General features: G+C 64.8%; 53 protein-coding genes and 2 riboswitches (1 of these 55 only partly in view). Of the genes, 37 read left to right on the forward strand and 16 right to left on the reverse strand.

All coding sequences use genetic code 11. The annotated features are described in order from the left end of the window. Both MBENS4_RS17175 and MBENS4_RS17180 read right to left on the reverse strand, forming a co-directional pair. A protein-coding gene (locus MBENS4_RS17175) for a GNAT family N-acetyltransferase (RefSeq protein ID WP_039393130.1) crosses the window boundary here: on the reverse strand, window positions 1-494 show its 5' portion. 34 nt of this gene lie to the left of the window's left edge; the window shows 494 of its 528 coding nt (coding positions 1-494); its start codon is at window positions 492-494; its stop codon lies off the left edge, out of view. 38 nt (window positions 495-532) lie between these two features. Continuing rightward, window positions 533-1,720, reverse strand: coding sequence for a PQQ-dependent sugar dehydrogenase (locus tag MBENS4_RS17180; protein ID WP_242404991.1), 1,188 nt, complete (start codon window positions 1,718-1,720; stop codon window positions 533-535). 16 nt (window positions 1,721-1,736) lie between these two features. Between MBENS4_RS17180 and MBENS4_RS17185 the strand changes: the two genes are divergently transcribed. The 5 genes from MBENS4_RS17185 to MBENS4_RS17205 all read left to right on the forward strand — a co-directional run bounded on the left by MBENS4_RS17185 (window position 1,737) and on the right by MBENS4_RS17205 (window position 6,842). After that, window positions 1,737-2,375 (forward strand): ribonuclease HII, encoded by a 639-nt coding sequence (locus tag MBENS4_RS17185; RefSeq protein WP_052322643.1) that lies wholly within the window; start codon window positions 1,737-1,739, stop codon window positions 2,373-2,375. Between the two features lie 263 nt (window positions 2,376-2,638). Next, window positions 2,639-3,772 carry a site-specific DNA-methyltransferase gene (locus tag MBENS4_RS17190; RefSeq protein ID WP_039393134.1) on the forward strand — a complete coding sequence of 378 codons (1,134 nt, stop codon included), beginning with the start codon at window positions 2,639-2,641 and terminating at the stop codon, window positions 3,770-3,772. A 58-nt stretch (window positions 3,773-3,830) separates the two neighbouring features. Beyond that, window positions 3,831-4,943, forward strand: a complete 1,113-nt coding sequence (gene folP, locus MBENS4_RS17195) for a dihydropteroate synthase (protein WP_039393137.1) — start codon at window positions 3,831-3,833, stop codon at window positions 4,941-4,943. 236 nt (window positions 4,944-5,179) lie between these two features. Continuing rightward, complete coding sequence (locus MBENS4_RS17200) at window positions 5,180-5,554, forward strand: hypothetical protein (protein WP_039393139.1); 375 nt, start codon at window positions 5,180-5,182, stop codon at window positions 5,552-5,554. A 130-nt stretch (window positions 5,555-5,684) separates the two neighbouring features. Further along, window positions 5,685-6,842 (forward strand): alkaline phosphatase D family protein, encoded by a 1,158-nt coding sequence (locus MBENS4_RS17205; protein WP_052322484.1) that lies wholly within the window; start codon window positions 5,685-5,687, stop codon window positions 6,840-6,842. Here MBENS4_RS17205 and MBENS4_RS17210 read toward each other — a convergent pair. Next, entirely contained in the window at window positions 6,839-8,263 is a 1,425-nt protein-coding gene (locus MBENS4_RS17210) for a sigma-54-dependent transcriptional regulator (RefSeq protein ID WP_039393142.1), read from the reverse strand. The two genes, MBENS4_RS17205 and MBENS4_RS17210, sit on opposite strands and share 4 nt — an antisense overlap. Window positions 8,264-8,546: 283 nt before the next feature. Between MBENS4_RS17210 and MBENS4_RS24885 the strand changes: the two genes are divergently transcribed. The 11 genes from MBENS4_RS24885 (at window position 8,547) to gcvPB (ending at window position 18,872) form a co-directional block, all read left to right on the forward strand. Then, entirely contained in the window at window positions 8,547-8,672 is a 126-nt protein-coding gene (locus tag MBENS4_RS24885; RefSeq protein ID WP_084592220.1) for an aa3-type cytochrome c oxidase subunit IV, read from the forward strand. A gap of 44 nt (window positions 8,673-8,716) precedes the next feature. Continuing rightward, the gene (locus tag MBENS4_RS17215; protein ID WP_039393143.1) at window positions 8,717-9,850 is read left to right on the forward strand and encodes an NAD(P) transhydrogenase subunit alpha; all 1,134 of its coding nucleotides are present in this window, start codon (window positions 8,717-8,719) and stop codon (window positions 9,848-9,850) included. 20 nt (window positions 9,851-9,870) lie between these two features. Further along, window positions 9,871-10,155, forward strand: a complete 285-nt coding sequence (locus tag MBENS4_RS17220; RefSeq protein WP_039393145.1) for an NAD(P) transhydrogenase subunit alpha — start codon at window positions 9,871-9,873, stop codon at window positions 10,153-10,155. Between the two features lie 32 nt (window positions 10,156-10,187). Further along, window positions 10,188-11,654 carry an NAD(P)(+) transhydrogenase (Re/Si-specific) subunit beta gene (locus tag MBENS4_RS17225; protein WP_052322644.1) on the forward strand — a complete coding sequence of 489 codons (1,467 nt, stop codon included), beginning with the start codon at window positions 10,188-10,190 and terminating at the stop codon, window positions 11,652-11,654. A gap of 39 nt (window positions 11,655-11,693) precedes the next feature. Further along, window positions 11,694-12,011, forward strand: coding sequence for a hypothetical protein (locus MBENS4_RS17230; protein ID WP_144400986.1), 318 nt, complete (start codon window positions 11,694-11,696; stop codon window positions 12,009-12,011). A 48-nt stretch (window positions 12,012-12,059) separates the two neighbouring features. Next, a complete protein-coding gene (locus tag MBENS4_RS17235) occupies window positions 12,060-13,220 on the forward strand; it encodes a deoxyguanosinetriphosphate triphosphohydrolase (RefSeq protein WP_039393151.1) in 1,161 nt (386 codons plus the stop codon). Next, window positions 13,213-13,914: an NAD(P)H-binding protein gene (locus MBENS4_RS17240; RefSeq protein ID WP_052322485.1), complete on the forward strand. Its 702-nt coding sequence runs from the start codon at window positions 13,213-13,215 to the stop codon at window positions 13,912-13,914. The genes MBENS4_RS17235 and MBENS4_RS17240 overlap by 8 nt, the downstream gene beginning before the upstream one ends. Before the next feature lie 62 nt (window positions 13,915-13,976). Then, window positions 13,977-14,097: riboswitch (glycine riboswitch) on the forward strand. Continuing rightward, window positions 14,098-14,225: riboswitch (glycine riboswitch) on the forward strand. A gap of 35 nt (window positions 14,226-14,260) precedes the next feature. After that, window positions 14,261-15,418, forward strand: a complete 1,158-nt coding sequence (gcvT, locus tag MBENS4_RS17245) for a glycine cleavage system aminomethyltransferase GcvT (protein WP_084592300.1) — start codon at window positions 14,261-14,263, stop codon at window positions 15,416-15,418. Between the two features lie 13 nt (window positions 15,419-15,431). Then, window positions 15,432-15,803 carry a glycine cleavage system protein GcvH gene (gcvH, locus tag MBENS4_RS17250; RefSeq protein ID WP_039393152.1) on the forward strand — a complete coding sequence of 124 codons (372 nt, stop codon included), beginning with the start codon at window positions 15,432-15,434 and terminating at the stop codon, window positions 15,801-15,803. Between the two features lie 133 nt (window positions 15,804-15,936). Beyond that, window positions 15,937-17,307 (forward strand): aminomethyl-transferring glycine dehydrogenase subunit GcvPA, encoded by a 1,371-nt coding sequence (gcvPA, locus tag MBENS4_RS17255; RefSeq protein WP_039393154.1) that lies wholly within the window; start codon window positions 15,937-15,939, stop codon window positions 17,305-17,307. Next, window positions 17,304-18,872 carry an aminomethyl-transferring glycine dehydrogenase subunit GcvPB gene (gene gcvPB, locus MBENS4_RS17260; RefSeq protein WP_039393158.1) on the forward strand — a complete coding sequence of 523 codons (1,569 nt, stop codon included), beginning with the start codon at window positions 17,304-17,306 and terminating at the stop codon, window positions 18,870-18,872. The genes gcvPA and gcvPB overlap by 4 nt, the downstream gene beginning before the upstream one ends. A gap of 93 nt (window positions 18,873-18,965) precedes the next feature. Here gcvPB and MBENS4_RS24890 read toward each other — a convergent pair whose 3' ends face one another. From MBENS4_RS24890 to MBENS4_RS17270, 3 genes are all read right to left on the reverse strand, one after another. Continuing rightward, the gene (locus tag MBENS4_RS24890; RefSeq protein ID WP_084592221.1) at window positions 18,966-19,097 is read right to left on the reverse strand and encodes an entericidin A/B family lipoprotein; all 132 of its coding nucleotides are present in this window, start codon (window positions 19,095-19,097) and stop codon (window positions 18,966-18,968) included. A 164-nt stretch (window positions 19,098-19,261) separates the two neighbouring features. Then, window positions 19,262-19,393, reverse strand: a complete 132-nt coding sequence (locus MBENS4_RS17265; protein WP_039393160.1) for an entericidin A/B family lipoprotein — start codon at window positions 19,391-19,393, stop codon at window positions 19,262-19,264. 70 nt (window positions 19,394-19,463) lie between these two features. Continuing rightward, window positions 19,464-20,474, reverse strand: coding sequence for a DMT family transporter (locus MBENS4_RS17270; RefSeq protein WP_242404992.1), 1,011 nt, complete (start codon window positions 20,472-20,474; stop codon window positions 19,464-19,466). A gap of 44 nt (window positions 20,475-20,518) precedes the next feature. Here MBENS4_RS17270 and MBENS4_RS17275 point away from each other — a divergent pair, with 44 nt between their 5' ends. Together MBENS4_RS17275 and MBENS4_RS24295 are read left to right on the forward strand one after the other, a co-directional pair. After that, window positions 20,519-20,725, forward strand: coding sequence for a hypothetical protein (locus MBENS4_RS17275; RefSeq protein ID WP_039393161.1), 207 nt, complete (start codon window positions 20,519-20,521; stop codon window positions 20,723-20,725). Between the two features lie 68 nt (window positions 20,726-20,793). Continuing rightward, window positions 20,794-22,116, forward strand: a complete 1,323-nt coding sequence (locus MBENS4_RS24295; RefSeq protein WP_242404993.1) for a phospholipase A — start codon at window positions 20,794-20,796, stop codon at window positions 22,114-22,116. Window positions 22,117-22,201: 85 nt separating this feature from the next. Here the strand turns inward: MBENS4_RS24295 and MBENS4_RS17285 are convergent, their stop codons facing one another. Then, window positions 22,202-23,722, reverse strand: a complete 1,521-nt coding sequence (locus MBENS4_RS17285) for a CpaF family protein (RefSeq protein ID WP_052322487.1) — start codon at window positions 23,720-23,722, stop codon at window positions 22,202-22,204. A gap of 154 nt (window positions 23,723-23,876) precedes the next feature. On the opposite strand from MBENS4_RS17285, the gene MBENS4_RS17290 reads away from it, so the two are divergent. Then, entirely contained in the window at window positions 23,877-24,155 is a 279-nt protein-coding gene (locus tag MBENS4_RS17290) for an HNH endonuclease (protein WP_039393163.1), read from the forward strand. A 248-nt stretch (window positions 24,156-24,403) separates the two neighbouring features. Here the strand turns inward: MBENS4_RS17290 and MBENS4_RS17295 are convergent, their stop codons facing one another. The 6 genes from MBENS4_RS17295 to MBENS4_RS17320 all read right to left on the reverse strand — a co-directional run bounded on the left by MBENS4_RS17295 (window position 24,404) and on the right by MBENS4_RS17320 (window position 32,073). Beyond that, complete coding sequence (locus MBENS4_RS17295; RefSeq protein ID WP_039393165.1) at window positions 24,404-24,661, reverse strand: ATP synthase F1 subunit epsilon; 258 nt, start codon at window positions 24,659-24,661, stop codon at window positions 24,404-24,406. 127 nt (window positions 24,662-24,788) lie between these two features. Beyond that, the gene (gene atpD, locus MBENS4_RS17300; protein ID WP_039393167.1) at window positions 24,789-26,246 is read right to left on the reverse strand and encodes a F0F1 ATP synthase subunit beta; all 1,458 of its coding nucleotides are present in this window, start codon (window positions 26,244-26,246) and stop codon (window positions 24,789-24,791) included. Between the two features lie 25 nt (window positions 26,247-26,271). Next, the gene (locus MBENS4_RS17305; RefSeq protein ID WP_039393169.1) at window positions 26,272-27,153 is read right to left on the reverse strand and encodes a F0F1 ATP synthase subunit gamma; all 882 of its coding nucleotides are present in this window, start codon (window positions 27,151-27,153) and stop codon (window positions 26,272-26,274) included. Between the two features lie 103 nt (window positions 27,154-27,256). After that, complete coding sequence (gene atpA / locus MBENS4_RS17310) at window positions 27,257-28,786, reverse strand: F0F1 ATP synthase subunit alpha (protein ID WP_039393170.1); 1,530 nt, start codon at window positions 28,784-28,786, stop codon at window positions 27,257-27,259. 14 nt (window positions 28,787-28,800) lie between these two features. Beyond that, complete coding sequence (locus MBENS4_RS17315; protein ID WP_039393171.1) at window positions 28,801-29,355, reverse strand: F0F1 ATP synthase subunit delta; 555 nt, start codon at window positions 29,353-29,355, stop codon at window positions 28,801-28,803. Between the two features lie 540 nt (window positions 29,356-29,895). Continuing rightward, window positions 29,896-32,073: a primosomal protein N' gene (locus MBENS4_RS17320; protein WP_039393173.1), complete on the reverse strand. Its 2,178-nt coding sequence runs from the start codon at window positions 32,071-32,073 to the stop codon at window positions 29,896-29,898. A 63-nt stretch (window positions 32,074-32,136) separates the two neighbouring features. Between MBENS4_RS17320 and MBENS4_RS17325 the strand changes: the two genes are divergently transcribed. The 11 genes from MBENS4_RS17325 (at window position 32,137) to MBENS4_RS17375 (ending at window position 43,865) form a co-directional block, all read left to right on the forward strand. Further along, window positions 32,137-32,850 carry a DUF4197 family protein gene (locus MBENS4_RS17325; protein ID WP_052322488.1) on the forward strand — a complete coding sequence of 238 codons (714 nt, stop codon included), beginning with the start codon at window positions 32,137-32,139 and terminating at the stop codon, window positions 32,848-32,850. Window positions 32,851-33,032: 182 nt separating this feature from the next. Continuing rightward, entirely contained in the window at window positions 33,033-33,683 is a 651-nt protein-coding gene (gene fsa / locus MBENS4_RS17330) for a fructose-6-phosphate aldolase (RefSeq protein ID WP_039393175.1), read from the forward strand. A 347-nt stretch (window positions 33,684-34,030) separates the two neighbouring features. Continuing rightward, window positions 34,031-34,300, forward strand: a complete 270-nt coding sequence (locus MBENS4_RS17335; protein ID WP_039393177.1) for a hypothetical protein — start codon at window positions 34,031-34,033, stop codon at window positions 34,298-34,300. 240 nt (window positions 34,301-34,540) lie between these two features. After that, window positions 34,541-36,364 (forward strand): cobaltochelatase subunit CobT, encoded by a 1,824-nt coding sequence (gene cobT, locus MBENS4_RS17340; protein ID WP_039393179.1) that lies wholly within the window; start codon window positions 34,541-34,543, stop codon window positions 36,362-36,364. Then, window positions 36,361-37,023 (forward strand): nitroreductase, encoded by a 663-nt coding sequence (locus MBENS4_RS17345; RefSeq protein ID WP_039393182.1) that lies wholly within the window; start codon window positions 36,361-36,363, stop codon window positions 37,021-37,023. The genes cobT and MBENS4_RS17345 overlap by 4 nt, the downstream gene beginning before the upstream one ends. A 25-nt stretch (window positions 37,024-37,048) precedes the next feature. Next, a complete protein-coding gene (locus MBENS4_RS17350) occupies window positions 37,049-37,954 on the forward strand; it encodes an EamA family transporter (RefSeq protein WP_039393184.1) in 906 nt (301 codons plus the stop codon). Between the two features lie 217 nt (window positions 37,955-38,171). After that, window positions 38,172-38,714: a hypothetical protein gene (locus tag MBENS4_RS24300; protein ID WP_144400988.1), complete on the forward strand. Its 543-nt coding sequence runs from the start codon at window positions 38,172-38,174 to the stop codon at window positions 38,712-38,714. A 6-nt stretch (window positions 38,715-38,720) separates the two neighbouring features. Further along, window positions 38,721-39,293 carry a DUF2846 domain-containing protein gene (locus tag MBENS4_RS17360; protein ID WP_052322490.1) on the forward strand — a complete coding sequence of 191 codons (573 nt, stop codon included), beginning with the start codon at window positions 38,721-38,723 and terminating at the stop codon, window positions 39,291-39,293. A gap of 93 nt (window positions 39,294-39,386) precedes the next feature. Continuing rightward, complete coding sequence (gene cysS / locus MBENS4_RS17365) at window positions 39,387-40,838, forward strand: cysteine--tRNA ligase (protein WP_039393186.1); 1,452 nt, start codon at window positions 39,387-39,389, stop codon at window positions 40,836-40,838. A gap of 296 nt (window positions 40,839-41,134) precedes the next feature. Continuing rightward, entirely contained in the window at window positions 41,135-42,085 is a 951-nt protein-coding gene (locus tag MBENS4_RS17370; protein WP_039393188.1) for a D-2-hydroxyacid dehydrogenase, read from the forward strand. Window positions 42,086-42,203: 118 nt separating this feature from the next. Then, window positions 42,204-43,865: an acetolactate synthase large subunit gene (locus MBENS4_RS17375; protein WP_039393189.1), complete on the forward strand. Its 1,662-nt coding sequence runs from the start codon at window positions 42,204-42,206 to the stop codon at window positions 43,863-43,865. A gap of 12 nt (window positions 43,866-43,877) precedes the next feature. On the opposite strand, the gene MBENS4_RS17380 is transcribed toward MBENS4_RS17375, so the two are convergent. Next, window positions 43,878-44,261 (reverse strand): hypothetical protein, encoded by a 384-nt coding sequence (locus tag MBENS4_RS17380; protein WP_242404994.1) that lies wholly within the window; start codon window positions 44,259-44,261, stop codon window positions 43,878-43,880. After that, on the reverse strand, window positions 44,251-44,451 hold the full coding sequence (locus tag MBENS4_RS17385) for a hypothetical protein (protein ID WP_039393190.1): 201 nt from the start codon (window positions 44,449-44,451) through the stop codon (window positions 44,251-44,253). Before MBENS4_RS17385 ends, MBENS4_RS17380 begins: the two co-directional genes overlap by 11 nt. Before the next feature lie 103 nt (window positions 44,452-44,554). Here MBENS4_RS17385 and MBENS4_RS17390 point away from each other — a divergent pair, with 103 nt between their 5' ends. Next, the gene (locus tag MBENS4_RS17390) at window positions 44,555-45,199 is read left to right on the forward strand and encodes a LexA family transcriptional regulator (RefSeq protein WP_039393193.1); all 645 of its coding nucleotides are present in this window, start codon (window positions 44,555-44,557) and stop codon (window positions 45,197-45,199) included. Window positions 45,200-45,267: 68 nt separating this feature from the next. Beyond that, window positions 45,268-45,948 (forward strand): MBL fold metallo-hydrolase, encoded by a 681-nt coding sequence (locus MBENS4_RS17395; RefSeq protein WP_039393196.1) that lies wholly within the window; start codon window positions 45,268-45,270, stop codon window positions 45,946-45,948. A 26-nt stretch (window positions 45,949-45,974) separates the two neighbouring features. Here the strand turns inward: MBENS4_RS17395 and MBENS4_RS17400 are convergent, their stop codons facing one another. Continuing rightward, window positions 45,975-46,367, reverse strand: coding sequence for an MAPEG family protein (locus tag MBENS4_RS17400; protein ID WP_039393199.1), 393 nt, complete (start codon window positions 46,365-46,367; stop codon window positions 45,975-45,977). Window positions 46,368-46,530: 163 nt separating this feature from the next. Between MBENS4_RS17400 and rpmF the strand changes: the two genes are divergently transcribed. The 5 genes from rpmF to MBENS4_RS17425 all read left to right on the forward strand — a co-directional run bounded on the left by rpmF (window position 46,531) and on the right by MBENS4_RS17425 (window position 49,612). Beyond that, window positions 46,531-46,710: a 50S ribosomal protein L32 gene (rpmF, locus tag MBENS4_RS17405; protein WP_013833797.1), complete on the forward strand. Its 180-nt coding sequence runs from the start codon at window positions 46,531-46,533 to the stop codon at window positions 46,708-46,710. Between the two features lie 28 nt (window positions 46,711-46,738). After that, window positions 46,739-47,800, forward strand: a complete 1,062-nt coding sequence (gene plsX / locus MBENS4_RS17410; protein ID WP_039393202.1) for a phosphate acyltransferase PlsX — start codon at window positions 46,739-46,741, stop codon at window positions 47,798-47,800. After that, window positions 47,797-48,771, forward strand: a complete 975-nt coding sequence (locus MBENS4_RS17415) for a beta-ketoacyl-ACP synthase III (protein ID WP_039395301.1) — start codon at window positions 47,797-47,799, stop codon at window positions 48,769-48,771. Before plsX ends, MBENS4_RS17415 begins: the two co-directional genes overlap by 4 nt. 110 nt (window positions 48,772-48,881) lie before the next feature. After that, window positions 48,882-49,178 carry an integration host factor subunit alpha gene (locus MBENS4_RS17420; RefSeq protein ID WP_039393205.1) on the forward strand — a complete coding sequence of 99 codons (297 nt, stop codon included), beginning with the start codon at window positions 48,882-48,884 and terminating at the stop codon, window positions 49,176-49,178. Between the two features lie 17 nt (window positions 49,179-49,195). Continuing rightward, window positions 49,196-49,612: a MerR family transcriptional regulator gene (locus MBENS4_RS17425; protein ID WP_445321528.1), complete on the forward strand. Its 417-nt coding sequence runs from the start codon at window positions 49,196-49,198 to the stop codon at window positions 49,610-49,612. Window positions 49,613-50,458 lie beyond the last annotated feature (846 nt).

Below are 50,458 nucleotides of genomic sequence, written 5' to 3' on the forward strand. Positions count from 1 at the left end.
GGCAGCACGGCCGGGTTGTCGCAGCGCACCAGCAGACGGCTCGCCTCGAACGGACCGGGCAGTTCCCACCCTTGCGTCTGGGCGTTGCTGAAGCCCCAGAAGCGGCCATAGTATTCGGGATCGCCGATGAGGACCTGCGGGAGCGGGGCGCGCTCGTCGATGCCCGACATGGCCGCGGACATCAGTACCTGGCCGTAGCCGCGGTTCTGTTCCTCGGGCAGGACGGCAACGGGGCCGACCATGATCATCGGGTGCGCGCGGCCATCATCGTCGGTCAGCGCGACCGGCCAGCACTGGATCGAGCCGACCATCATGTCCTTGTCGTCCATGACCGCAAAGCTGAGCGCAGGGAGCCATTCCATGCCTTCGCGCACCTTGTAGGCGGTGCGTTGGCGTCGCTCGGGTTCGAACGCGCGGTCGAGCAGATCCTCGACGAGGGCAGGGTCGACGTTGTCGAGCGGAATGACGGTTGCGGTGTCGGACGAGTTGGACATGGCGCGCGCCGATACGGCGGGGCGCGCGCTTTGTCGATTCAATTCGCGCTTTGGCTCTTGGCAGGCGGCACCAGTTTGAGGAGGTGTCCGCTGTCCGGAGCCGGACCGTCTTCCAGCAGCCAGATCTCGCCCGAGGGCGTCTCACGCACCTCGCGGATGCGGTGATCAAGCTCATAGCGTGCTTCTTCAACACCTTGCGTGCCGTTGAGCGCGACCAGAACGAGGCCGGGGACGGAGAACGAGGCAATGACCGCCTTGTCGTGGAAGCCGGGGTAGCGGTCTCCCTTGTAGAGGATGAAATCGCCTGGAGCGATCACCGGGTTCCAGCTGATGGCGGGCCCGGCAAGGTCGGGGCGGGTGGAGTGGCGCGGAATCGGATCGCCGTTGTAGTGATCGCCGTCCGAGACCAGCGGCCAGCCGTAGTTGAGGCCCGCCTCGATGCGGTTGATCTCGTCGCCGCCCGCAGGCCCGTGTTCAAGGTCCCACAGGTCCCCGTTCGCATCGAAGGCAAGGCCAAGGACGTTGCGGTGGCCGTAGGACCAGATCTCATCGGAAGGTGAGCCCTTGTCGGCGAAGGGGTTCCCGGGCGCCGGGGAGCCATCGGGCAGCAGGCGCACGATGGTGCCCAGCGTGTTCGAGGTGTCCTGCGCGGGCTCGCCCTTCTGCCGTTCGCCCGAGCTGACGAAAAGGTAGCTTTCATCCGGCGAGAAGGCGAGGCGGTGTGAATAGTGTCCGGCGCCCGTGACCTTCGGGGTCTGGCGCCAGATGACCTCAAGGCCTTCAAGCGCGCAGCTGGCGGGCGCCGAGCAGGCTAGCGTTCCAAGGCCCACGGCCGCGCCGCGGGTGTCGCCGTCGCCCGGCTCGGCCCACGAGAGATAGACCCGGCGCCCGTCGAGCGAGCCGTTCTCGGGCGGTGTCCAGTCGGCCTGCGGGGCGAGGAGGACATCGCCAAGGCCGCCCTGGCCTTGGTAGGCGACCTCAGGCGCGCCGCTGACGGTTCCCGTGCTGCCATCGGGCAGATAGAGGCGGATAGTCCCGGCTTTCTCGGTGATGATCGCGGTGTTGGTGGCCGCGTCGATGTCCATCGCCCAGGGTTCCTCGAAGCTTGCCAGCGTTTCCACCGTAAAGGGCGGCGGCGCGGCTTCGGGAGTCGGGCGCGTGTCGGAGGCCGAAGATCCGCAGCTTGCCAGCGCCAGCCCGAGCGCCGATAGGGACGGCAGAAACATGGATTTTCCGGAGATCATGACGCTTCCTTCTATCGGCCCCTACGGGGGCATCGCGCTGGTTCGCCCGCATGTCATGGGCATCGATGAGGCCGGTCGTGGGCCGCTGGCCGGACCTGTTGTGGCGGGCGCCGTGCTGCTTGGCAAGAACGCCCCGGCCGGGCTCGACGATTCCAAGAAACTCTCGGCCAGCCGCCGGTTGCAGCTGGAAACAGAAATACACAAAACCTGTCTCTGGGCTGTCGGCGTGGTCGATGTCGAGACGATCGACCGCATCAACATCTTCGCCGCGACCATGCTGGCGATGACCCGCGCGGCCAGTTCGCTGTGCTCCAAGGCCGGGCTCGAACCGGACGAGGTCCTCGTCGATGGCAACAAGACGCCGGAGGGGCGCAGCGAGGGCTGGCGCTGGCCCAACGTGCGCGCGATCGTGGGCGGCGATGGCAGCGAGGCGGCGATCTCGGCGGCCTCGATCATCGCCAAGCAGCACCGCGACCGGATCATGCGTGTCCTGGCGCAGGCCTTTCCGATGTATGGCTGGGAGCGCAATGCCGGTTACGGCACGGCGGGGCACCTTGCTGCCCTGCGTGAGCACGGGCCGAGCCCGCATCACCGCCGCAGTTTTTCGCCCATCGCCCAGCTCGAGATGGCTTTCTGATCGCGCGCCGCTGATCCCGGGCGCGACATCGGATTTCGGGCTGGCGTAAAAAAATTTCGTGAAGGTCTCCGAGGTGCTCGGCACAAGATGTTGAGTCGGTCGCGAATCGTCAGACTCCATATGCTGTGTCGGATTCGTTTTGTTCCGTTTTATGATACCTTGAATCATCAGGATTCCCGGCGAGTCGCAGCTTGACGGCGACTCGTCGATGAATCATTAGGGTCGTCTTTCCACAGTTAATTACGGTTTTAGACGGGGTCATAATGGGTCAGGTACTGGTCAAAGAACGGATTCGTGCGAAGGCACCTGCACCGACCCCGAAGGAACTGCTGCCGCTTGGCCAGATCATTCCGGGCGACTGCATCGAGGCGATGCGCCAGATCCCCGACGCGAGCGTCGACATGGTCTTCGCTGACCCGCCGTACAACCTGCAGCTGGGCGGCGATCTCGATCGTCCCGATGGCAGCCGCGTCGATGCGGTCAACGATGAATGGGATAAGTTCGCCAGCTTTGCGACCTATGACCAGTTCACCCGCGACTGGCTGACCGAGGCGCGCCGTGTCCTCAAGCCCGATGGCTCGCTGTGGGTGATCGGCTCGTACCACAACGTGTTCCGCCTCGGTGCGATCATGCAGGACATGGGCTTCTGGATCTTGAACGACATCGTGTGGCGCAAGGCCAACCCGATGCCCAACTTCAAGGGCACGCGCTTCACCAATGCGCACGAGACGCTGATCTGGGCGAGCATGGGCGAGAAGGCGAAGTACACCTTCAACTACCGCGCGATGAAGACGCTCAACGATGAACTGCAGATGCGTTCGGACTGGCACCTGCCGATCTGCAACGGCGCCGAGCGCCTGAAGAAGGACGGTCGCAAGGTCCACCCGACGCAGAAGCCCGAAGCGCTGCTCTATCGTGTGCTGCTCGCCACCACCAACAAGGGCGATGTCGTCCTCGATCCCTTCTTCGGCACCGGCACCACCGGCGCGGTCGCCAAGCGCCTGGGCCGCGAATGGATCGGCTGCGAACGTGAAGGTGACTACCGCGAAGCGGCGATGGAGCGCATCGAGATGGCGCTCGAACTCGACGAAAGTGCGCTCAAGACCATGCAGTCCAAGCGTGCGGCGCCCAAGGTTGCTTTCGGCACCCTGGTCGAGACCGGCTGGATCGCGCCGGGCACCGAGCTGACCGCCAAGAAGGGCAAGTTCACCGCGACCGTGCGCGCCGACGGCTCGCTCGCTTCGGGGCCTGTGACGGGATCGATCCACGGCGTGGGCAAGGAACTGCAGGGTGCGCCCTCGTGCAACGGCTGGACTTTCTGGAGCATCCAGCACGAAGGCAAGCTCAAGCCGCTCGACGACATCCGCCAGCTCTACCTGCTCGCCACCGAACCGTGAGAAGAGGGCCGTTTTCACCTTCTCTCGACACCGTCCGGTAAAAGGCTAAAGAGCCGCCATGCCTCGCAAGATCTATATCCGCCCGATTGCTCTGGTCGACAGTCCCCAGAGCGAAGCGGGCAACGCTGTCCGCCTTGGCGGTTCGCTGGCCTGGGCCAGCCGCTTTGCCCTTATGGAACGCAAGGGGCGCAAAGTCGTCGCGCGCACGCTGGTCGATGCGGCGGCCATGCCCGAGGCGATTGCAGCGCTCGATGCGCCTCTGAAGGCGCAGGCCGAGGCGCAGTGGGCGGCGCTTGCAAAGGTTCACGCACCGATCACCTGCGGTGAGCGCACGATCCGGCTCGACCAGCCGCAGGTCATGGGCATTCTCAACATGACGCCCGACAGCTTTTCGGACGGCGGGCGCTTCCTTGATCACCCCGATGTCGCCATCGACCACGCCGTGGGCATGCTGGAAGAGGGCGCCGCGATCATCGACGTGGGCGGTGAATCCACGCGGCCCGGCGCAGCCGCGGTCTGGGAAGGCGACGAGATCAAGCGCGTTGTGCCCATGGTCGAGCGGCTTGCCATGATGGGCGCCGCGATCAGCCTCGACACCCGCCGCGCGGCGGTGATGGAGGCCGCGCTGGCGGCCGGCGCGCACATCATCAACGACGTCTCGGCGCTGCGCTACGATCCCCGCAGCCTGGAACTCGCCGCAGCCTCGAACGCGCCGGTGGTGCTGATGCATGCGCCGGGCAAGGGCGATGATCTCCATTCGGACGGGCACTACGCCGACGTCGTTCTCGACGTCTTCGATTGGCTGGAACAGGCCCGCGACGAGGCCGTGGCCGCAGGCATCGCGCGCGAGCGCATCCTGCTCGATCCGGGTATCGGCTTTGGCAAGACATTGGCCGAGAACCTGGCGCTGATGAACGCCATCGCGCTGTACCACGCCCTTGGGCATCCTTTGCTGGTGGGGGCAAGCCGCAAGCGCTTGATCGGGGCGCTCTCGAACGAGGCGGCGGCGCACGAGCGTCTGGGCGGTTCGATTACGCTGGCGCTCAAGGCCATCGAGGCGGGCGCGCACATCGTGCGGGTCCATGACGTGGCCGAAACGGTGCAGGCCGTGCGCGTGTGGCGTGGCATGCGCGATGCCGCGCTGACCGACTTCTCGCAGCTGGTGGATTGATCGGGCACCTCAGGTACGATCGTCTCTCAAAATCTTGATCGCGGATGAACCGCAGATTTCTGCGGGATGAACCAGCAAGGTGCGGTGGGTGCAATGGTGCACGCATCGCCGGTTTCGTCGCGCCAAGGGGCCATTTCATCTCTTCGCCGGGAGGGATTTTCCCGGTCGACCCGTTTCCCTCTCGAACGCAAGGCAATCGAGCCAAGCGCTGATTTCGAAGAAGGGAGATACGTCCCATGATCAAGACCAAGACCTTTCGCACCGCCGTTCTCGCCGCTGCCGTGGCCATCCCCGCAGGCGCAGCTGTTGCCGCCATGCCGATGAGCGACATGCCCATGACCGCCGAGCAGCAATGGGCGCAGACCGAGGAAGGCCGTATCATGACCTCGCCCATCGCGGGTATCGAGAACTCCCAGTGGTTCGACTACCAGGGCAATGTCCTGGAGACGAAGAAAGAGCTTTCGAGCGACCTCAAGCGCGCGACCGACCTGGAAGACGCCCGCGACGCTTACGGTGAATACGCGCACGAGTTGAAGGACAACCGGCTCGATTACGCCGAATACATGGCGAAGAAGGGCCACACGGTGCCCCGCGTCTACCTCGAGAACTGATCCGACCTCTTTCCCCTCAAGAGATTTGAACGCAAACGTCGTTGGCCTTGGGCCAGCGGCGTTTGTGCGTTGAGGGCAAGGGGCTGCCGGGATGTCTTGAAAAGGTCATGGCGCTTTGGGAGAAGGTGCCATGCTGATCTCCTCGCGCCGCCGTTTCCTGTTCCTGTCCACGAGCGGCCTTGTCGCGGGTGGGGCTGCCCATGCGCAGTCCTCCACGCCAGCCGCGCTGTTGGAGCCCTATTACCGCGAACTGGAAGGCGAGGTCGCGCTGCCCCGCGCGCCCGAGGGGCCGCAGCTGGCCCCGGAGACCGAGATCACCCGCTTTGCGGTCGGCAGCTGCAACAACCAGGAAGGCGACCAGTCCTTCTGGCTGGGCATCGCCAGCCGTGCGCCCCAACTCTTCCTCTACATCGGCGACAATGTCTACGGCGATCCGGGCTGGGATGGAGGCGCGGATCTGGGCTCGCTGCGCCGGGCGTACGAACGGCTCAATAGCCACGCCGAGTTCCAGCAATTCCGAAAGGCCGTCCCCATGCACACGGTGTGGGACGATCATGACTACGGCTTCAACGATGGGGGCGCCGTGTTCCCGTTCAAGCGCTGGTCCGAGCACATCTACGAGACGTTCTGGAATTCGCCCGAGGACGTGCGCGGGCGCGAGGGCGTCTACCATGCGCGCACCTACGGGCCGCAAGGGCGCCGCGTACAGATCATCCTGCTCGACACCCGTTTCCAGCGCTCGCCGCTTGTGCCGCCCACGCCGGGCCAGAGCCTGCCGGTAAACGGGCGCTACGTGCCCGATACCAGCGAGGACGCGCAGATGCTGGGGGAGGCGCAGTGGGCCTGGCTGGCTGAGGAACTGGCAAAGCCTGCGGACCTGCGCGTGGTCGTCTCTTCAATCCAGGTGCTCTCCGATGCGCACTTGTGGGAGGGCTGGGAGCTGATGCCGCGTGAGCGCGAGCGTCTTTACGCGGCGTTGGCTGCGCGCAAGGGGGGCGGGCTCGTCCTCCTGTCGGGCGACCGGCACGTTGGCGGGATCTACCGCAAGGACGTACCGGGGGCCGCGCAGGGCCTCTGGGAGATGACCGCCTCCTCGCTCAACCGGCCCAACGCCAGCAATGCCGAAGCGACCGCACGCGAACCCGATGTGGACCGGCAGGGAATGTGCGTGGGCGATGCGAACTTCGGCGAAGTCGCCGTGGACTGGGATGCGGGCGAAGTGACGCTGACGGTCTGCCGCACGGACGGGCAGCCGCTCGTGACGCGCAGCTTCGGGTTCGCGACCTAAGCCGCGTTGTCGATGCCCAGATCAGCCAGCTTGCGGTAGAGGGTCGAGCGCCCAATGCCGAGGCGCCGGGCCACTTCGGTCATGCGGCCTCGATAGAGCCCGATGGCCAGGCGGATGACGTCGGCCTCGATGTCCTCCAGCCGGCGCAGGTTGCCGTCGGGGGTGTACAGCATCACGCCGGCACTCTCCTGCAGCGGATTGCCCGCGACGTTGGAGGGGCCGGGGCCGAGGATGGCGAGGAGCTGCGGGAAGTCCTCGGAGGTAAGGGCATCGCCGTCACAGAAGACCGAGGCCCGGAACAGCGCGGCCTGAAGCTGGCGCACGTTCTCGGGCCAGTCGTAGGCGGCCAGAAGCGAGAGCGCGCCATCGGTGATGCCCAGTTCGCGCAGGCCCGGCTGTTCGCCGATCCGCGCGAGGAAATAGCGGGTGAGGGCCGGGATATCGCCCGAACGCTCACGCAAGGGGGGCAGCATGACCTTGGTATGACCCAGCGCTTCGGCAAGCTCGGGAAGGAAATTCCCGGTCGCGGCAAGGTCGGCCAGTGGCAGGTTGCTTGATGAGATCAGGCGCACGTCGATACGGAAGGAATGGCGCGCGCCGATGGGGCGCACGTCCCCTTTGCGGATCGATTCCAGCAGGCGCTCCTGTACGGACATCGGCAGGCAATCGACTTCGTCGAGGGCAAGGGTCGCGCCGTCGGCGTGCTGAAGCGCGCCAACCTGGCGTTCAAAGGCGCCGGGAAAGGCGCCTTTCTCATGCCCGAACAGGACAGACTCGATGGAGTTGGCCGGAATGCCGCTGATGTTGATGAGGCGCAGCGGTAACTTCGCGCGCGAAGAAGCCGCGTGCATGGCGCGCACCAGCATCTCCTTGCCGGTGCCGCTCTCCCCCTCGATCAGCACGGGATGGTGGCCGCGCGCGGCCTTGGCAGCGACGGCGAGCGCCTTGCGGAAATTGGGGGCGGCCCCGATCATCGATTCGAAGTCGGGACGCGAGGGCATCTTCTCGGTGAGCGGGGCGAGCTCGTCACGCGCGGCCTCGCGCGTCGTGGCCGAGCGCAGCGCGTGCATCAGCCGTTCGGGTGCGACGGGCTTTACCAGGTAATCGCTGGCGCCCGCCCGCATCGCCTCGACCGCAAGCAGCGGCGAGGTGCTCGCCGTGATCATCAGGATGGGCAAGGCCGGGCGGCGCGACTTGAGTTCGCTGATGAGCGCGCAGGCATCATCGCCAGGCACCCACTGGTCGAGAATGATCGCGGAGAGCTGCATGCCCTGCCGGGTTCCGAGCATGGCAATGGCGGTTTCCGCGTCCTGCGCGATGACCGTGCGCCATCCCTCGCGCGCCGCCAGCGCCGAAATGAGGCGGCTCTGGGCCGGCTCGTCGTCGATCAGCATCAGCAGGCGTTGCTCGTATTCGGCCATGGTGCGCGTCAGGGTCCTCACATGTACCGCTTTGATACAGCACCTTATGTGCGGGAGGTAAAGACGGGATTAAGCCTGTTCTTTGTGACACGTAGCGTTGCGTTCGTCTTTAGGCTAATAGACCCGGCGTGCGGTGGACCCGATAACACTCGGGCGCCGTGCAATGCGATGATTTCGACTGCCCCCGCGATATTGCGCCTGGCGCCGGGCGGGGAAGGTTGAGGGAACTGGACCGGAGCCCTATCTGGCGACGGTCCGAATGAACAGGGGAAGGACGCAAGACATGGCTTCGGGGCACGACATCAAGACTTCGCAGGCAACCTACAACGGTTTCATCAAGGCTGCGACCTGGGGCACGGGCTTCTGCATCCTGGTGACCGCGTTCGTGGTGGGGCTCATCGCCTCCTGACCTGACACCAGGTCCACACCATTCGATAGAACAGGGGCTCGAACATGGTTACGGGCAGGAAGATCGCCGTTCTTCGCGAACGTGCGAGTGGGGAGACGCGCGTCTCGGCAACGCCCGAGACGGTGAAGAAACTGATCGCGCTGGGCGCGGCGCTCCATGTCGAGAGCGGGGCGGGCCTGTCGGCCTCGATCCCGGACGAGGCGTACCGCGAAGCGGGGGCTGAGGTGGGCGAAGCGGCGGCGGTGGTGGCCGGAGCGGACATCGTCTTGGGCGTACAGGGCCCCGATGTCGCGCTCCTGTCCGGCGTGGCGCCGGGCGCGTGGGTGGTCGCCGGGCTCGATCCCTTCGGCCAGCGCGCCCGAGTAGACGCCTATGCGCAGGCTGGTATTGAGGCGCTGGCGATGGAATTCATGCCACGTATCACCCGCGCGCAGTCAATGGATATCCTCTCCAGCCAGTCGAACCTTGCCGGGTACAAGGCAGTAATCCTCGCGGCCGACACCTATGGCCGGGCCTTTCCGATGATGATGACGGCGGCGGGCACGATCAGTGCGGCCAAGTGCTTCGTGATGGGCGTGGGCGTTGCCGGGCTCCAGGCGATTGCCACCGCGCGGCGGCTGGGCGCACAGGTCTCGGCGACCGACGTGCGCTCGGCGACGAAGGAGCAGATCCTCTCGCTCGGCGCAAAGCCGATCTTCGTGGAGAATGTCGCGGGGATCGAAGGCGAAGGCGCGGGCGGCTACGCCACCGAAATGAGCGAGGAGTACCAGAAGGCGCAAGGCGAACTGGTGTCGAGCCATATCGCCAAGCAGGACATCGTCATCACGACCGCGCTCATTCCCGGGCGCCCTGCGCCGCGCCTCATCACCGATGCACAGATCGCCTCGATGAAGCCGGGCAGCGTGATCTTCGACCTCGCCGCCCCGCAAGGCGGCAACGTGGAAGGCACCGTCGCAGACGAGGTGGTGGAAAGGCATGGGGTGAAGATCATCGGCCTGTCCAACACCCCCGCGCACCTGCCCGCCGACGCCTCGGCGCTGTTCGCGCGCAACCTGTTCAATTTCCTCTCCGCCTTCTGGGACAAGGAGGCGGGTGGGCCCGTGCTCGATGCGGAAATCGGCGACGCCATTCGCCTGACGCAGGGCGGCAGGATCGTTCACGAACGCCTGCTCGGCTGACAGGGAGGAGGAGAAGACCCATGGATTTCATCAGCATCCTCTCAATCTTCGTACTTGCCTGCTTCGTGGGCTACTACGTCGTCTGGTCGGTGACGCCCGCGCTGCACACGCCGCTGATGGCGGTGACTAACGCGATTTCCTCGGTCATCATCGTGGGCGCGCTGGTGGCGAGCGCGGCTGCGGGCGTGCCTGGCGCAAAGTGGCTTGGTCTTGCCGCGGTTGTGCTTGCCAGCGTCAACATCTTCGGCGGTTTTGCCGTCACCGAGCGCATGCTCGCGATGTACAAGAAGAAGGAGAAGAAGTGATGGGGCTTCCTCTCCTCGCCACGGTGGCACCCATGCCGGTCATCGAGACCGTGCAGGAGATCGAGATCATCGAGGGTCATGTGGTAAACCCCTGGGTGGCGCTCGCCTATCTCATCGCGGGTGTATGCTTCATCCTTGCGCTGCGCGGCCTCTCGCATCCCACCACCAGCCGCCGGGGCAACCGCTACGGCATGATCGGCATGGGGATCGCGGTCGTGACCACTCTGGTCACACACGAGATCGCCAGCCTGCCCGAGATCGCCGGGGCTATTGCTCTTGGCGGGGTGATCGGCTTCGTCATCGCGCGGCGCATTGCCATGACCGCGATGCCCCAGCTCGTCGCTGCATTCCACTCGCTCGTCGGACTTGCTGCCGTGCTGGTGGGACTGGCGGCCTGGCTTAATCCCGGAGCCTTCGAGATCCTCGATGCCATGGGGCAGATCATGGTCGCCAGCCGTATCGAGATGGGCCTTGGCATCGCCATCGGCGCGATCACCTTCTCGGGTTCGATCATCGCCTTCCTGAAGCTCAATGGGAACATGTCGGGATCGCCGATCCTGCTCCCTGGACGGCATATCCTCAACCTGGCCGTGCTCGTCGCGATCCTGGGCCTCGTGGCAGCCTACGCGATGAGCGGGGCAGGCGGGCCGGGCGAGGGGCTGCTGATCGTGTGGATCACGCTCCTGGCCTTCGTGATCGGCTTCCTGCTCATCATCCCGATCGGCGGGGCGGACATGCCGGTCGTCGTCTCGATGCTCAACTCCTACTCGGGCTGGGCGGCCGCGGCGATGGGCTTTACGCTCCACAACACCGCGATGATCATCACCGGCGCGCTGGTGGGCTCTTCGGGCGCGATCCTGTCCTACATCATGTGCAAGGCGATGAACCGCTCGTTCGTCTCGGTCATCGCAGGCGGCTTTGGCGCAGATGCGGGCAGCGCGGCGGGCGAGGGTGGCGCGAAAGAACAGCGTCCTTGGAAGCGCGGTTCGGCCGAGGATGCGGCCTTCCTCATGAAGGAAGCCGAGAGCGTCATCATCATTCCGGGTTATGGCATGGCGGTCGCGCAGGCGCAGCACGCGCTGCGCGAGATGACCGATATGCTCAAGGAACACGGCGTCTCGGTGAAGTTCGCGATCCACCCCGTGGCGGGGCGCATGCCCGGGCACATGAACGTGCTCCTCGCCGAAGCCAACGTGCCCTACGACGACGTCTTCGAACTGGAGGACATCAATTCCGAGTTCGCGCAGGCCGACGTCGCCTTCATCATCGGCGCGAACGACGTCGTCAATCCGGCTGCCCGCACTGACAAGTCCTCGCCGATCTATGGCATGCCCGTGTTCGACGTGGAGAAGGCCAAGACGATCTTCTTCATCAAGCGCTCCATGGGCGGGCAGGGCTATGCCGGTGTCGACAACGAGGTGTTCTATATGGACCAGACCATGATGCTCCTGGCCGACGCCAAGAAAATGGTCGAGGAAATCGTCAAGGCCCTCGATTAACCCCTTGGAAAAATGGGTGGCGCCCCCGACCTTGCAGCAATGACCACACTAATCCGACTGGCCGTGCTGGCCGCCGTCCTGTTTGCCGCCTGGACCTTCGGTGTCCCTGCCTATGCGCAGTGGCGTATCGACGGCGCCCTGCGCGAGGCCGGTGTGCGCGAAAAGGTCGCCACGTGCATCGCAGGCCGCATGGCCGGGGACCTCTCGCCCCTGCAGCTCTGGTCGCTGCGCAGCCTGGAGGGCGAGAAGGCGACCATGCGCGACTGGCTCGACGCGGTCGGCCGGATCGAGGATCCCCAGGTGCTGCGTGTCGCGGGGCAAAGCGCGGCCTTGTGTTCGAGCGGGCTCGCCCGCTAGGACGGGAGGACGGATCGCTCAACGCCCAATGCGGGAAAGAATTTCAGCCTGATGCTTGCACCTTACGCTTCCGATCCGGCCCGTTCGCGCGGCCGGGAATTCCCGATGGAGAACGGCCTCGCGCGCGGCGAACGCAGTCCCTATCAGCGCGACCGCGACCGCATCATTCACTCGATTGCCTTCCGCCGCCTGCGCTACAAGACGCAGGTCTTCGTCGCGCCCGATGGCGATCATTACCGCGTGCGGCTGACACACAGCCTGGAAGTCGCGCAGATCGCCCGTGTCATTGCGCGGATCCTGCGGCTTGATGAGGATCTGACCGAAGGCCTCGCACTGGCGCACGATATCGGCCATCCGCCCTTCGGCCATGCCGGAGAAGAGGCGCTCGACGCGGCGCTCCACAAGGCGGGCGGCTTCGATCACAACGCCAACACGCTGCGTACGCTGATGCGCATCGACAGCCCCTATCCGCACCACGACGGGCTCAACCTGACCTGGGAGACGCTGGAGGGCCTGGCCAAGCACAACGGGCCCGTCGCCAATCCGACCTGGGCGCTGCGCGAGCTCAACGCGGCCTACGATCTGGAACTGGGCACCCACGCTTCGCTCGAAGCGCAGGTGGCCGCGCTTTCGGACGATATTGCCTACGACAACCACGACATCGACGATGGCCTGCGCGCGGGTTTCCTGGAGCTCGACGAGTTGCTTGCACACCCCTTCATCGCGGCCAACTGGGGCGAGGTGGAGCGGCGCTACCCGGACATTTCACGCGAGCGCCAGCTGGCCGAACTGCTGCGCAGCCAGATCGGCACGATGGTCAACGACCTTGTCGCCGAATCGCAGAAGCGCCTTGTCGGTGTCGAAAGCGTCGAGGACGTCCGCGCCGCTGGGCGCCCGCTCATCGCCTTCTCCGCCGCGATGGAAGAGGGCGAGCGCGCCTTCAAGCGCTTCATGTACGAGAAGCTCTATTACCATCCCGAACAGCTGGAGACGGCGAAGCGCGCCCGTGCGGTCCTGGCCGAACTCTACGCTGCCTATTCCCAGGAACCCGTCCTCATGGACGAGAGCTGGATCGACACACTCCCGCGCACGGAGCCCGAACGCAGCCGGCATATCGCGGACTACATCGCCGGCATGACCGACCGCTTCGCGATCACCTGCCATGAGAACATCTACGGCCGTACGCCCGCGGGCTTGAGCAATGTCTGAGACGGGTGGGGCGGCGGGCCCGGTCCGCCGTATCTGCCTGGTCGGGGCAAGCGGCCTTGTCGGGCAGGCCGTGCTGGCCGAGGCGGTGGGACGCGAGGATCTGCGCATCATTGCCGTGGCGCGCGGGGAAGTGCCCATGCCCGAAGGGGCGCGCATGGACGTCCTGACCGGATCGCTCGAAAGCTGGCCCGATCTGATTGCGGCCGCGCGCGCCGACGTGCTGATCTGCGCGTTGGGAACGACCATCGCCAAGGCCGGTTCGCAGGAGGCGTTCCGTGCGGTCGACCGCGATCTCGTGGTCGATTGTGCTGAGGCGGCGCGCAGCGCCGGGATCGACCACATGATTGTCGTCTCCTCGGTCGGCGCGGAACGTGGAAGCCGCAATTTTTACCTCTCGGTGAAGGGCGAGATGGAAGAGGCTCTGGGCAAGCTGGGCTTTCGCCGGCTCGATATCCTGCGCCCTGGGTTGCTGCGCGGACATCGGAGGGAGCACCGGCGGCTGGAGGGTCTCGGGCAGGTCCTGGCGCCGTTGGCGGACGGCCTTGTACTCCATGGACGCTGGCGGCGGTTCCGTTCGGTCCGTGCGCGCGATCTGGCGCGGGTGATCATCAGTGTCTCGAAGGAAAAGGCGCAGGGCCGCTTTGTTGCCGAGCACGATAATTTTCGTAGGGTGTTACAAAAAATACCTGCTTAATTGTGCAATGCGCTGATGCCCGATTGACTTGGGCTCCTGCCTGAACCAATCGTGAGGCGATCGCTGGCAGCGCGGGAGAGACCTGCGTGATTCGCAATTGCTTATGGCCGTTGCGCATTACGAATAGGCGCCGAAGGAGCAACCGCCCCGGAAACTCTCAGGCAAAAGGACCGCGCCTGCTGATAGCGATACTCTGGAAAGTGTCGGGCCCGAAAGGGTCAGGCCGCCGACGGTGTAACCTCGACGATTGGTCTTTTTTGGGCCGCTTCGAAGGGGGAAAACTCTCAGGTTTCCGTGACAGAGGGGGCACCGAACTGGTGTGACCTGACTGTTGCGGAGCTATGCCTTGAGCGAAATTTCCGATTTTGAGAATGACCCTGACCTGGAGCCCATCGAGCCGGCGATCCTGCCGCTTGACGCCTGGCACCGGGACAAGGGCGCGCGGATGGTCGAATTTGCCGGCTACCCCATGCCCATCCAGTACGAGGGCATCCTGGCCGAGCACCTGTGGACGCGCGAGAGCGCCGGGCTGTTCGATGTCAGCCACATGGGCCAGCTGTACATCGCGCCTGCCGAAGGGGCCGAGATCGATGTCGAGGCCGCGCTGGAAGCGGCACTTCCCATTGATCTGGCGACGCTGAAGACCGGCTCGGTCCGCTACTCGCTGCTGCTCGACGAAGAGGGCGGCATCCTTGATGACCTCATGGTGACGCGCTGGAACAGCGGGTTCTACCTTGTCGTCAACGGCGCGACCAAATGGGACGATATCGGCACGCTGCGTGAGTACCTGCCCGACGAGGTGAACATCAATCACCTCGACGACAATGCCCTTCTGGCGCTGCAGGGCCCCAAGGCGGTCGACGCGCTGGCGCGCCACGCCAAGGGCGAGACCCCGCTCACCGAGCTGAAGTTCATGAAGGGCGCGGCCTACACGCTCGGCGGCGTCGAGGCCTGGATCAGCCGTTCGGGCTACACCGGCGAGGACGGCTTCGAGATCGCGATCCCGGGCGAAGATGCGGCCAAGGTCGCGGACCTTCTTTGCGGAGAACCTGAGGTCAAGCCGATCGGTCTGGGCGCCCGCGATTCGCTGCGTCTGGAAGCGGGCCTGCCGCTCTATGGCCACGACATGACCCCCGAGCAGGGCGCGGTCGAGGCCGGGCTGATCTTCGGCGTCAACAAGCGTCGCCGCAGCGAAGGGGGATTCCCCGGCGCCGCGCGCGTCCAGAAGGATCTGGCCGAGGGCACGCAGCGCCTTCGTATCGGCCTGGCGCTCGAGGGCCGCATGGCCGCGCGCGAAGGCGCCAAGGTGATGTCGGGCGACAACGAAGTCGGGATCGTCACTTCGGGCGGGTTCGCCCCGACCCTCCAGCACCCCATTGCCATGGCCTATGTCGACACCGCCCTCACGGCGAACGGCACGGCCCTGCAGATCGAAATGCGTGGCAAGCGGCTCGACGCACGTGTCGTCGCGATGCCGTTTGTCCCTAACCGTTACGTCCGCTGAGGAGCTTGCACCCATGTCTGTTTACTATTCCGAAGATCACGAGTGGATCGAAGTCGAGGGCGACCTCGGCACCGTTGGCATCACCGATTACGCACAGGGCCAGCTGGGCGACATCACCTTCGTCGACCTGCCTGAAGAGGGCGCGACGGTCGCCAAGGGCGATTCCATTGCCGTCGTCGATTCCGTGAAGGCGGCAAGCGACGTCTACACCCCGGTTTCGGGTGAGATCGCCGAGACCAACGACGCGCTCGCCGACGAGCCCGAACTCGTCAACTCCGACCCCGAGGTCGGTGGCTGGCTGTTCCGCGTCAAGCTGGCCGACGCCAGCGAGCTCGAAGAGCTCATGGACGAGGCGGCCTACAAGAAGTTCGTCGCGGGTCTCTGATGCCGGTGGCCTCCCGCTCGCATGAGGGGGAGGCCCTGGGACCGCAGCTTATGGACAGGGCTGCGGCCCCTTTCTGTGCGCCCCCGGCATGGCCCGGGCGTGCGCCTCCCTCTCATTCAGGAATGCAAGCCTGATGCGCTATCTCCCCCTTACGCCTGCCGACAGGTCCAGCATGCTGGAGACCGTCGGGGCCTCGTCGGTTGACGAGCTCTTCTGCGATGTGCCCGAAGCGGCGCGTCTTTCCGGACCCATCGCGGGCCTGTCCATGCACGCCAGCGAAATGGCCGTGGAACGCCACCTCGGCAAGCTCGCCGCGAAGAACCTCGACGCGGGCTCGGCCCCGTTCTTCCTGGGTGCGGGCGCCTATCGCCATCACGTGCCGGCCTCGGTCGACCACCTGATCCAGCGCGGCGAGTTCCTCACCGCCTACACCCCCTACCAGCCCGAAATCGCGCAAGGCACGCTGCAGGTCCTCTTCGAGTTCCAGACGCAGGTCGCGCGCATGTTCGGCACCGACATCGCCAACGCCTCAATGTACGACGGCTCGACCGCGTGCTGGGAAGCCATCCTGATGGCCGCGCGCGTGACCCGCAAGGGCAAGGCCGTGCTCTCGGGTGGCCTGCACCCGCACTACGGCGAAGTGGTGCGCACGATGGCCAAGTTCACCAAGGACGAAATCGTCAGCCTTGCGCCGGAGCTGTCCGCGCAGACCGACGATGCCGCCGTGATCGCCGCGATCGATGCGACGACCTCCAGCGTGGTCGTCCAGTACCCGGACATCATGGGCCGGATTCCCGACCTCGAAGCCATCGCTAAGGCGGCTCACGCCGCCAAGGCGCTGCTGATCGTGGTCGTGACCGAGCCAGTCGCACTCGGCCTCCTCGAAGCGCCGGGCCACCTTGGCGCGGACGTCGTGGTGGGCGAGGGCCAGTCGCTGGGCGTTGGCCTCCAGTTCGGCGGGCCGTACCTGGGCCTCTTCGGCTGCCGTGAGAAGTTCGTGCGCCAGATGCCCGGACGTCTGTGCGGCGAGACCGTCGATGCCGAGGGCAAGCGCGGTTTCGTGCTCACGCTCTCGACCCGCGAGCAGCACATTCGCCGCGAGAAGGCGACGAGTAATATCTGCACGAATTCAGGTCTTTGTGCGCTGGCTTTCAGCATCCACATGAGCCTCCTGGGCGGGGAAGGCCTGGAGCAGCTGGCCGCGATCAACCACGATCGCACGCAGGCGCTGGTCGAACGCCTCACGCAGATCCCGGGCGTGTCGCTGCTGAGCGATGCCTACTTCAACGAAGTCACGCTGGTCCTGCCGCGCGATGCCCGCGAGGTCGTGCGTGAACTGGCCGACAAGGGCATCCTGGGGGGTGTCTCGCTCGGCCGCCTGTTCCCCGAGCAGGCTTACCTCCACAACGGCCTCCTCGTCACCGCGACTGAGACCGTCACCCTGGAAGATATCGAGGAATTTGCCGCCGGCCTTGCGGCGGTCCTGGAAGGAGAAGCGGCATGAGCGGTGTGAACACGGCAGGCTGGCGTCCCAGCATGAACGAAGTTGCCCCCGGCGACGTGGCGCCCGCCACGCAGAGCGGCGACCGCGCGCTCATGCTGGAAGAAGCGCTGATCTTCGAGCTGGGCTGCGAAGGTCAGACCGGTGTCGACATCGAGCCGGCGAGCAAGGCCGTCTCGCCTGCGCTGGCGAAGTTCCGCCGCAAGGCCGCGCCCGCGCTGCCCGGCCTGTCCGAGCCCGAAGCGGTGCGCCACTACACCCGCCTCTCGCGTCAGAACTACGGCATCGACCTCGGCCCGTTCCCGCTCGGCTCGTGCACGATGAAGCACAACCCGCGCCTGAATGAGAAGATGGCGCGTCTGCCCGGCTTTGCCGATGTCCATCCGCTCCAGCCGCAGAAGACGGTCGAGGGCGCGCTTGAGGTCATCGAGCAGCTGGCCGACTGGCTGATGAAGCTGACCGGCATGGCGTCGGTCGCGATGAGCCCCAAGGCGGGCGCACATGGCGAACTGTGCGGCCTCCTGTGCATCCGCGCCGCGCTCGATGCGCGTGGGGAGAGCCGTGAGATCGTTCTGGTTCCCGAGAGCGCACACGGCACCAACCCGGCAACGGCTGCGTTTGCGGGCTTCAAGGTCCAGGCCATTCCGGCAACGCCCGAGGGCCGTGTCGATCTGGAAGCGCTCAAGGAAAAGCTGGGCCCGGACGTTGCGGGCGTGATGATCACGAACCCCAACACCTGCGGCCTGTTCGAGCCCGATCTCAAGGAAATCGCGGACGCGGTCCACGAAGTGGGTGGCTATGTCTACTGCGACGGCGCCAACTTCAACGCCATCGTCGGGCGCGTGCGTCCGGGGGACCTCGGCGTCGATGCGATGCACATCAACCTGCACAAGACCTTCTCCACGCCCCACGGCGGTGGTGGTCCGGGCGCGGGTCCGGTAGTCCTGTCCGAAGCGCTCGCCCCTTATGCGCCGCTTCCCTTCGTGTCGCGGGGCGAAGACGGCGAGGTTCGCCTTGTCGAGGAAGAGAACCGCGGGGAAGGGCACGAACGCGCCTTTGGCCGCATGGTCGCCTTCCACGGCCAGATGGGCATGTTCACGCGCGCGCTGGCCTATATCCTCAGCCACGGTGCAGATGGCCTGAAGCAGGTGTCGGAAGATGCCGTGCTGAACGCCAACTACATCCTGCGCAGCCTTGAGGACGTGCTGGAGGCACCGTTCGGCAAGAGCGGCCCGTGCATGCATGAGGCGCTCTTCAGCGATGCGGGCCTGCCCGAGGGCATCTCCACGCTCGACATTGCCAAGGGCCTGATCGATGAGGGCTTCCACCCGATGACGGTCTACTTCCCGCTGGTGGTCAAGGGCGCCATGCTGATCGAGCCGACCGAGACCGAGAGCAAGCAGGGCCTCGACCGCTTCATCGCCTCGATGCGCAACCTCGCACAGCGCGCGCGCGAGCAGGACGAGACCCTGCATACCGCGCCCCACTTTGCGCCGCGTCGCCGTCTCGATGAGACCCGCGCCGCACGCAAGCCGGTGCTGGTCTGGAAGGGCGACGAGGCCGCCTGAGCGCGTCGTCCCCTTCGCACATGAAGGCGGCCGCAGTCCCCATGGGATTGCGGCCGTTTTCGTAGTCGCCACTCGCGATTGCGAGGCGCGCGATCAGTTGATGGCGCGCTCGCCTGCCTGGCCCACCGATTCCACGTCGCGGCCGAGGCCCTTGACGGTGTTGCAGGCGCTGAGCCCGGTGAGCAGGCCAAAGGCGGCGAGGAGGGTAAGCGATTTGCCGATCATTGCGGTCGATCTTCTCGTGGTGGATGGAGCGACCTTCTTACGCGAAGCATCGCCATCCTGCCAAGATCGACCGTCCCCGTTCGGCTTGGAGACGGCACCGAGCCGCGCAGGCGCTCCTGCCGGAGGAGAGGGGCGTCTGCACGGTCCGGCTCTGCCGGATTGGCTCAGTTGATGGCGTCGTCGCCAGCCTGGCCGACCGATTCGATGTCCGCGCCGGCACCCTTGACGGTGTTGCACGCGCTCGCGCCCAGGACGAGGCCGCTGGCGAGGAGGGCGAAGGTGAACTTCTTGATCATGGCGTCTTTTCCTTTTCGTGCCGCGAGGCCGCAAGCGGCCGGGTCGCAGGGAAAAACACGCAAACGATGATCAGGTTCCGGTGCGGGGGACAGCTTCGTCCTCGGTGGCTTCTTCCAAGGCACCGGAGTCTATCGAGGAGGATGGTGAAATACGGCGCGAGAGGTAATGCTCGCGCCAGGTGATGATGAGGCCTGCCACGATGATCAGCGGCGCGCCAAACCAGGTCGTATGGGGCGGCCAGCTGTCAAAGATGACGAGGCCGTAGGTCGTCGCCCAGATGAGCGAGACATAGTCGATGACGACGACGGTCGCGACCGAGGCGTAGCGCAGCGAGGCGGCGATGAAGAACTGCCCCAATGTTCCGGCCAGTCCCAGGGCCAGCAGGATCAGGTAGACCTGCGGCTCATGCCAGCGCCCGTAGAAGGGCAGGAACAGGCTGGCCCCCAGCATCCCGAAAAGCGCAAACCAGAACACCATCGAGATCGGCGTGTCGGTGCGCGCCAGGTCGCGGATCTGGAAGCTGACCGTGGCGACGATGATCCCCGCGCCCAGGCCAGCCGCGACGCCCAGCACCGGCACGTTGGCGATCTCGCCGGGCCCTGCGATGACGAGCACGCCCGCAAACCCGGCGATCACGGCGGTCCAGCGCCAGCGCCCGACATGCTCGCGCAGGATCAGCGCGGTGATGAGGACGGCGAAGAGCGGCGCGGTGAAGCCCAGCGTCGTGGCCACGGGCAGGGGCAGCAGCGTGGACGCCGCAATGTTGCAGAACAGGCCTGCCGTGCCCACCGCTGCACGGCCGGCGTGCGCGAACGGACGGCGCGTGCCCAGCTTCCCGACCTGTCCGCTGAAATAGAGCGCCCCTGCAATGAGCGGCACGCTGATCGCCTGGCGCCAGAACATCAGCTCGGGCATCGAGACACCGTAGGTCCCGGCAAGCTTGATCAGCATGAACATCGTCGCCAGTGCCAGCGTCGCCCCCAGACGCAGCGAGATCGCCAGCAGCGGATTGTGCGGGCGCTCGGCCGGAGCGGGGCGCGGCTTGGCGCTGGGGGCGGGCATGTCTGGGGAAGAGGTCACGAAGCCGCTTTAACTCTTGCGCGCTTCGGGGCAAGGGCAGGGACATGCAACCGACCGATCAGATCATGGTGACGTGCGGCGCGGTGCTTGCCGTGGTGGCGCTGGTGGCAACACTGGCCGAACGGCGGCGCCTGCGGCGCGTCGATCTCGACCGCGTGGGTTTCATGCCATGGAACGCGATCTTCCTTTTTGCGTTTCTGGGAGCTGTGCTGCTGATCGGTGTCGGCGGTCGTCACTGGTTGGGTGTCTAGCCAGAACGCGACGCAACACGGATTGCAGACAGGGAGGAAGCCCTTTCACAGGGGCGCTAACGGGTGACATGATCAAGATGACTATTGTACGCAGCCGGGCCAGATGGCTTCGGACAGGCGCCGTCCTGCCGTTGGGCGGTCTCGTCCTTGCTCTATCGCATGCCCCAGCCTGGGCCGAGGATCAGGCGCCGAATGCGCCGCGCCTGCTCGTCGCGCAGATGGCGCCGACCGTGGACGCGTCCATTGTCGAAATCGAGGTCGTCGCGCTCCCCGGCGCAAATGCCCCTGCAGCTGTCCCCGATAGTTTGGATGCGATCCTGACGGTCGGCATGCAGCGGGTTCCTGCAACGATTACGTGCGCTGCAGCGCAAAGCGGCGAAGTGGCCTTGGCCAATCCCGCCACGCGCCCGTGTCAGCTGCGCCTTCCCAACGCGGTCGTGGCGAGCGAGCAGGCAAGCGAAAGCGCTTCGATCTCGCTCAGCCTGGACGAGGGCGCGGCCTCGCCGCACTATCTCGTGCCCAGCCGTGCCCAGCGTCTGGCCGTGGCCGCCCCTGCGGTGGCACCGTCTGGTGAGGAAACGGCCATCGCGGCAGCCCCCGAGGCGAAGCAGGCCGAGACCGGCATCGTGCTCGCGCCCAGCGAAGTGCCCTCGGCCAAGGGCGAGCGGGGCAACGCCTTCCTCGACAACCTTTCCGCCTACGGCCCGATCTACGCCGCCTACGGTCCGGGCACGAACAGTGAAGGGCGCATCCAGATCAGCTTCAAGTACCAGCTCTTCGGCGATCCGGGCGACGTCGGGCTGGGCGCACCGTTCGTGAACGGTCTCCACTTTGCCTACACCCAGCGCCTGTTCTGGGATCTGGGGGCGGATTCCTCGCCCTTCCGCAACATCGATTTCATGCCGGAGATCTTCTATCTTCAGCCCGCCGTCGAAGTTGGCGATGGGCTGTCGCTGGGCGGACAGGTCGGCCTTCGCCACGAATCCAATGGCCGCGACGGGGACGCCTCGCGCAGCGCCAACACGGTCTACATCCAGCCGGTCGCCTCCGTGCAGGCGGGCGACTACACGGTGTCGTTCGGGCCGCGCCTGTTCTTCTACGTGGGTGATCTTTCGGACAACCCCGATATCCGCCACTACCGCGGTTCGACCGGCCTCTTTGCCGAGATCGGCAAGCCGGATGGCCTGCGTCTCACCACGACCAGTCGGCTCAACTTCGGCTCGGGCAAGGGCGCGGTCGAAGGGGAGCTGTCCTATCCCATGGACAACATCATCGACACCGGCCTCAACCTTTACCTCTTCGGGCAGGCGTTTGCGGGGTATGGTGAGAACCTGCTGGACTATGACCGCAAGGTCACGCGTCTGCGCTTCGGTGTCTCCATCGTTCGCTGATACGGCGTTGATACGGCGTTGATACGACAGGGCCCCGCCGGTACGAGGCTGGCGGGGCCCTGACGATTGCCGTGTTGGCGCGGGTCTAGAGGCAGGCTTCCAGATAGGCCTGGTCAAAGCCGAACTGGCGCGCCTTTTCCAGCGTGTAGGGGCGCAGGCCCGAGGCGCGGAACTCACCGACGATCTTGCCGTCGTCGGTCTCGTCCAGATACTCGAATTTGAACAGTTCCTGGGTGACGATGACGTCGCCTTCCATGCCGATCACTTCGGTGATGTTGGTGGTGCGGCGCGAACCGTCGCGCAGGCGCTTGACCTGCACGATGATGTCGACGGATTCGGCGATCTGGCGGCTGATCGCTTCCTTGGGGATCTTGATGTCGCCCATCAGGATCATGTTTTCCATACGCCCCAGACACTCGCGCGGGGAGTTGGCGTGGAGAGTACACATCGAACCGTCGTGGCCGGTGTTCATGGCAGCGAGAAGGTCGAAACATTCCGCGCCGCGAATTTCGCCCAGGATGATGCGGTCCGGGCGCATACGCAGGGCGTTCTTGACGAGGTCGCCGATGGTGATGGCGCCCTGGCCCTCCAGGTTCGGAGGGCGCGTTTCAAGCGGCAGCCAATGCGGCTGCTGCAGGCGCAATTCGGCCGCGTCCTCGATGGTCAGAACGCGCTCGCCCGGATCGATCATCTTGGAGAGCGCGTTGAGCATGGTCGTCTTGCCCGAGCCGGTACCGCCCGAGATGACCACGTTCATGCGGCACGCGCCCGCAATCTTGAGCGCGGTCGCCATCTTGTCCGACATCGAGCCGAAGTCGCGCAGCATGTCGATGGTGATCGGCTTCTCGGAGAACTTACGAATCGAGATCGCGGTGCCGCGCAAGCTGAGCGGCGGGACGATCACGTTGACGCGGCTGCCGTCCTTGAGGCGGGCGTCGGCGAGCGGGGTCGTCTGGTCGACGCGGCGGCCGACCTGGTTCACGATGCGCTGGGCGATCTGGAAGAGGTGCTGTTCGTCGCGGAACTTGGTTCCGGCCAGCTGCAGCTTGCCCTTCTTCTCGATGTAGGTCTGGTTGGGGCCGTTGACCATGATGTCCGAGACGTCAGGGTCGTTGAGAAGCTCCTCCAATGGACCAAAGCCCAAGAGTTCGTCGATCAGGACCTTCTCGAGCGCGAACTGCTCGCGCCGGTTGAAGGTGATCTTCAGTTCGGCCAGCACTTCGACGATGATCGGACGGAATTCCTCGGAGAGTTCGTCCTTGGTGAGCGTCGCGGCCGCCTCGGGATCGACTCGTTCGAGGAGGCGGGGAAGGACCTGCTCCTTGATCTTGTGGATCGAGGCCTCGAAGCTGTCCTGTTCCTGGTTTTCGTGGACGGCATTGGCGCGGTCGGCGAGCCGCGACATTGCATCTTCGCGCGAATTGGGATTGCTCGGGGCCTTCTCGGCCGCAGGAGAGGACGGGGCATCGTTGCCCGGGACGGGCGCGGAACCGGGAGCCGGAGCCTGCTGGTCCTTGGCGCCTGCTCCACCCTTCAGGGGTTTGGCCACCCCGAAAGCTGGACGCGTACCCTGTCCGATCCCACTGCGCCGCCCGAATGCCGTCATCGTATCGTCAACCCTAGTATCCATGGCCCGGTCTGGCGCCGGGCGAATTTCCATGTTTCAGGTGGGAGATTAAGGTTGAAACTTTGATAACTCCCTAATGCGTCGGGAGAAGGGAGGGACTGGCAAGCCGCGCGGCGAACCCTAGATTGGGGGCATGGACAACGCGGATAAGACCTGCTGGCTGTGCCTGCGCGAACTGGGACGAAAGGTGGAATGGCACCACCCGGTCCCCAAGAGCCGGGGAGGGCGCGTGACGCGGCCCGTCCATCCGATCTGCCATCGCACGCTGCACGTGACGTTCAGCAACGCCGAACTCGCGCGGATCGGAGAGAACGTCGAGGCGCTGCGTGGTCAGGGCGAGATCGCACGCTTCCTGGCCTGGATATCGAACAAGCCTGCCGATTTTCACGCGCCCACGCGGCGGAAGAAATGACATTGTGGGAGGTGCGCTACGGAAGGAGTAAGATAATAGGTCCGAGGGCCATCGCCCTCGGGCTCCCCAAACTGTCTGGGTCACCTTTCGCACGCAGCCTTGGCTGATAATGGTGAGGTCGCCAATTAAGGGGGCTAGGGGTAATGGCCCCTTGGAAATTTCCGGCTTCAGAGCTGGATGCGAAAAGGGCGCCGCCGGAAGTCCGGGGCGCCCTTTTCGCGTAAGATGGCGAGATGATCGCGGAAGGATCAGTTCTCGACGTGTTCGGCCAGGACGGTCAGGCCCTTGTCGCCGACTTCGGCAAAGCCGCCCGAGATCACGATCTCTTCGGGAATGCCGTTCTCGGTCTTGTAGACCTTGATCGCGCCATCGGCGACGGTCGACATGAAGGGGGCGTGACCGGCAAGAACACCGAACTCACCTTCGGTGCCGGGGACGACGACCATGTGGACGTCCTCCGAGCGAACGAGCTTCGCCGGCGTCACGAGTTCGAAATGCAGTGCCATGATGCGTTTCCTTGCGCTTGGAAGAGGGCCCGAGGGGCGGGAATGGCCCTGTCGGGCATGCCTTCAGGAAAAGGCTGGACCCGGCACCTGAACCTTGCGGGACGGTGCCGGGCTCCGAGCGAATTCCTTAGGCGTCTTCTGCCAGCTTCTTCGCCTTGGCAACCGCTTCCTCGATGCCGCCGACCATGTAGAAGGCCGCTTCGGGGAGGTGGTCGTATTCGCCTTCGACGACGGCCTTGAACGACTTCACGGTGTCTTCGAGCTGGACGAACTTGCCCGAGATGCCGGTGAAGACCTCGGCGACGTGGAACGGCTGCGAGAGGAAGCGCTGGATCTTACGGGCGCGGGCGACCGTCAGCTTGTCCTCTTCCGAGAGCTCGTCCATGCCGAGAATGGCGATGATGTCCTGCAGCGACTTGTACTTCTGCAGGATTTCCTGGACGGCGCGGGCGGTCTCGTAGTGCTCGGTGCCGACAACGCGCGGTTCGAGAACGCGGCTGGTCGAGTCGAGCGGGTCGACGGCCGGGTAGATGCCCAGCTCCGAGATCGCACGGTTGAGCGTGGTCGTCGCGTCAAGGTGGGCGAACGAGGTAGCCGGAGCCGGGTCGGTAAGGTCGTCCGCGGGGACGTAGATGGCCTGGACCGAGGTGATCGAGCCCTTGGTCGTCGAGGTGATGCGCTCCTGCAGCTGGCCCATGTCGGTCGACAGGGTCGGCTGGTAGCCCACGGCCGAAGGAATACGGCCAAGGAGAGCCGACACTTCGGCGCCAGCCTGGGTGAAGCGGAAGATGTTGTCGACGAAGAAGAGAACGTCCTGGCCTTCCTGGTCACGGAAGTACTCGGCCATGGTCAGGCCCGAGAGCGCGACGCGGGCACGGGCGCCCGGGGGCTCGTTCATCTGACCGAAGACGAGGGCGACCTTCGAGCCGTCGGAGATCGCGTTGCCTTCGGCGTCCTTGGCGATAACGCCAGCGTCGAGGAACTCGTGGTAGAGGTCGTTACCTTCACGGGTACGCTCACCCACACCGGCGAACACGGACACGCCGCCGTGGCCCTTCGCGATGTTGTTGATGAGCTCCTGGATGAGCACGGTCTTGCCCACGCCAGCGCCGCCGAACAGGCCGATCTTGCCGCCCTTGGCGTAGGGAGCGAGAAGGTCGATGACCTTGATGCCCGTCACGAGGATGGCCGCTTCGGTCGACTGCTCGATGAACGGGGGCGCTTCGGCGTGGATCGCCGCGTGCATGTCCGAACCGATCGGGCCACGTTCGTCGATGGGATCGCCCACGACGTTCATGATGCGGCCGAGCGTCTTGGGGCCAACCGGCACCGAGATCTGCTTGCCGGTCGAGGTCACGTTCTGGCCGCGGGTGAGGCCGTCGGTGCCGTCCATGGCGATGGTGCGCACGGTGTTCTCACCGAGGTGCTGCGCGACTTCGAGAACCAGCTTCTGGCCGTTGTTCTCGGTCTCGAGCGCGGTGAGGATGGGGGGCAGTTCGCCTTCGAAGATGACGTCGACGACGGCGCCGATGACCTGGCTGATCTTGCCAGCGGTAGTCTGGTTAAGCACGGGTGCAGTGGCCATTTGAGGTTTCCTTGCCTGCGATGTCTTAGAGCGCTTCCGCGCCCGCGATAATTTCAACGAGTTCGGTGGTGATCGCGGCCTGGCGGCTGCGGTTGTACTGGATGGTCAGCTTCTGGATCAGGTCGCCTGCGTTGCGCGTGGCGTTGTCCATGGCCGTCATCGACGCACCCTGTTCGGATGCGGCGTTCTCCAGCAGGGCACCGAAGAGCTGGGTCTTGAGGTAACGCGGCAGCAGCGCGGCGAGGATTTCTTCCTCTTCCGGCTCATACTCGGTCACCGCGTCCTGACCGGCCGTCGCAGCGGCAGCCTCAGGCGTGGGAACGGGGATGATCTGCTGACCGGTCGGCTCCTGGACCAGCGCCGAGCGGAACTTCGCGAAGAACAGATGCGCGACGTCGAACTTGCCCTTTTCGTAGAGGGCAACGAGTTCGTCCGCGATCTTCTCGGCTTCGTCGAAGCCGGGATTGCGCACGTCGGTCGTGTCGAACATGTGCTCGATCTGCTTGGGGAATTCGCGCTTGATCACCGCGCGGCCCTTGCGGCCCACGAGGTAGAACAGCACGGTCTTGCCCTCAGCTTCGAGCTTGCGCGCCTTCTGGACCGCGGCCTTCACGATGTTCGAGTTGAACGCGCCGCACAGACCCTTGTCCGAGTTGGCGACGACAAGGAGATGAACCTGGTCGCTGCCGGTCCCAGCCAGGAGCTTGGGGCTGTTCTCGCTGATCGTGACCTTGCTCGCGAGCGAGCCCATCACCTCGGCGAGGCGAGCGGCATAGGGGCGCGCCTGTTCAGCGGCTTCCTGTGCCTTGCGCAGCTTGGCCGCGGCGACCATCTGCTTGGCCTTCGTGATCTTCTGGGTCGACTTGACCGAGTTGATCCGGCCCTTGAGTTCCTTGAGCGATGCCACTCAATTTTCTCCATTCGTCATCCCGGACAGAGCCGGGATCGTGTGCGGCAGGACTTGCGTCGTGCCGGGTGCGGCCCCGGCTTTCACCGGGGCGACGCAGGGCTTACGCGAAGGTCTTGGCGAACTTGTCGAGCGCGGCGACGGTCTTGTCCTTCACCTCGCCCTCGAACTTCTTGCTCTCGCGGATCTCGGCCAGAACCTCGGCGTGCTCCGAACGCATGAAGCTGAGCATCTCGGCTTCGTAGCGCACGACGTCGCCGACAGCGATGCTGTCGAGGTAGCCGTTGGTGCCCGCGAAGATCGACACGGTCTGCTCTTCGAACGGGAGCGGCGAGAACTGGGGCTGCTTGAGCAGCTCGGTCAGGCGCGCACCGCGGTTGAGGAGCTTCTGGGTCGAAGCGTCGAGGTCCGAGCCGAACTGCGCGAAGGCCGCCATTTCGCGGTACTGCGCGAGCTCGAGCTTGATCGAGCCGGCAACCTTCTTCATCGCCTTGGTCTGGGCCGAACCGCCGACGCGGCTGACCGACAGGCCGACGTTGATGGCCGGACGCACGCCCTGGTAGAACAGGCCGGTTTCAAGGAAGATCTGGCCGTCGGTGATCGAGATCACGTTGGTCGGAATGTAGGCCGAGACGTCGCCCGCCTGGGTTTCGATGATCGGCAGCGCGGTCAGCGAGCCGGCACCCATTTCGTCGTTCATCTTCGCAGCGCGCTCGAGGAGACGGCTGTGGAGGTAGAACACGTCGCCGGGATAGGCTTCGCGGCCCGGGGGACGGCGAAGGAGCAGCGACATCTGACGGTAGGCAACCGCCTGCTTGGAAAGGTCGTCGTACACGATCACGGCGTGCATGCCGTTGTCGCGGAAGAACTCACCCATCGCGGCGCCGGTGTAGGGCGCGAGGTACTGCAGCGGAGCCGGCTCCGAAGCGGTCGCGGCGATGACGATGGAGTATTCCATCGCGCCGTTCTCTTCGAGCTGACGGACGATCTGCGCGACGGTCGAGCGCTTCTGGCCGACGGCGACGTAGATGCAGTAGAGCTTCTTGTTCTCGTCGTCGCTTTGGTTCGGGCCCTTCTGGTTGATGAAGGTGTCGATGGCGACGGCGGTCTTGCCGGTCTGACGGTCACCGATGATCAGCTCGCGCTGGCCACGGCCGACGGGAACGAGGGCGTCGATGGCCTTGAGGCCGGTCTGCACGGGCTCGTGCACCGACTTGCGCGGGATGATGCCCGGAGCCTTCGATTCCACGCGACGGCGCTCGGTGTACATGATCGGGCCCTTGCCATCGATCGGGTTGCCGAGTGCGTCGACGACGCGGCCGAGCAGGCCCTTGCCGGTCGGCACGTCGACGATGGTGCCGGTGCGCTTGACGGTGTCGCCTTCCTTGATCTCGGCGTCCGAGCCGAAGATCACGACGCCGACGTTGTCGGCTTCGAGGTTGAGCGCCATGCCCTGCACGCCGTTGGCGAATTCGACCATTTCGCCAGCCTGGCACTGGTCGAGGCCATGAATGCGGGCAATACCGTCACCGACGGAGAGCACCTTGCCCACTTCCGAAACCTGAGCTTCGGTGCCGAAGTTGGCAATCTGGTCCTTGATGACCTTCGAGATTTCTGCTGCGCGGATATCCATTCTAATGCCTTTCTTCAGCCCTTCATGGCCTGGGCGAGCGAATTGAGACGGGTGCGGATCGAGCTGTCAATACGCTTCGAACCGATCGTGACGACAAGGCCGCCAAGAAGGTCCGGATCGACGCTCGTCTTGATTTTTACGTTGCGGCCTTCACGCGCTTCCAGCTTCTGGCGAAGCTGCTCGACCTGCAGGTCGTCGAGGGCGTGGGCCGAAGTGACTTCGGCCGTTGCCTCGCCGCGCTGCGCAGCGGCAATCGCGCTGAAGGCCCGGATGATTTCGGGCAGGGCCGAGAGGCGACGGTTGTCCGCCAGCACGCCCAGGAAGTTCTTGCTCACCGGGGACAGGCCCAAGATGTCGGCCACGGCGTTCATCGCCTTGGCGGCATCCTTGCGGCTGACTTCGGGATTCCGAATCAGGCCGGCGAGGTCCTCGTTCTCGGCAATCGCCTGAGCGGTCTTGTCGAGGTCGCTTTCGACTGTCGTTACGGTGCCGTTTTCGCTGGCAAGTTCGAACAGCGCCGAAGCGTACCGTCCTTGCAAGCTGGCCTTGATTCCGCCGGAGTTCTCCACGCGTGTCCTATCCTTACATCGGGTGGGCTGAGGCACTGAACGGGGAACCTGTTGTGCACGTCCCCCCGGCCTGCAGACGGGGCGCGCATAGCGACGATAATGCGACTATGCAAGGCACCCCGGCACACGAGCCCACGTTGATGTGGGAACTTAGCCGCAGTCGCTGCCAAAGGGTAGCGTTCACAGTAGTCGGTGCAGTCCTGCGTGGGGGCGATATCCAATTACCGCTCGGAGGTCGCTCAGTGATCTGGAAATTCTAGGGAATTACACGGTGGTGCGTGCCAATTCGTCGTCAGGCCTTCTGAATTTCGTTGCCGGTTTGGTGGGGCGGGCGTGCCGCAAGTTGCAAATTGCAGCGCGCGGCGCGCAACTTCGCAGCTGGCAACATTATCCTTTCGTCTGGGGTGCGGTCCGGGTTGCTCGGGGAATCGGGTGAATACCAGATGAACGTGGAGACCTGGAGCGGGTGGGACGGTGCGCTGCGTTCATTCGGCCTGCAAATTCGGGACCTGTTCGTCCGTCGGAGAGTTGCCCTGCCGCTTAGACAAAGCTGTAGGGGTCGACGTCGACGTGGACGCGCACTCCCTTGGGAAAGTCGAGCGGTCCGAGCCAGGCGCGCACGATCTTCTGGAGCTGGGCCGAGCGGCGCGCGTTGATCAGAAGTCGAAAGCGGTGACGCCCGCGCAGGAGCGAGAGCGGCGCGGGGGCAGGGCCCAGTACGAGCATGTCGGGGAGGTCGGGCGCGGTGCCGCCGATGGCGCGGGCCGCATCGCGGGCTTCGGCCATGTCCTCCGAGGAGACGATGATCGCAGCCCAGCGGCCGAAGGGCGGCGCGCCCGCGTCGCGGCGGGCTTCGGTCTCGGCATCGTAGAAGGCGTCGCGGTCACCGGCCGCAAGCGCGGCGATGACGGGTGCTTCGGGGTGGCGCGTCTGGATGAGCACTTCGCCCGGCTTCTCGCCGCGTCCGGCTCGCCCCGCGACCTGGGCGACCTGCTGGTAGGTGCGCTCGGCCGCGCGCAGGTCGCCGCCTTCGAGGCCAAGGTCCGCATCGATCACGCCGACCAGCGTCAGGTCCGGGAAGTGGTAGCCTTTGGTCACGAGCTGGGTGCCCACGATCACGTCGATGGCCTTGTTCTCGGCCTTGGCCACGAATTCGGCGATGGCCTCGGGGCTGTTCATCGTGTCCGAGGTAATGAGGGCGACGCGCGCTTCGGGGAAGATCTCGGCGACCTCGTCGGCAATGCGTTCGACGCCGGGGCCGCAGGCGACGAGGCAATCTTTCGCGCTGCATTCGGGGCAGGCGTCGGGCACGGGTTCCTCGTGGCCGCAGTGGTGGCAGGCGAGGCGCTGGCTGAAGCGGTGCTCGACCAGCCAGGCGGTGCAGTGGCTGCACTGGAAGCGGTGGCCGCAGTTGCGGCACAAGGTGAGGGGGGCATAGCCGCGCCGGTTGAGAAACAGCAGCGATTGCTCGCCGCGCTCCAGCCGCGCCTGCATCTGCGCGACGAGGGGCTTGGCGATCCAGCGGCCCTTGTCGGGCACGTCCTTGCGCAAGTCGAGGATCTGGATGTCGGGCAGCTGCGCGCCGCCGAAGCGGGCCGGGAGTTCGATCTTGGTGTAGATGCCCGCTTCGGCCAGCTGCATCGATTCCAGGGCCGGGGTCGCGCTCGCCAGGATGATCGGCGCCTTTTCGTAGCGCGCGCGGATGACGGCGACATCGCGCGCGTTGTAGCGCACGCCCTCGTCCTGCTTGAAGGAGACCTCATGCGCTTCATCGACGATGATGAGGCCAAGATGCGCATAAGGCAGGAACAGCGCCGAGCGGGCGCCCACAACGACCTGCGCGCCGCCATTGGCCGCGCCCTTGACGATGGCGCGCCAGGCGCGGCGGCGCTCGCTGGCCTTCAGGGAGGAGTGCCACTGGATCGGGGCTACGCCAAAGCGCTCCTCGAAGCGGCGCAAGAAGTTCTCGGTGAGCGCGATCTCGGGGAGCAGGACAAGGACCTGCTTGCCGTCTTCGATGGCCGCGGCGACCGCTTCGAAATAGGTTTCGGTCTTGCCCGAGCCGGTGACCCCGTCGAGGAGGAAGGGCGTGAACTGGTTGGCCTTCACGGCGTCCACGAACGTGTCCGCAGCCTTGCGCTGGTCCTGGCTGAGCGTCGGCGCGTTGTGCTGTGGGTTGGCGGGCGGGTAGGGCTTGTCGAGATCGACGGTGATTGCCTCGAGCAGGCCCGCGCCGACCATGCCGCGTAGGACCCCCTCGGACACCGAAGCGAGTTCCGCGAGTTCGCGGATCGAGGCCTGCTCGCCGTGCAGCGCATCCATTGCCGCGGCGCGCTGGGGGGTGAGGCGCTTGGGTTCCACGCCGGTCAGGCGGTACTCGGTGGTCGTACCGCCCCCGCGCAGCGCCGCCATCGAGCCCAGCGCCATGCGCGCGACCGCAGAGAGCGGCGCGCAGTAATAGTCGGCCGTCCACTCGATCAGGCGGCGCAGTTCGGCCTTGAGCGGAGGGACGGGCAGGACTTCGAGGATTGGGCGCAGCTTGGCCTCGGGTACGTCCTGGGCTTCCAGCCGCTCGGGCTCCCAGGCAATGCCCAGGATCTGGCGCGGCCCCAGCGGCGCGATCACGATGGCGCCGGGTTCGACCTGCACCCCTTCGGGCACGCGGTAATCGAGAACGCCAAGTGCGGCATTGAAAACTAGGAGTCGAACACGGAGCATTGCCCGTGCATATAGGCACTTGAAGTGAGGCTCGGAAAGGAGTGGGTGATGCGTAGTTGGGGAATGCAGTCCAAGAGCGCGGCAGCATGCGGTGCGGCGAAAGGCCTGAACCGGCGCGATGTGCTGGCGGGCGGCGCTGCTCTGGTCGCGCTGTCTGTGCTGGGATGTGGTCTGCTGGGGAGTCAAGGCGCGCGGGCGGCGGTCGTAGCTGCGGATCAGCGGGCCGATGTCGTGCGCCATCTGCTGGCCGCGGCGGCCAAGGAAGCCATAGAGATCCTGACGAAGTCGGAAGGCTTCTGGAACAGCTCTGTCGCCCGGGTTGGTTTGCCGGACCTCTTCAAGTCGCAGCCAAGCCTCAGTGAAACGCAGAAGAGCGCGCTCATGTACGAGCAGAACCGTCTCGCCGAGGAGGCTGTTCGCGAAGTGGCGCCGCGCGCACGCGCGCCGATCGCGAAGCTGGAGGTCCCCGACACGGATGAGATCCTCAGCGGTTCGTTCACGGCCGCGACGTCCTACTTGCGCGCGCAGGTCGGGATGGGACTGATCGAGGCGATGACGCCCATTCTTGTCGAAATCCTGAAGAAACACGACGATTCCTACACGGTGAAGGTCGTGAAATCCCTGCCGGAGGTCACTCTCGCACAAGCGGCCGCGGCCATGGCCGTCGAGGCGGACAACGCGATCTGGTATGAAGTCGGCGTCCAGGAGGCGAGCCTGCGCCGCGATCCCGAGGCGAGTGGCGATCCCCTGCTGATAGCGGCCTTCGGCGACGCGTGACCCGGTCTTGCGTGGCGGAAGGCGCCCGCCAGGTGGCCGGGAAGGTCGCCGGCGGGCACCTTCCGCCGCCGGGTTCGGCAGAGTCTGGTCCGATGCGAAAGCTGCGCCTATAGGGGCGCCAGATTCGCATCCGGCCCGCACCGGGGTCGTCCCCCCAGCTTCAATCAGTTCAGGAACCCGCCATGAAGTTCTTCGTCGACACCGCCGAAATCGCCGACATCAAGGAAATGGCCGACACCGGCCTCCTCGATGGCGTTACCACCAACCCTTCGCTGATCGCCAAGTCGGGCCGTGACTTCATGGAAGTCACCAAGGAGATCTGCGAGCTCGTTGATGGTCCGGTCAGCGCCGAAGTCGTCGCCCTCGACCACGCAGGCATGATGCGCGAGGCCGAAATCCTGCGCAAGATCGCCGACAACGTGTGCATCAAGGTGCCGCTCACCGTCGACGGTCTCAAGACCTGCAAGGCGCTCAGCAGCGAAGGCACGATGGTCAACGTCACGCTGTGCTTCTCGGCCAACCAGGCGCTGCTCGCCGCCAAGGCGGGCGCCTCGTTCATCTCGCCCTTCATCGGCCGTCATGATGACAACGGCTTCGACGGCATCCAGCTGATCGAAGACATCCGTCTCATCTATGACAATTATGCCTTCGAGACCGAGATCCTCGCCGCCTCGATCCGTCACCCGATCCACCTGCTGCAGTGCGCCAAGATCGGTGCGGACGTCGCGACCATGCCGCCGTCGGTCATCAAGAACCTGTTCAAGCACGTTCTGACCGAAAAGGGCATTGAAGGCTTCCTCGCCGATTGGGCGAAGACCGGCCAGTCGATCTGATGTTTTGACTTGATGATTACTTCTCGCGAAGGCGATAGGTAATATGAATACGCCGCTGCACGCGTTTTAATACGGTGCGGCGGCGTTTTTATTTTGGGGAATAGTTTTGTTCGCGTGTAGGTGTGTTGCTTTTGCAACAGGCGCGGGCGCTCCGAAATCGTTAAAATTCTGAATTCGGGCGCTTTTGGTTTTTCCCTGCCGAACTGCTCCATTCCTGAACGGGTTTCTCCTCAGTATCCCCGATTCCTGCGGCCTCAAGCTGTGGTATCCTGCCTGCACACCTTTGGTTGATTCGCATCGATCAAGGGGCGGGGCGGCGAGATGCGCCGTCAGGTGAGGAGAGTTCAATGGCGCGAACAATCGAGGCCTACGTTGATGACCGTGGGCATCTTCATACTTCTCCATCGACGGCTGTTGTCGCCGATATTGCCGCCATACTTGGTCGCGTGGGCGACGAGGGCGGGTTGACCAGCGGCGTGGCCGCCTTGATCCTGGAAAAGCGCGAGGCCATCGAAAAGGCTTTCGCCGATTTCGACAAACTCACGGCCAATGGCGGCGAGGTGATCGACGCGAGCGATCGTCTGCGCTGGAAGGCATCGGGCGACAAGTCGCTCTGAGGCGAGTGCTTCGCCGCGCGGCCTGGATCTCCCGACATCCCGTTGGGAGGCCAGTGGCTGCGGGCTGAGACGGGCCGGGACGCTCCTGCGCGTTCCCGGCTCTTGCATCCTTGTCCGACTTGTCCGATGGATTTCCGGCTTTGGATCATGGCTCTCGATCTCAGCCTGTTTCCTTGTCCAAGTCGTTGGCATGGCGAACCTGTTTGAGGCTCGGGGCCGTATGCGCTAGCTGTCATCGCCATGTCCGACGAATCTCCAGCCGACCGCTTCAAGACCGCCCTCGCCGTAGCCTCGCGCGCCATCGCGCAGGACAACGAGATCGAGGTGAACTGGACTGCCGATACCGCCAGTTCCTCGGGCAGCCTTTTCCGCATTCCGATGCCAGGTCGCCAGGTGCCGCGCGATGCCGCGATGAAGGCGCGCGGCGAGGCGGATCGCCTTTCGCTGCGCCTGCGCTACCACAACGCCAAGTCCCACATGCGCGAGGCGCCGAGCGAACCCATCGCGCGGGCCTGCTATGACGCGGTTGAGGCGGTGCGCTACGAAGCCATTGGCAGCAACGCTTATGAGGGCATGCGCGCCAACCTCGACAGCGCGCTTGAAGCGCGCATCGCGACCGATCCCATCGCCCGCGCCGAAGCGCCCGACGAAGTGCCGATTGCCTCGGCGCTCTCGCTGCTCCTGCGCGAGCGGCTGACCGGCCAGGACATTCCCGAGGTCGCACGTCCCGGTGTCGACATGGTGCGCACCTGGATCGAAAGCCGTGCGGCCTCCGATTTCGAGGCGCTTGCCAATTCGGTGGAGGACCAGCGGGCCTTCCAATCACTCTCGCTCGACATGCTCCAGCACCTGGAGCTGACGCGCATGGAGCCGACCGACATGCCGCCCGAGGACAACGACGACCTCGACGGCGACGAAGAGACCGAGGAGCAGCAGGACGGCGAGGATGCCGGCCAGGAGCCCCAGCCTTCCGAAATGGCCGCCGAGCCCCAGATAGGCGAGAACGAGGGCGAGAGCGACGCCGAGGGCGATGCTTCCGACGACATGGAAGAAGGCCAGGAAGGCGACGAGGGCGAAGAGGGCATGATGCCGGTGCGCCCCAACCGCCAGTGGACCGACATTCCCGCCGATTTCGACTACGAGGTCTTCACCGAGGCCTTCGACGAGGTCGTGAGCGCGGCGGACCTGTGCGACGAGGATGAACTGACGCGCCTGCGCGCCTATCTCGATGCGCAGCTGAAGGGCCTCCAGGGCGTCGTCACGCGGCTTGCCAACCGCATGCAGCGCCGCCTGATGGCGCAGCAGAACCGTTCCTGGGACTTCGACCAGGAAGAGGGCATGCTCGACGCCGCCCGGCTTGCCCGCGTTGTTGTCTCGCCCGGCTCTTCGCTCTCCTACAAGGTCGAACGCGACGTCGAGTTCAAGGACACGGTCGTGACCCTGCTGCTCGACAATTCGGGCTCGATGCGCGGACGCCCGATCTCGATTGCCGCGATCAGCGCGGACGTCATGGCCCGCACGCTCGAGCGCTGCGGGGTCAAGGTCGAGATCCTGGGCTTCACCACGCGCGCCTGGAAGGGCGGCCAGAGCCGCGAGCACTGGCTGGCCAACGGCAAGCCCGCGCACCCTGGCCGTCTCAACGACCTTCGCCACATCGTCTACAAGAAGGCCGACGAGCCCTGGCGCCGTGCGCGCAAGAACCTGGGCCTGATGATGCGCGAGGGGCTGCTCAAGGAGAACATCGACGGCGAGGCGCTGCTCTGGGCGCACGAACGCCTGCTCGCCCGCCCCGAGGATCGCCGTATCCTGATGGTGATTTCCGATGGCGCGCCGGTCGACGATTCCACCCTTTCGGTCAATTCCGCCGGGTACCTGGAGGCGCACCTGCGCCGGGTGATCGAGTGGATCGAGGGCAAGTCGCCGGTGCAACTGGTCGCCATCGGCATCGGGCACGACGTGACCCGCTACTACCGCCGCGCCGTTACGATCATGGACGCCGAACAGCTGGGCGGCACCATGATCGAGCAGTTGGCCGGCCTGTTCGAGGAAGAAAAGAAAGCATGAATGTTACCGAGGCTGTCGCCAGCCGCCGCTCGATCCGCGCCTACACGGATGAGAAGGTGCCGCTCGACGTCCTGACCCGGGTTTTCGACAAGGCGCGCATGGCGCCCTCGGGTTGCAACTTCCAGCCCTGGGAAGCCACCGTTCTGACCGGTGAGCCGCTCAAGGCCCTGCAGGCAAAGCTCCTGCCCGCCGAGCGCCAGGAGCCGATCGAGTACAGCTACTCCGAACCGCAGAAGTCGGAGCGTTATCTGCCCCGCCTCCAGGAACTGGGCGCGCAGATGTACGGGGCGATGGGCATTGCCCGCGACGACAAGGAAAGCCGCAACCGTTTCGTGGAAGCCAACAAGGTTTCGTTCGGCGCGCCGGTCCTGATGCTCATCTACATGGAGCGTCTGCACGCTGCGCCGCAGTGGTCGGACGTGGGCATGTGGCTGCAGACGATCATGCTGCTGCTGCGCGAAGAGGGCCTCGATTCCTGCCCGCAGGAATGGATGAGCGACTTCGGCCGCCTCATCAAGGACCACATCGGGGTGAGCGATGAGACGCACATCCTCTTCTGCGGCCTTGCCATCGGGTACGGCGACCGTTCCGATCCGGTAAACCAGTTCGAGCGGACCCGCACGCCGCTTGAGGATCAGGTCCGCTTCGCGGGCTTCTGATCCCGGCCTGCGAGAGCCTGCGCGCATGACGTCTACCTTCCTGTGGGTGCCCTTCACCCTGGCGGCCGCGCTCGCGCAGGTCTTTCGCAACGCCTTCCAGTCCCGCCTGACGGGACGGATCGGCACGGCCGGAGGCACCCAGGTGCGCTTCGTCTTCGGCCTGCCGTTCGCAGTGCTGTTCCTGGGCGTGCTTGTCGGGATTACCGGACAGGACCTGCCCCCCATACCGCCCGCCTCGTGGGGCTGGGCGGCGCTGGGCGGGGTTACCCAGATTGCCGCGACCGCGCTGATGCTGGTCGTCATGTCCCGCCGGGACTTCGGCGTTGCCTATGCCTACATCAAGACCGAGCCCGCGACCGTGGCGGTCCTCGGCCTCGTCCTCATCGGGGATCGTCTGCCCGCGCTGGGCTGGCTGGCGGTGCTGGTGGTGACCATCGGCGTCGTCCTGGCCTCGCTCAAGCCCGGCGACGGCGCCGAGGATCTGGCGGACTGGAAGTCGCTTGTCGTCGGCGTGGTCAGCGGCGCGCTGTTTGGCCTCACCGCCATCTGCTTTCGCGCTTCGATCGAAGCGGTGGGGGAGGGCACCTTCCTCATGCGCAGCCTCCTCATGCTGGTGACGTCACTGGCGATCCAGAGCGGGGTGATGGCACTTTGGTTCGTCTTTCGCGATGCCAAGGCCTTCACCCATTCCTTGCGCGAATGGCGCCTCAGTGTGCCTGCGGGCGCGTTGGGCGCACTGGCCTCTGCGGGCTGGTTCATCGCCTTCTCGCTGACGATGGCGGCCAACGTGCGCACGCTGGCGCTGATCGAGATGCCGATCGTGGCGCTGGTCTCGCGCTACATGTCGGGGCGCTGGCTCACCGGTCGCGAATGGACAGGCTTCGTGCTCATCACGCTGGGGGTCTGCGTGTTGATGATTGCTCACGCCTGAGCGGCTTGCGCGCGACCCGAAAGACAACCTGAACAGCGCCTGCGCGGGGATGCATTTTGGACGTTGCAAACTCTGTAAATCGGCACATAAGCAAGGTTAACCCGGATATCAGGTCCGGAGATTCTTGGGAGAGCGACACATGCGCCAGAGTGTGCTTGTGTGCCTTGGCGCGGGTGTGTTGGCGCCGTTTCCATGCGCGGCTCAGGAGGCCCCCCCGTTGCCGTCTTCCACGAATGCCGCGCCGGCATGCCAGCACGCCATTCCGGCCTTGACGCCGATCGTGGTCGAAACCCTTGTCGATCTTGGTAGCGCGGTCAGCCGGTCGCTCGACACATTTCCGATCCGTCTTGCCGAACCTGTCGTCGTCGATGGGCACGAGGTGCTGCCTGCAGGAAGCACGGGCGAAGGCGAAGTTGTCCATGCGAAGAAGTCCGGGGGCAGTGGAACTCCGGGCGAACTGGTCCTGGCGGCGCGCTGGCTGGAGGCCTGCGGAACACGGCTGCGGCTGCGTTCGATGCATGTCGCGCTGGCCGGGCAGGGGGCTGTTGCAACCGTGAACGCGATCAACGCGGGGGCGGCGCTGGCGCCCGTCCCGATCGGGCTCGTCGGCTTCGCGATACGCGGACGCAATGTGCTCTATCCCGCAGGCACCCGCGCCACGGCGAAGATTGCGGTGCGCTTCGAACCGCCCGAGCCGATCCCGGAGGACCAAGACCTTTTGCCGACATCCAATCCGGATGCGGCCGTTTACGAAGGGTAAACACCAATGAAGAGTGAGGCAAAATGGTCGGTCCTGGCCGGGCTCGGGCTTGCGCTGTGCGCACAACCCGCGCTGGCCGCCAGCGAAGCGGATCCTGTCGCAATCCCGGCACCGCCTGCCGGTAAGGGACAGATTGTCTTCTACCGCACCGGCACGATCATGGGGGCGGCCATGGGCTGCTCGGTCAACGAGAACGGCGAGAAGATCAGCTCTCTGGGGGCAGGGCGCTACTTCATCCTCGTGACCGAGCCGGGGCGTCACGAATACACCGTGAAAAGCGAGGCCAAGGACGTGCTCGCACTCGAGGTCGAGGCCGATGAAACCCAGTATGCGATGTGCCGGATCAAGATGGGCTTCATGGCGGGGCGTCCGGATCTGCGGCCCTCGACCGAGGCCGAGTTCGTGAAGTCCGGGACCGATCGTCTCGTCGATGCCGACGACATGGGACCTGGCCCCGGAGCCTTGCGTCCCGACGAGGTCGAACTTGCCCTTTCAGGCGCAGCGGGCGCGGCGATCGAAGATGACGCGCCGATTGCGGACGAGCCCGCCGATGCGGAGGAGGGCGCTCCGGCAGCCTGAGCGAGGGTGTGCGGACGGGAGGGGGCGCGCTTCCTCCCGATCCTTGCTCCGAGGCGCCTTGACCTTTGGCGCGGCCTGCCTAATGCCGCGGACATGACCGATTTTCCCGAGCTGACGCTGTTCAACAGCCTGACCCGCCAGATGGAACCCTTCCAGCCTGTCCACGAGGGCGAGGCGCGGGTCTACACCTGCGGGCCGACGGTCTACAACTACCCCCACATCGGCAACATGCGCGCCTATGTCTTTGCCGACATCCTGGGCCGGACGCTGAGCCACCGGGGCCTCAAGCTCACCCACGTCATCAATATCACCGACGTCGGCCATCTGACCGATGATGGCGACGATGGCGAGGACAAGATGGAAAAGATGGCCGCGCAAAAGGCGCAGTCGATCTGGGACATCGCGCGCCACTACACGCAGGCCTACTGGGACGACATCAAGGCGCTCAACATCCGCCAGCCCGCGCACTGGTCGATTGCCACCGATTACGTCGAGCAGATGATCGACTTCGCCAAGGAGATCGCCCCCAGGCACTGCTACGAGCTGGAAAGCGGTCTCTACTTCGATGTCTCGACCGTTGCCGATTACGGGCGTCTTGCTCGTGCGGTCACCGAAGAGGGCGAGGGCCGGATCGAGGCGGTCGAGGGCAAGCGCAACGCGGCTGACTTCGCGATCTGGCGCAAGACCCCGGCGGGCGAGAAGCGGCAGATGGAGTGGGATTCGCCGTGGGGGCCGGGCGCACCGGGCTGGCACCTGGAATGCTCGGTCATGTCGGGCAAACTGCTGGGCTTTCCCTTCGATATTCATACCGGCGGCATCGACCACCGCGAGATCCACCACCCCAACGAGATCGCCCAGAACCAGGCCTTCTGCTGTGCAGGCGGCCTCGATGTGCCCGGAAACTCGGGCGCGAAGGTGTGGATGCACAACAACTTCCTCGTCGAGCGTTCGGGCAAGATGAGCAAGTCCTCGGGCGAATTCCTGCGCCTGCAGCTGCTCATCGACAAGGGCTACCACCCGCTTGGCTACCGGATGATGTGCCTTCAGGCGCACTACCGCTCGGAGCTGGAGTTCTCGTGGGATGGTCTCTCCGCCGCGCTCACCCGCCTGAAGCGCATGATCATGGCGGCAGAGCGCCTGAAGGACATCGAGGCGGGGACACCCGGACACCCCAAGCTCGCCCCGATGATTGCGACGTTCGAGAAGGCGCTGGCCGAGGACCTCAACACCCCCATCGCGCTGACCGCACTGGAAGACGTCCTAGCCGCCAAGAAGGTCGATCCGGCCGCCAAACGCGCCGTCGTTGAAATGATGGACCAGGTCTTCGGTCTTGGCCTGTTCGAGACCGGCCGGGCGGACCTGCGCCTTCGTCCGCTGACCGCCGAAATCTCCGAAGAGGAGATCGAGGCGACGCTTGTGCAGCGCAAGGACGCCCGCGCGAACAAGGACTTCGCGACCTCCGATGCGCTGCGCGACGAACTGGCCGGCAAGGGCGTCGAGGTCATGGATGGTGACCCGCTCGGCTGGGAATGGAAGCTCGGCTGAATTCAGAGCGTCCGCTCAGGAAAGGGCGATAGAAGAACAGGAGGAGCCCGAGGGCCATTGCCTTCGGGCTCCTCGGTCCGTTTACCTTCATCGTGCGCTGGTTATGCTTGCAGGGGGAGCAAGGTCGCCCATTTCCGAGGTCAAGGGGTATAACGCCTGGAAACTGCATGCTCCCCTATTGGCCCCATAGTCTTAGCGCATGGCGCGTGCAAAAAAAGACGATTGAACCTGAACGCAATTGCGTCCGTTATCTCTTGAAACGCCGTTTGATTTCCGACGCTTTCGAAGGATAGCCTGTGACCCGCGCTCTTGTTCATGCCAATTTTCGCCCCTTTCTCGACGGACAGATGCCCGAGGGCGTCGAGCCAGTCTGGTACGAGAGCGATGAGGAATTCGCCGCAAAGCTGAGCGATGTGGAGGTGTTCTGGCCCGATTACCTCACCCGCAATTCGGTCGACGCCGTGGTCGAGAGGGCGCTGGAAGGTGCCAACGTCCTGCAATGGTGCAGCGTCATGTCCTCGGGCGTCGATTGGCTGCCGCTTGCCTCGTTTCGGGCGAACGGCATCGCGCTCACCAATGGCGCCGGGCTGCACGCGCACAGCGTGGCCGAGTTCGCGCTCCTGGGCATGCTCTCGTACAACAAGAAGTGGGGGCAGATACGCGACAGCCAGGCGCGCCACGAATGGCTGGACGAGGCACCGGGGACAGGTGAGCTTCTCGACGCTCGGGTGCTGGTGATCGGCGCGGGCGAGATCGGTCAGCGTATTCGCACGCTGCTGGAAGCCTTCGACGCGCAGGTCACGATGGCCCGCCGCACGCCGCAGGGCGGTGATCTGGGGCAGGACGAATGGCGCGCGCGGCTGGGCGAGTTTGACTGGGTTGTGCTGATCGTGCCTTCGACGCCGGAGACGGTCGGCATGTTCGGCAAGGACGAACTCGCGGCGATGAAGAAAGGCGCTGCGCTTGTGAATGTGGCACGCGGGGAAGTGCTGGATCAGGACGCCTTGCTCGAGGCGCTGCGTTCGGGGCACCTGGGCGGTGCCTACCTCGATGTGACCAACCCGGAACCCCTGCCGGCCGATCATCCGCTCTGGGACTGTCCGAACGTGGAGATGTCGATGCACTGCTCGGGGCTTGCCCAGAGCAGTCTGCTGCGCCGGGCTTCCCTGCGTTTTCTGGAGAATCTGCGCCGGTTCCAGGCGGGCGAGGACCTCGTCCACCGGGTCGATTTCGACCGAGGCTACTGAGGCCGGAACGGAACTTTGTGCCGGGCCGTTGGTAGGACAAGGTGCCCGTTTGCAAGGTCGCGCCCATCCGGGCAACCTGCGGCGCATACCTAGGTGGATCGAGAAGGAGGACCCTTACATGGCGGAAGCGGATACGACCAAGGCTTCGGACCTATTCGTGCAGTGTCTGGAAAACGAAGGGGTCGAATACGTCTTCGGCGTGCCGGGGGAGGAAAACCTCGATTTTCTCGATTCTCTCTCGCGCTCGGGCTCGATCCGGCTGATCCTCACGCGCCATGAACAGGGCGCCGGCTTCATGGCGGCGACCTACGGGCGCCATACCGGCAAGGCGGGCGTGTGCCTTTCCACGCTGGGGCCGGGCGCCACGAACCTCGTCACCGCGGCGGCCTATGCGCAGTTGGGCGGCATGCCGATGGTGATGATCACCGGCCAGAAGCCGATCAAGAAGTCCAAGCAGGGACGCTTCCAGATTCTCGATGTGGTCGCGCTCATGCACCCGATCACCAAGTACGCGCACCAGATGGCCTCGGCCGACAATATCCCGAGCCGCGTGCGCGAGGCGTTTCGACTCGCGGAAGAGGAAAAGCCGGGCGCCTGCCACATCGAACTGCCTGAAGATATCGCGGATGAGCGCACGCTCTCGCGCCCGGTCGCAGGTTCAGTGGTGCGCCGGCCCTCGGCGGACGTGAAATCGATCCGTCAGGCGTGCGAGGCGCTGGAGGCGGCGCGCAGGCCGCTTCTGGTCATCGGCGCGGGCGCCAACCGCAAGATGCTGAGCGAATTCGTCGAGAAGACCGGCATTCCCTTCCTGACGACGCAGCTGGGCAAGGGTGTGATCGACGAGCGCCACCCCAAGTTCCTGGGCTGCGCGGCGCTTTCGGCGGGGGACTTCGTCCACCGCGCGATCGAGGACGCGGACTGCATCGTCAATATCGGTCACGACGTGATCGAGAAGCCGCCGTTCTTCATGCACAACGATGCTGCGTGCCAGGAACGCAAGGTCATTCACGTCTCGACCCAGACCGCCGAAGTCGACCCTGTCTATTTCCCGCATATCGAAGTGATCGGCGATATCGCCAACGCCATGTGGCAGATCAAGGAGGCGATCCGGCCGTCCTCCAAGTGGGATTTCTCGGCGATGCTGCGCTACCGCGAGGCCGAAGTCGAGCACACCGCCGGGTTGGCGTCGGACGCGCGCTTCCCGGTCTTTCCGCCGCATCTTGTGCGCGAAGTGCGCGATGTCATGCCTGAGGACGGCATCGTGTGTCTCGACAACGGCATCTACAAGATCTGGTTTGCGCGCGGCTACACCGCCTACCAGCCCAACACGGTGCTGCTTGATAACGCGCTGGCCTCGATGGGGGCAGGGCTCCCCTCGGCCATGGCCAGCGCCATGGTCTACCCTGAGCGCAAGGTCATGGCCGTATGCGGCGATGGCGGGTTCATGATGAACAGCCAGGAACTCGAGACGGCGGTGCGTCTCAAGCTCAACCTGACCGTGCTGGTGCTGAACGACAATGCCTATGGCATGATTCGCTGGAAGCAGGCGAACATGGGCTTTGACGATTTCGGACTGACCTACGGCAATCCCGACTTCGTCCAGTACGCGCAGAGCTATGGGGCCAACGGATACCGGGCCGAGAGTGCGGGGCACTTGCGCGAATTGCTGGAGCATTGTCGGAACACGCCGGGCGTCCATCTGATCGACTGTCCTGTCGATTACTCGGAAAACGACCATATCCTCAATACCGAGATCAAGGCCCTTTCCCGGGCGCTCTGAGGGCGCCGGGACTTAGATGTCGTCGAGGAGAAGGATTTCGATCTCCACCGAAAGGCGGGGCGGCGCGCCGTTGACGTGATCGGTTCCGCGCAGGGCCGCATCGGCGACGAGGTGTCCGGGGATCACGAATTCGTGGTCGGCAAGGGCTTCGATGAACTGCTCCCCGTCCTCGATCGCCTCGCTCCCCTGAAAGGTCAGCGCAACCGTATGGCGTCCACCGGCGAAGGTCGCGCTCGACCAGGGGCGCTCACAGTGGCGCAGGAATTCGGCGCGGGGCCCTGCCAGTTGCAGGATCTGGGTGACGATCTGCAGCCAGGGACCGCGCTGCGGGCGGGGGCGCGGGGCGGCAGTATCGTGCGCCTTGGTCCCGGCGTGGAGGGCAAGGTCAACGTGCATGGGCGGTCTCCCCGTTGGCGGCGCGATAGCCGGACATGAAGCCTTCGACCCGGTGGGTCATGGCTGCGCGCGGTTCGCGTCCGTTGCGCAGGTCTTCCACGAAGCGGGGGTCGCGGGCGACGAGCCTGCCAAAGCGGGTACGGGACATCTTGGTAGCGCTCAGGAAGCGCTCGATCTCGCGAATCAACATGAGGCGGATTTTCCTTTCCTTCATTGGTTGAGCTAATGTTCATCTTATGTTCCAACTCAAATCCTACTTGTCTAGGAAATTTCCTTCGTGTACGGATTACATTATGGTAAGCGATCCTATCCGAAGCCGCCTGTTGGAACTCGCCGATGCGCGCGGGGTGAGCTTGTCCGCGCTGTCGCGAATGCTGGGGAAGAATCCCAGCTATCTCCAGCAATTCGTACGTAAGGGCAGCCCCAAGAAGCTTGAGGAGACCGACCGCGGTGCCCTGGCCCGGTTCTTTCGGGTGGCCGAGGAAGAGCTCGGTAAGCCAGAGGATATTTCCTCCGGTTCTGGAGGGAATTCGTCGGAATGGGTGGAAATTCCCCGGCTCGTGCTGGGCGCGTCGGCGGGGCCGGGGGCTCTCGATTCGCAGGATGCCGCGTTCGATTCGGTCCGTTTTTCCATGCGTTGGCTCCGGGCCATGGGGTTACAACCCGGAAACCTCGCGATGATCGCCGTCCTTGGCGATTCGATGGAGCCGACCTTGCGCGATGGCGACGAGATCCTGGTCGATCAGGGGCAGCGCGGCTTGCGCGATGGCATCCACGTCGTGCGCGTGGATGGAACTCTTCTGGTCAAGCGCGTCGAGACCGGTCGGCCGGGCGTTGTCGCCCTGCGCAGCGACAATCCGGCCTATGGCGTGATCGAGTGCCGTCCCGAAGATGTCGCGGTTGTCGGGCGCGTGGTCTGGAAGGGCGGGCGGATCTAGCGGCTGGTTCGCCGCTGCAGCAGATCGCGTGGTTGCATTCGCCGCGGGCCGGAGTCATGTCCCGGAGCATGACCGAACCAAGCCAGCCCATGCGTGTGGGCATCATCCCTGTCACTCCGCTCCAGCAGAACTGCTCGCTCCTTTGGTGCACCAAGACCATGCGTGGCGCGCTTGTCGATCCGGGTGGGGAATTGCCCAAACTCAAGCAGGCGCTGGAGCAGACCGGCGTTACCCTGGAGAAGATCCTGATCACGCATGGTCATCTCGACCACTGTGGCCAGGCGGGTGTGCTCGCCAAGGAGATGGGCGTGCCTATCGAAGGGCCGCACGAGGAAGACCGTTTCTGGATTGCCCAGCTCGACGATGACGGGCCGCGCTGGAACATGGAGGCGCACACCTTCGAGCCCGATCGCTGGCTGGAGCACGGCGATACGGTGACGGTCGGGGACCTGGAGCTCGATGTCGTCCATTGTCCTGGCCACACGCCCGGCCATGTCGTGTTCCACCACGCGCCGAGCCGTTTTGCGATGGTGGGCGACGTCCTCTTCCAGAACGGGATCGGGCGCTGGGACTTTCCGCGCGGCAATCTGGAGGACCTGGTCAACTCGATCACGCAGCGGCTCTGGCCGCTGGGCGATGACGTGACCTTCGTGCCAGGGCACGGGCCTGTCAGTACCTTCGGGGACGAGCGCCGCACCAATCCTTACGTCAGCGACAAGGCGCTCGAGCGCGGTCTTCCGATGAGTTGAGCCGATGCGCTGAGGGCGCAGCTCGCTCAGTACAGGCCCAGTGCGATCAGGACGGCGACAACGGCCAGGCCCAGCGTGACGAGGAGGCCGATCCCGAAGCCACCGGCGCGCAAGGCGTTGATGTCGCTGCGGTCCATGCCCAGGCCATGGCACACGCGCGCGGCCATGAAGAGCGCTCCGGCAAGGGGGAGCCAGATGCCGCCCTTGCCGGAAATCTCGATGGCGCCTGCCAGGATCAGCAGGAAGGGCGCGTTCTCGATGAAGTTCGCCTGGGCGCGCATGCGCTGCATCAGGCGCGGATTGTCGCCGTCCCCATGGAGGATCTTTTCCTGGCCGCGCATCTTGCCGATCCGGGCGCCAAGCCAGAGGTTGATCAGTACTGCAGTCGCGGCAAGACACAGTGTTGTAGGCAGGATCATGGTGTTTTGCTCTCTCGTGAAGCCCGTTAGTTTGTGATGGGGTGAGGAACGGCTTGCAACTCTCCAGAAATCGGGTATAGGCCCGCTTTCGCAAGCCGCCGGTCCGAGTACGGGCCCTGGCGGCCTTTTTTACATTAACGCATTTCCAGGAACAGGTGCCGAGATGGCAGTCCCCAAAAGAAAAACCACCCCGTCCCGCCGGGGCATGCGTCGCAGCCATGACGCGCTCAAGGTCGAGGCCTTTCACGAGTGCCCGAACTGTGGTGAGCTGAAGCGCCCGCACAACCTCTGCAACGCTTGTGGCCACTACAACGGCCGTGAGATCGTCGCGGTCGAAATCTAAGACCTCGCACGAAGTTCGGAGATTGCCCATGAGTTTGCCGCGTATCGCCATCGATGCGATGGGCGGCGACGAGGGGGTGCGCGTCATGATCGAGGGCGCTGCACTTGCGCGCCGTCGTCATGACCAGTTCCAGTTTCTGCTCGTCGGCGACGAAGAGCGGATCAAGAATGCGCTTCAGGATCATCCGAACCTGCGCGCCTCGTCCGAGATCATCCATACCGATGGTGTGATCAGTGGCGAGGACAAGCCGAGTCAGGCCCTTCGCCGTTCCAAGGGGACGTCGATGGGGCGTGCCATCGAGGCGGTGAAGGCAGGTGATGCCGGCGCCGCCGTCAGTGGTGGCAACACCGGCGCGCTGATGGCCATTTCCAAGTTGACCCTGCGCACCATGCCGGGGATCGACCGGCCTGCACTCGCCGCACTCATGCCCACGCTCGGCGACAACGACCTGATCATGCTTGATCTGGGCGCCAACACCGAGTGCGATAGCCGCAACCTGGTCCAGTTCGCGATCATGGGCGCGGCCTATGCGCGCGTCGTGTCCGGCCGGGCCGAACCGCGCGTGCGTCTGCTCAACATCGGCACCGAAGAGATCAAGGGCACCGAGCTTCTGCGCGATGCCTCCGCGATCCTGCGCGAAGCGGCCAAGGAACTGTCGATCTCCTTCGACGGGTTCACCGAGGCCGACAAGATGGCGCATGGCAACGTCGATGTCGTGGTGACCGATGGCTTCTCGGGCAACATCGCCCTCAAGGCCGTGGAAGGGACTGCGCGTTTTGTCGCGGACCTCCTGCGCCGCAGTTTTTCCAGTTCGCTGCGCTCGAAGATCGGTTTCCTGATCTCGCGCCCTGCCACCGAACTGCTCAAGCACCATCTTGACCCCAACAATCATAACGGTGCGGTCTTCCTGGGTCTGAACGGCATTGTCGTGAAGAGCCACGGGGGCGCTAGCGCCGCAGGTGTCGCAAATGCGGTCGCCGTGACCGCCCGCCTTCTGGAGGAACGAGTGACCGAGCGTATCAGCGCCGACCTGGCCCGCGTAGGCGATTCATCGCTGTGGATGCCGGGTGCCCAGGAAGAGCGCGCCTGATGCGCCGTTCGGTTCTGCTCGGTACCGGTTCGGCCCTCCCCGAAAAGGTTGTCTCCAACAGCGAACTCGCCCAGCGTGTCGACACCAGCGATGAATGGATCGTCGAACGTACCGGGATCACCCAGCGCTATATCGCGGGTCCTGACGAAACGACGTCGAGCCTTGCCACCAAGGCGGCGCTGAAGGCGATCGAGGCCGCGGGCATCGAAGCGGCCAGCATCGATCTCATCGTCCTGGCAACGGCCACGCCCGACCAGACGTTCCCGGCAACGGCGACCACGGTGCAGCACAATCTGGGCTGCGGCGGCTGCATCGCCTTTGACGTGGCGGCCGTCTGTTCGGGCTTCCTCTATGCAGTGGGCGTGGCCGACTCGATGCTGCGTTCGGGCATGGCCCAGCGCGCGCTCGTGATCGGTGCCGAGACGTTCAGCCGCATTCTCGACTGGGAAGATCGCACGACCTGCGTCCTCTTCGGTGATGGTGCGGGGGCGATCGTGCTCGAGGCGCAGGAGCAGGCCGAGGGTGAAACGCCCCGCGGCATTCTTGCGACCAAGCTCCACGCCGATGGCGCCCACAACCAGCTGCTCTATGTCGATGGTGGTCCCTCGACCACCGGAACCGTTGGCAAGCTGCGCATGAAGGGCCGTGAGGTGTTCCGTCATGCCGTGGTGAACCTGGCCCAGGTGCTTCACGAAGTGCTCGAGGCGGAAGGTCTGACCACGGCGGATATCGACTGGCTGGTGCCGCACCAGGCCAATGCGCGTATCCTGGATGGTACCGCCAAGAAGCTTTCGCTCTCGCCCGAGAAGGTCGTCAAGACCGTGGGGGAGCATGCGAATACCTCGGCCGCTTCGGTTCCGCTGGCGCTTGACCAGGCCGTACGCGATGGCCGGATCACGCAGGGCGACCTTGTCGTGCTGGAAGCCATGGGCGGTGGTTTCACTTGGGGCGCGAGCCTTCTGCGGGTCTGAATTCGGTATAACGCATTTTGGATGCGTTCCTTATTCGACCCAGCATTGCAATTTTCGTTGATTTTCATATCATCCCCTCAGGATAAGCGTTTGAAGGGGATGCAGGCTTGATGCAGTCAGTGGATACATTGACGCGAGCAGAACTCGCGGACGCGATTCATCGTCAACTCGGACTGTCGAGGGCGGAGTCGCTCTCCATGGTGGAATCTATCCTCCAGCACATGGTGACAGCGCTCAGTGACGGCGAGAACGTGAAGATCTCCGGCTTCGGAACATTCCTCCTGCGCGACAAGGGTGAGCGCATGGGGCGTAATCCCAAGACCGGGGTGGAGGTGCCGATTACGCCGCGGCGTGTCCTCACCTTCCGGGCCAGCCAGATGCTGAAGGACCGCATTGCCGGGGCCTGAGGCCAGACGGAGTGCGGATTCTGAAGACTTCTTCCAGCAATTTGAAGGCAGCGCACGGAGCGCCGGGCTCGCACAAGCAGCCCGGCGCTCTGCGCACGATCGGCGAGGTCAGCGCCTTGCTGGGACTGCGCCAGCATGTCCTGCGCTATTGGGAAACCCAGTTCCCGATGCTGCAGCCGGTCAAGCGCAGTGGTTCGCGGCGCTATTACCGTCCCGAGGACATCGCGCTGCTGCGACGGATCGATGATCTGGTCCATCGCGAAGGGTATACATTGCGCGGCGCAAGCCAGCTTCTGGAGCAGGATGCGTCTGGCGGGGAGGCCCAGCGGGCGTCGAACTCGTCCGAAGACTCGGGTCTGAATTCAGACGACTCAATGCGGAAAACCCTTAGTAAAATTCGTGAAAAGCTCCGGTCGGCACTTGAGGCTGGTTAATATTCTGTAAGGTGGATTGGTGAGCGGCGGCGAGGAATTATCCCGAGATCGTCAGGAGAATACCCCGGCGGTGCTGGCCCATAGGGATTTTGGCGCAGGCTGCTGTCGCTGACATTTGATGGCAGAGCGGCGCCGCATCACTTCCGGTGCCGGGGCATTCTGCGCGTCCACTTCGCCGTCGTTGCGCTTTCATTGACGTGATATTCGGCTGCCAGAGCGAACTTGTCGCGCACATCGAATTGGCGATCGCAGCGAGCGGCAGCAGGTTTGAACAACCTGCAGGCTCGCCACGATACAAGGACGGTCCAGACACTACTGGCAATGACCCATGTCCACGTTGACGCGGCAAGGCTCAGGTGCGTTTGGATCGCCCCGGCAAGCATAAGCGGCAGTAGTGCGAGAGCCGGCGTAACCGGCCGAACGCGTGTGCCCAGATCGCGATCCACGAAGCGGCGTAATCGCAGATGTGGTTTGTTCTGCCTATCATTCGAGCAGTCTGCCACACGTCGCGGCGTGCTGCTATCGGGCGGCCTCTCGCGGGCAACGTTGATGCCGCCGCTGGCGTGACCGACATGGGTAAGGTCTGCTCGAGGCCCTTCGTCTGATCATGGCTGACGGGCGCCAGGCGTGGATGATGGAGGCCATCACCGCCGCGTACGCGGAGCGTTGTGGAGCGCAAGATCCCTTTTAAGCAAGCCACCAAAGACCGCGATGGCACAAAGCGAGGGTGCAAGTTCATTGCCTCGCTTGGTCCCCGAATGCACATACGCACAAGATGGCTGCAGTGTAGAAGGCGTTTCCTAATACGCTGACTTGGCGCTGGGTACGCGGTGAGGGTAACCTGAT

This window comes from Novosphingobium sp. MBES04, from assembly GCF_000813185.1.
GTDB classification, from domain to species: domain Bacteria; phylum Pseudomonadota; class Alphaproteobacteria; order Sphingomonadales; family Sphingomonadaceae; genus Novosphingobium; species Novosphingobium decolorationis.

Bases quoted from the DNA above. Each gene is read 5' to 3' on its own strand.
- MBENS4_RS17275 (WP_039393161.1), top strand. From the start codon at position 20,519: ATGCAACCGACCGATCAGATCATGGTGACGTGCGGCGCGGTGCTTGCC.
- atpD (WP_039393167.1), bottom strand. From the start codon at position 26,246: ATGGCCACTGCACCCGTGCTTAACCAGACTACCGCTGGCAAGATCAGC.
- MBENS4_RS17215 (WP_039393143.1), top strand. From the start codon at position 8,717: ATGGTTACGGGCAGGAAGATCGCCGTTCTTCGCGAACGTGCGAGTGGG.
- MBENS4_RS17295 (WP_039393165.1), bottom strand. From the start codon at position 24,661: ATGGCACTGCATTTCGAACTCGTGACGCCGGCGAAGCTCGTTCGCTCG.
- cysS (WP_039393186.1), top strand. From the start codon at position 39,387: ATGACCGATTTTCCCGAGCTGACGCTGTTCAACAGCCTGACCCGCCAG.
- MBENS4_RS17345 (WP_039393182.1), top strand. From the start codon at position 36,361: ATGAATGTTACCGAGGCTGTCGCCAGCCGCCGCTCGATCCGCGCCTAC.
- MBENS4_RS17210 (WP_039393142.1), bottom strand. From the start codon at position 8,263: ATGGCCGAATACGAGCAACGCCTGCTGATGCTGATCGACGACGAGCCG.
- MBENS4_RS17180 (WP_242404991.1), bottom strand. From the start codon at position 1,720: ATGTTTCTGCCGTCCCTATCGGCGCTCGGGCTGGCGCTGGCAAGCTGC.
- MBENS4_RS17200 (WP_039393139.1), top strand. From the start codon at position 5,180: ATGATCAAGACCAAGACCTTTCGCACCGCCGTTCTCGCCGCTGCCGTG.
- MBENS4_RS17230 (WP_144400986.1), top strand. From the start codon at position 11,694: ATGACCACACTAATCCGACTGGCCGTGCTGGCCGCCGTCCTGTTTGCC.
- plsX (WP_039393202.1), top strand. From the start codon at position 46,739: ATGAGTTTGCCGCGTATCGCCATCGATGCGATGGGCGGCGACGAGGGG.
- rpmF (WP_013833797.1), top strand. From the start codon at position 46,531: ATGGCAGTCCCCAAAAGAAAAACCACCCCGTCCCGCCGGGGCATGCGT.
- MBENS4_RS17350 (WP_039393184.1), top strand. From the start codon at position 37,049: ATGACGTCTACCTTCCTGTGGGTGCCCTTCACCCTGGCGGCCGCGCTC.
- MBENS4_RS17320 (WP_039393173.1), bottom strand. From the start codon at position 32,073: ATGCTCCGTGTTCGACTCCTAGTTTTCAATGCCGCACTTGGCGTTCTC.
- MBENS4_RS17395 (WP_039393196.1), top strand. From the start codon at position 45,268: ATGACCGAACCAAGCCAGCCCATGCGTGTGGGCATCATCCCTGTCACT.
- MBENS4_RS17400 (WP_039393199.1), bottom strand. From the start codon at position 46,367: ATGATCCTGCCTACAACACTGTGTCTTGCCGCGACTGCAGTACTGATC.
- MBENS4_RS17390 (WP_039393193.1), top strand. From the start codon at position 44,555: ATGGTAAGCGATCCTATCCGAAGCCGCCTGTTGGAACTCGCCGATGCG.
- MBENS4_RS17220 (WP_039393145.1), top strand. From the start codon at position 9,871: ATGGATTTCATCAGCATCCTCTCAATCTTCGTACTTGCCTGCTTCGTG.
- MBENS4_RS17325 (WP_052322488.1), top strand. From the start codon at position 32,137: ATGCAGTCCAAGAGCGCGGCAGCATGCGGTGCGGCGAAAGGCCTGAAC.
- MBENS4_RS17205 (WP_052322484.1), top strand. From the start codon at position 5,685: ATGCTGATCTCCTCGCGCCGCCGTTTCCTGTTCCTGTCCACGAGCGGC.
- MBENS4_RS17375 (WP_039393189.1), top strand. From the start codon at position 42,204: ATGGCGGAAGCGGATACGACCAAGGCTTCGGACCTATTCGTGCAGTGT.
- MBENS4_RS17240 (WP_052322485.1), top strand. From the start codon at position 13,213: ATGTCTGAGACGGGTGGGGCGGCGGGCCCGGTCCGCCGTATCTGCCTG.
- MBENS4_RS24295 (WP_242404993.1), top strand. From the start codon at position 20,794: ATGATCAAGATGACTATTGTACGCAGCCGGGCCAGATGGCTTCGGACA.
- MBENS4_RS24885 (WP_084592220.1), top strand. From the start codon at position 8,547: ATGGCTTCGGGGCACGACATCAAGACTTCGCAGGCAACCTACAACGGT.
- MBENS4_RS17265 (WP_039393160.1), bottom strand. From the start codon at position 19,393: ATGATCAAGAAGTTCACCTTCGCCCTCCTCGCCAGCGGCCTCGTCCTG.
- gcvPA (WP_039393154.1), top strand. From the start codon at position 15,937: ATGCGCTATCTCCCCCTTACGCCTGCCGACAGGTCCAGCATGCTGGAG.
- folP (WP_039393137.1), top strand. From the start codon at position 3,831: ATGCCTCGCAAGATCTATATCCGCCCGATTGCTCTGGTCGACAGTCCC.
- MBENS4_RS17225 (WP_052322644.1), top strand. From the start codon at position 10,188: ATGCCGGTCATCGAGACCGTGCAGGAGATCGAGATCATCGAGGGTCAT.
- gcvPB (WP_039393158.1), top strand. From the start codon at position 17,304: ATGAGCGGTGTGAACACGGCAGGCTGGCGTCCCAGCATGAACGAAGTT.
- gcvH (WP_039393152.1), top strand. From the start codon at position 15,432: ATGTCTGTTTACTATTCCGAAGATCACGAGTGGATCGAAGTCGAGGGC.
- MBENS4_RS24890 (WP_084592221.1), bottom strand. From the start codon at position 19,097: ATGATCGGCAAATCGCTTACCCTCCTCGCCGCCTTTGGCCTGCTCACC.
- MBENS4_RS17335 (WP_039393177.1), top strand. From the start codon at position 34,031: ATGGCGCGAACAATCGAGGCCTACGTTGATGACCGTGGGCATCTTCAT.
- MBENS4_RS17380 (WP_242404994.1), bottom strand. From the start codon at position 44,261: ATGCACGTTGACCTTGCCCTCCACGCCGGGACCAAGGCGCACGATACT.
- MBENS4_RS17420 (WP_039393205.1), top strand. From the start codon at position 48,882: ATGCAGTCAGTGGATACATTGACGCGAGCAGAACTCGCGGACGCGATT.
- MBENS4_RS17360 (WP_052322490.1), top strand. From the start codon at position 38,721: ATGAAGAGTGAGGCAAAATGGTCGGTCCTGGCCGGGCTCGGGCTTGCG.
- MBENS4_RS17185 (WP_052322643.1), top strand. From the start codon at position 1,737: ATGACGCTTCCTTCTATCGGCCCCTACGGGGGCATCGCGCTGGTTCGC.
- MBENS4_RS17190 (WP_039393134.1), top strand. From the start codon at position 2,639: ATGGGTCAGGTACTGGTCAAAGAACGGATTCGTGCGAAGGCACCTGCA.
- cobT (WP_039393179.1), top strand. From the start codon at position 34,541: ATGTCCGACGAATCTCCAGCCGACCGCTTCAAGACCGCCCTCGCCGTA.
- atpA (WP_039393170.1), bottom strand. From the start codon at position 28,786: ATGGATATCCGCGCAGCAGAAATCTCGAAGGTCATCAAGGACCAGATT.
- MBENS4_RS17385 (WP_039393190.1), bottom strand. From the start codon at position 44,451: ATGTTGATTCGCGAGATCGAGCGCTTCCTGAGCGCTACCAAGATGTCC.
- fsa (WP_039393175.1), top strand. From the start codon at position 33,033: ATGAAGTTCTTCGTCGACACCGCCGAAATCGCCGACATCAAGGAAATG.
- MBENS4_RS17285 (WP_052322487.1), bottom strand. From the start codon at position 23,722: ATGACGGCATTCGGGCGGCGCAGTGGGATCGGACAGGGTACGCGTCCA.
- MBENS4_RS17290 (WP_039393163.1), top strand. From the start codon at position 23,877: ATGGACAACGCGGATAAGACCTGCTGGCTGTGCCTGCGCGAACTGGGA.